At 64.4% G+C, this 57671-nt stretch carries 46 protein-coding genes (2 of these 46 only partly in view); 15 read left to right on the plus strand and 31 right to left on the minus strand.

What is annotated here, in order from left to right; translation table 11 throughout:
* The 4 genes in view from L1O02_RS16390 to L1O02_RS16405 are tightly spaced (at most 50 nt apart) and all read right to left on the minus strand, a layout consistent with a single transcriptional unit that may run on beyond the window.
* Nucleotides 1–448 carry the start of an ABC transporter substrate-binding protein gene (locus L1O02_RS16390; protein WP_108543526.1) on the minus strand. It extends 752 nt beyond the left edge of the window, so the window shows 448 of its 1200 coding nt (coding positions 1–448); its start codon is at nt 446–448; the stop codon falls past the left edge of the window.
* A complete protein-coding gene (locus L1O02_RS16395; protein ID WP_108543524.1) occupies nt 414–1253 on the minus strand; it encodes an ABC transporter ATP-binding protein in 840 nt (279 codons plus the stop codon). Before L1O02_RS16395 ends, L1O02_RS16390 begins: the two co-directional genes overlap by 35 nt.
* Complete coding sequence (locus L1O02_RS16400; RefSeq protein WP_108543522.1) at nt 1250–2317, minus strand: acyl-CoA dehydrogenase family protein; 1068 nt, start codon at nt 2315–2317, stop codon at nt 1250–1252. Before L1O02_RS16400 ends, L1O02_RS16395 begins: the two co-directional genes overlap by 4 nt.
* Nucleotides 2318–2367: 50 nt before the next feature.
* On the minus strand, nt 2368–2928 hold the full coding sequence (locus L1O02_RS16405) for a carboxymuconolactone decarboxylase family protein (protein WP_108543519.1): 561 nt from the start codon (nt 2926–2928) through the stop codon (nt 2368–2370).
* A 104-nt stretch (nt 2929–3032) separates the two neighbouring features.
* Here L1O02_RS16405 and L1O02_RS16410 point away from each other — a divergent pair, with 104 nt between their 5' ends.
* Nucleotides 3033–3944 carry an AraC family transcriptional regulator gene (locus L1O02_RS16410; protein WP_060843506.1) on the plus strand — a complete coding sequence of 304 codons (912 nt, stop codon included), beginning with the start codon at nt 3033–3035 and terminating at the stop codon, nt 3942–3944.
* A 20-nt stretch (nt 3945–3964) separates the two neighbouring features.
* On the opposite strand, the gene L1O02_RS16415 is transcribed toward L1O02_RS16410, so the two are convergent.
* From L1O02_RS16415 to L1O02_RS16435, 5 genes are read right to left on the minus strand one after another with little or no spacing between them, the layout of a single operon-like run.
* A complete protein-coding gene (locus tag L1O02_RS16415; protein ID WP_108543517.1) occupies nt 3965–4636 on the minus strand; it encodes a methionine ABC transporter permease in 672 nt (223 codons plus the stop codon).
* Nucleotides 4633–5610, minus strand: coding sequence for a methionine ABC transporter ATP-binding protein (locus L1O02_RS16420; RefSeq protein ID WP_060843504.1), 978 nt, complete (start codon nt 5608–5610; stop codon nt 4633–4635). The genes L1O02_RS16415 and L1O02_RS16420 overlap by 4 nt, the downstream gene beginning before the upstream one ends.
* A complete protein-coding gene (locus tag L1O02_RS16425) occupies nt 5607–6416 on the minus strand; it encodes a MetQ/NlpA family ABC transporter substrate-binding protein (RefSeq protein ID WP_060843503.1) in 810 nt (269 codons plus the stop codon). Before L1O02_RS16425 ends, L1O02_RS16420 begins: the two co-directional genes overlap by 4 nt.
* A gap of 30 nt (nt 6417–6446) precedes the next feature.
* Entirely contained in the window at nt 6447–7484 is a 1038-nt protein-coding gene (locus L1O02_RS16430) for an isopenicillin N synthase family oxygenase (RefSeq protein ID WP_060839161.1), read from the minus strand.
* 41 nt (nt 7485–7525) lie between these two features.
* Nucleotides 7526–7741, minus strand: a complete 216-nt coding sequence (locus L1O02_RS16435) for a TOBE domain-containing protein (protein WP_011061476.1) — start codon at nt 7739–7741, stop codon at nt 7526–7528.
* A gap of 244 nt (nt 7742–7985) precedes the next feature.
* Here L1O02_RS16435 and L1O02_RS16440 point away from each other — a divergent pair, with 244 nt between their 5' ends.
* The 6 genes from L1O02_RS16440 to L1O02_RS16465 all read left to right on the plus strand — a co-directional run bounded on the left by L1O02_RS16440 (nt 7986) and on the right by L1O02_RS16465 (nt 17496).
* Nucleotides 7986–8807 carry an aldo/keto reductase gene (locus L1O02_RS16440; RefSeq protein ID WP_108543513.1) on the plus strand — a complete coding sequence of 274 codons (822 nt, stop codon included), beginning with the start codon at nt 7986–7988 and terminating at the stop codon, nt 8805–8807.
* Between the two features lie 202 nt (nt 8808–9009).
* Complete coding sequence (locus L1O02_RS16445) at nt 9010–11844, plus strand: ATP-binding protein (protein ID WP_060839159.1); 2835 nt, start codon at nt 9010–9012, stop codon at nt 11842–11844.
* Nucleotides 11831–13021, plus strand: coding sequence for an EAL domain-containing protein (locus L1O02_RS16450; RefSeq protein ID WP_108543511.1), 1191 nt, complete (start codon nt 11831–11833; stop codon nt 13019–13021). The genes L1O02_RS16445 and L1O02_RS16450 overlap by 14 nt, the downstream gene beginning before the upstream one ends.
* A gap of 109 nt (nt 13022–13130) precedes the next feature.
* Nucleotides 13131–16337 carry a hybrid sensor histidine kinase/response regulator gene (locus L1O02_RS16455; RefSeq protein WP_108543509.1) on the plus strand — a complete coding sequence of 1069 codons (3207 nt, stop codon included), beginning with the start codon at nt 13131–13133 and terminating at the stop codon, nt 16335–16337.
* A 74-nt stretch (nt 16338–16411) separates the two neighbouring features.
* The gene (locus tag L1O02_RS16460; RefSeq protein ID WP_060839156.1) at nt 16412–17059 is read left to right on the plus strand and encodes a response regulator; all 648 of its coding nucleotides are present in this window, start codon (nt 16412–16414) and stop codon (nt 17057–17059) included.
* Between the two features lie 23 nt (nt 17060–17082).
* A complete protein-coding gene (locus L1O02_RS16465; RefSeq protein ID WP_060839155.1) occupies nt 17083–17496 on the plus strand; it encodes a TIGR03067 domain-containing protein in 414 nt (137 codons plus the stop codon).
* Between the two features lie 26 nt (nt 17497–17522).
* On the opposite strand, the gene L1O02_RS16470 is transcribed toward L1O02_RS16465, so the two are convergent.
* Nucleotides 17523–19835: an ATP-dependent DNA helicase gene (locus L1O02_RS16470; protein ID WP_108543507.1), complete on the minus strand. Its 2313-nt coding sequence runs from the start codon at nt 19833–19835 to the stop codon at nt 17523–17525.
* Entirely contained in the window at nt 19832–21484 is a 1653-nt protein-coding gene (locus tag L1O02_RS16475) for a VRR-NUC domain-containing protein (protein WP_235758301.1), read from the minus strand. The genes L1O02_RS16470 and L1O02_RS16475 overlap by 4 nt, the downstream gene beginning before the upstream one ends.
* A gap of 202 nt (nt 21485–21686) precedes the next feature.
* On the opposite strand from L1O02_RS16475, the gene L1O02_RS16480 reads away from it, so the two are divergent.
* The gene (locus L1O02_RS16480) at nt 21687–21911 is read left to right on the plus strand and encodes a YgdI/YgdR family lipoprotein (RefSeq protein ID WP_060839152.1); all 225 of its coding nucleotides are present in this window, start codon (nt 21687–21689) and stop codon (nt 21909–21911) included.
* A gap of 15 nt (nt 21912–21926) precedes the next feature.
* Here the strand turns inward: L1O02_RS16480 and L1O02_RS16485 are convergent, their stop codons facing one another.
* The 11 genes from L1O02_RS16485 to L1O02_RS16535 all read right to left on the minus strand — a co-directional run bounded on the left by L1O02_RS16485 (nt 21927) and on the right by L1O02_RS16535 (nt 39173).
* On the minus strand, nt 21927–22310 hold the full coding sequence (locus L1O02_RS16485) for a hypothetical protein (RefSeq protein WP_060843496.1): 384 nt from the start codon (nt 22308–22310) through the stop codon (nt 21927–21929).
* Nucleotides 22311–22496: 186 nt separating this feature from the next.
* Complete coding sequence (locus L1O02_RS16490) at nt 22497–24350, minus strand: polyurethanase (RefSeq protein WP_060839150.1); 1854 nt, start codon at nt 24348–24350, stop codon at nt 22497–22499.
* Between the two features lie 108 nt (nt 24351–24458).
* Nucleotides 24459–27551, minus strand: a complete 3093-nt coding sequence (locus L1O02_RS16495; protein ID WP_235758303.1) for an autotransporter serine protease — start codon at nt 27549–27551, stop codon at nt 24459–24461.
* A 522-nt stretch (nt 27552–28073) separates the two neighbouring features.
* Complete coding sequence (locus tag L1O02_RS16500) at nt 28074–29756, minus strand: polyurethanase (protein ID WP_060843494.1); 1683 nt, start codon at nt 29754–29756, stop codon at nt 28074–28076.
* A 30-nt stretch (nt 29757–29786) separates the two neighbouring features.
* Entirely contained in the window at nt 29787–31148 is a 1362-nt protein-coding gene (locus tag L1O02_RS16505) for a TolC family outer membrane protein (protein ID WP_060839148.1), read from the minus strand.
* A gap of 2 nt (nt 31149–31150) precedes the next feature.
* Nucleotides 31151–32485, minus strand: coding sequence for an HlyD family type I secretion periplasmic adaptor subunit (locus L1O02_RS16510; protein ID WP_060839147.1), 1335 nt, complete (start codon nt 32483–32485; stop codon nt 31151–31153).
* A complete protein-coding gene (locus L1O02_RS16515) occupies nt 32482–34263 on the minus strand; it encodes a type I secretion system permease/ATPase (protein ID WP_108543503.1) in 1782 nt (593 codons plus the stop codon). Before L1O02_RS16515 ends, L1O02_RS16510 begins: the two co-directional genes overlap by 4 nt.
* 209 nt (nt 34264–34472) lie before the next feature.
* Nucleotides 34473–34856: an AprI/Inh family metalloprotease inhibitor gene (locus L1O02_RS16520; protein ID WP_108543501.1), complete on the minus strand. Its 384-nt coding sequence runs from the start codon at nt 34854–34856 to the stop codon at nt 34473–34475.
* 94 nt (nt 34857–34950) lie between these two features.
* Entirely contained in the window at nt 34951–36399 is a 1449-nt protein-coding gene (locus L1O02_RS16525) for a serralysin family metalloprotease (protein ID WP_060839144.1), read from the minus strand.
* 299 nt (nt 36400–36698) lie between these two features.
* Nucleotides 36699–37799, minus strand: coding sequence for a P1 family peptidase (locus L1O02_RS16530; RefSeq protein WP_060839143.1), 1101 nt, complete (start codon nt 37797–37799; stop codon nt 36699–36701).
* A 9-nt stretch (nt 37800–37808) separates the two neighbouring features.
* Complete coding sequence (locus tag L1O02_RS16535; protein WP_060839142.1) at nt 37809–39173, minus strand: APC family permease; 1365 nt, start codon at nt 39171–39173, stop codon at nt 37809–37811.
* 205 nt (nt 39174–39378) lie between these two features.
* Between L1O02_RS16535 and L1O02_RS16540 the strand changes: the two genes are divergently transcribed.
* A complete protein-coding gene (locus L1O02_RS16540) occupies nt 39379–40182 on the plus strand; it encodes a helix-turn-helix transcriptional regulator (RefSeq protein ID WP_060839141.1) in 804 nt (267 codons plus the stop codon).
* A gap of 179 nt (nt 40183–40361) precedes the next feature.
* On the opposite strand, the gene feaR is transcribed toward L1O02_RS16540, so the two are convergent.
* The 4 genes from feaR to L1O02_RS16560 form a co-directional block, all read right to left on the minus strand.
* On the minus strand, nt 40362–41300 hold the full coding sequence (feaR, locus tag L1O02_RS16545; protein WP_060839140.1) for a transcriptional regulator FeaR: 939 nt from the start codon (nt 41298–41300) through the stop codon (nt 40362–40364).
* 150 nt (nt 41301–41450) lie between these two features.
* Nucleotides 41451–42044: a DUF3156 family protein gene (locus L1O02_RS16550; protein WP_060839139.1), complete on the minus strand. Its 594-nt coding sequence runs from the start codon at nt 42042–42044 to the stop codon at nt 41451–41453.
* The gene (locus L1O02_RS16555) at nt 42010–43530 is read right to left on the minus strand and encodes an APC family permease (RefSeq protein WP_060843491.1); all 1521 of its coding nucleotides are present in this window, start codon (nt 43528–43530) and stop codon (nt 42010–42012) included. The genes L1O02_RS16550 and L1O02_RS16555 overlap by 35 nt, the downstream gene beginning before the upstream one ends.
* A 210-nt stretch (nt 43531–43740) precedes the next feature.
* A complete protein-coding gene (locus tag L1O02_RS16560; RefSeq protein ID WP_235758305.1) occupies nt 43741–45228 on the minus strand; it encodes an aldehyde dehydrogenase family protein in 1488 nt (495 codons plus the stop codon).
* A 225-nt stretch (nt 45229–45453) separates the two neighbouring features.
* Between L1O02_RS16560 and L1O02_RS16565 the strand changes: the two genes are divergently transcribed.
* From L1O02_RS16565 to L1O02_RS16585, 5 genes are all read left to right on the plus strand, one after another.
* Nucleotides 45454–46788, plus strand: a complete 1335-nt coding sequence (locus L1O02_RS16565; RefSeq protein WP_108543497.1) for an aspartate aminotransferase family protein — start codon at nt 45454–45456, stop codon at nt 46786–46788.
* A gap of 168 nt (nt 46789–46956) precedes the next feature.
* A complete protein-coding gene (locus tag L1O02_RS16570; RefSeq protein WP_235758307.1) occupies nt 46957–47631 on the plus strand; it encodes a LuxR C-terminal-related transcriptional regulator in 675 nt (224 codons plus the stop codon).
* A gap of 87 nt (nt 47632–47718) precedes the next feature.
* On the plus strand, nt 47719–48534 hold the full coding sequence (locus tag L1O02_RS16575; RefSeq protein ID WP_060839134.1) for a molybdenum cofactor biosynthesis F family protein: 816 nt from the start codon (nt 47719–47721) through the stop codon (nt 48532–48534).
* Between the two features lie 75 nt (nt 48535–48609).
* Complete coding sequence (locus L1O02_RS16580) at nt 48610–49992, plus strand: aspartate aminotransferase family protein (RefSeq protein WP_060839133.1); 1383 nt, start codon at nt 48610–48612, stop codon at nt 49990–49992.
* A complete protein-coding gene (locus L1O02_RS16585) occupies nt 49989–50750 on the plus strand; it encodes an SDR family oxidoreductase (protein WP_108543495.1) in 762 nt (253 codons plus the stop codon). The genes L1O02_RS16580 and L1O02_RS16585 overlap by 4 nt, the downstream gene beginning before the upstream one ends.
* 342 nt (nt 50751–51092) lie before the next feature.
* On the opposite strand, the gene L1O02_RS16590 is transcribed toward L1O02_RS16585, so the two are convergent.
* Genes L1O02_RS16590 through L1O02_RS16605 form a run of 4 tightly spaced genes read right to left on the minus strand, consistent with a single transcriptional unit; the run spans nt 51093 to nt 54907 of the window.
* Nucleotides 51093–52187, minus strand: coding sequence for a polyamine ABC transporter substrate-binding protein (locus tag L1O02_RS16590; RefSeq protein WP_235758310.1), 1095 nt, complete (start codon nt 52185–52187; stop codon nt 51093–51095).
* Nucleotides 52188–52235: 48 nt separating this feature from the next.
* Nucleotides 52236–52577, minus strand: a complete 342-nt coding sequence (locus L1O02_RS16595) for a cupin domain-containing protein (protein ID WP_060839130.1) — start codon at nt 52575–52577, stop codon at nt 52236–52238.
* A gap of 56 nt (nt 52578–52633) precedes the next feature.
* A complete protein-coding gene (locus tag L1O02_RS16600) occupies nt 52634–54040 on the minus strand; it encodes an FAD-dependent oxidoreductase (protein WP_060843483.1) in 1407 nt (468 codons plus the stop codon).
* A gap of 51 nt (nt 54041–54091) precedes the next feature.
* A complete protein-coding gene (locus L1O02_RS16605; protein ID WP_060845123.1) occupies nt 54092–54907 on the minus strand; it encodes a helix-turn-helix domain-containing protein in 816 nt (271 codons plus the stop codon).
* 278 nt (nt 54908–55185) lie between these two features.
* Between L1O02_RS16605 and L1O02_RS16610 the strand changes: the two genes are divergently transcribed.
* The gene (locus L1O02_RS16610; RefSeq protein WP_042941150.1) at nt 55186–55455 is read left to right on the plus strand and encodes a DUF1652 domain-containing protein; all 270 of its coding nucleotides are present in this window, start codon (nt 55186–55188) and stop codon (nt 55453–55455) included.
* 44 nt (nt 55456–55499) lie between these two features.
* Here L1O02_RS16610 and L1O02_RS16615 read toward each other — a convergent pair whose 3' ends face one another.
* Nucleotides 55500–57671 carry the 3' portion of a UvrD-helicase domain-containing protein gene (locus L1O02_RS16615; RefSeq protein WP_235758312.1) on the minus strand. 294 nt of this gene lie beyond the right edge of the window, so 2172 of the gene's 2466 nt are visible here — the last part of the coding sequence; its start codon lies beyond the right edge, outside the window; it ends in the stop codon at nt 55500–55502.

The raw sequence follows: 57671 nt of genomic DNA on the forward strand, positions 1-57671 counted from the left end.
AGAACGGAATCGCCACCGACTGCCCCGCCAATTGCTTGATCTCGGTAATGCCCGGGGCCACGGTCAGGCCGGAGCCGCCGACGTGGTTCCAGGCCACCACCTTGGCCGGCACCCGGCTGCCGTAGCGAGCCCAGACGGTCATCGGCGACAGCAGGTGGATCACGTTGACCTGGCCGGAAATGAACGCCTCGATCACCTGGGCCCAGCTGCGCAGCAGCACCGGCCGCTCGGCCTTGATGCCTTCGGCCTCGAACAGGCCGTTGTTGTGGGCCACCAGCAACGGCGTGGCGTCGGTGATCGGCAGGTAGCCGATGCGCACCGGCGCGTCCGGCTCCTGGGCGGCGCGGGCCTGCAGGCTGTTGAGCAGCGGCATGGCGCCGCCGGCGGTCAGCAGCGCGCTGAGTTTGAGAAAATCACGCCGAGTGTGAGTGAAGTCGTCCAGGCACATGGTCAATCTCCGACGGTGCAGGCAATGGGGAAGTTGAGGGATTGCGGCTCGCCCGCCGAAGGGTCTTGAGAATCTCGATACGCAGGGCGCCCAGCTCCTCGATCCGCTCGGCGCGCGGCGCCGGCAGGTCGATGGACCACTGGCCGAGGGTGCGCGCCGGGCTGTGACCCAGTAGCAGGACCCGATCGGACAGCAGCAGGGCTTCGTCGATGTCGTGGGTGATCAGCAACGCCGCGGTGCGCTGCCGACCGATGATCTGCAGCAGCAGTTGCTGCATGTCGGCCCGGGTCACCTCGTCCAGGGCGCCGAAGGGCTCGTCCAGCAGCAACACCTGGGGCTGCCGCGCCAGGCAGCGGGCCAGTGCGGTGCGCTGGGCCATGCCGCCGGACAGCTGCGCCGGGTAGCGCCGGCGGGCGTGCTCCAGGCCGACCGCGGCAATCGCCTGATCGACGCGTTGCTGGCGCTGCGCCGGGCTCAGGTGCGGCTGGCGGGCAAAATCCAGGCCGAAGGCGACGTTGTGTTCCAGGTTCAGCCAGGGCAGCAGGCTGGGGTCCTGAAAGGCCACCGCAACCCGTGGATGGGGCCCGCTGAGCTCCTCGCCCAGCAGGCTGACCCGGCCCTTGTGCGGTTGCTGCAAGCCGGCCAGGACCCGCAGCAGGCTGGACTTGCCCACCCCGCTGGGGCCGAGGATCGACACCACTTCGCCGGCGTGCAATTGCAGGTCGAAGTCTTCCAGCACCGCGTGCCAGCCGTCGGCCCCGGGGTAGCCCAGGCTGATCTGTCGGGCATCAAGCACGCCACTCATGCCGCGCTCCGCCCTTGGCGTTGCAGTTCGGCGCGCAGTTGCACCAGGCTCGGGGTGACGATGGGCACGAAGGCCGATTCGCGCCAGCGCCGGGCGAAACCGCTGCCGAACTCGCTCAGGTAGGCCTTGCCGCCACTGGCCTGCAACTCCAGCTGCACGGCGTTGGCGGCGGCTTCGGCCAGGGCGATGCGCACCCGGAACAGCGCCGCCGGTTGGCTCAGGAAACGCCCGTCGAGCAAGCCGCTCTTGAGCTCGTCGACGCTGTGTTCCAACTGCTGGCGTTGCTCCTGCAACGGCTCCTGGAGCACCGAGCGGGAGCCACCGAGGTGCTGCTGCACCTCGCTCAGGGCGCGACGCGCCAGACCGATGGCCAGGGCGCATTGCAGGCCGAGGAAGGCCGGGCGCACGGCTGGCAGGAAGACTCGGGCGTCGTCGTGCAGCAGCCAGTCTCGCGGAACCTGCACCTGACTCAAGTCCAGGGCCGCGGTGTTGCTCGACTGCAGCCCCATCAGTTGCAGGTCGTCGGAGCGCTGCAGCCCGGGCAAGGTATCGGGAAGCGCCAGGATAAAGGGCGCACCGCCCTCCTTGTGTTCGATGGCTGCTGCCACCACGAAGCCGCTCTTGCGCAGGTTGGTGACCCAGTGCAGGCGACCGTCGAGCCTCCAGCCCTGGTCCTGGTCGCGCGCCTTGACTTGCAGCTCTTCGATGCCGGAGAGGTACTTCATGGCGTTGGACAGCCCGGTGGCCCCGGCCAGCTCGCCGTCGAGCAGCGACGGCAGCAGGCGTTGGCGCAAGGCCTCATTGGGGCTGTGCAGCAGGTATTCGATGAAGGCCCGCTGGCCCCAGCAGACGAAAGCGGCGGCCAGGGAATGCCCGGCCACGGCGGCCATGACTTCCAGGGCCTCGGCGAGGTCGCCACCGCTGCCGCCCTGGTCCTGTGCGATACCAACCCGCAGCACTCCGGCCTCGGCCAGGCGGCCGAGCACCTGTTGGGGGTCGCACTGGCCCTGGTCGAGCGCCTGGGCCTGGGCATCCAGCCATTGACTCAATGGCGCATGGAGCATGTGATTTTCTCCTTGATGGGGGCGCCGCCACGATGGCCGGCGCCTCTGAATCATTGACCCTGGGCCGACCAGCGATACTGGGCCAGCTCGGGGTTCAGTTCGGTCCCGGCGAACACGTTGGCGAAGTTGCACAGGGTCGCCAGACTGATGCCCAGGATCACTTCCAGGGCATTGCCCTCGCTGTAGCCTGCGGCCTTGAACCGGGCATAGCCCTGGTCGCTGACCTTGCCGCGGGTGGCGATCACTTCCCGGGCGAAGGCCGCCAGGGCTTCCAGACGGGCCTCGGGCAAACTGCTCTGCTCACGCAGGGCGCTGACCACCGGGTCCGGGAGTTTGGCCTTGTTCAGGGCCACCGCGGTATGACCTGCGACACAGAAATCGCAACCGTGGGTGGTGGCGGCGATCAACTGCACCACTTCCCGCTCCGCCAGGCTCAGGTCGGCCTTGGCGTTGAGGCCCGAGACGGTGACGTAGGTTTCCAGGGCCGCCGGGGCATTGGCCAGGATGCCCAGCAGGTTGGGGATGTAGCCGGAATTCTTCTGGGCGTTTTCAAGAAATGGCCGGGCCGCTTCTGGGGCAGTGTGCAAGGTGTGTAGAGTGACGCGGGACATGGAGTGGACTCCTAGTATGTAGGTGTGCGTCAAGTCTGTTGGTTATAAGAATTCCGATCCATATTCTAAAGTAGCGATTACTTGCTCCTGAGTGTTTCCCTTAGATGATTTCATCAAGCCCCTTGGTCGATTGGTTATTAGAAAGCCTGGAACTGGACGCCAGCCTGTTTCATGTCGGGCGCTACTGCGGTGGCTGGCACGCCAGCACCCAGGGGCTGGCCCGGGCCAGTTTCCACCTGATCGTGCAGGGCCATTGCTGGCTGCATATCGACGGCGTGCCCGAGCCCCTGCGCCTGAACGCCGGAGATGCGGTGTTCCTGCTGCGGGATCTGGGCTATCGACTGTCCAGCGCCCCGCAGCCTGAAGTGGCGCAGCAACTGCCACGCATCGCCATGAGCGCCCTGGATGCCGGCGCCCAGGATGGGGTCGGGCTGGTGTGCGGTTTCTTTCATTTCAAACCCGGGTTGTCGTCGCTGATCATCGAGGGTCTGCCGGGCTGGCTGGTGCTGCGGGCCGGCGATCCGTCGCTGAGCGCTGCCCGGGCGCTGTTCCAGCTGATTCTCGATGAGTGCCAGCGCGCCCCCGCGCCCTCGTCGGCACTGCTGGAGCGCCTCAGCCACCTGCTGTTTCTCTATGTGTTGCGCCAGCAGGTCAGTGACAACCAGGACCTCGGCGGCCTGGTGGCCCTGGCCCGGCATCCGGGGTTCGCCCCGTTGCTGGAGCAGTTGATCCAGCACCCTGGCCAGGCCTGGCCCCTGGAAAGCATGGCGGCGTTCACCGGGCTGTCGCGCTCGGCGTTTTTCAAGCGTTTCAATGAACTGGCCGGGCAATCGCCGGGACAGGTGCTGCTGGCCCTGCGCATGCGCCATGCCTGCCAGCTGCTCAAGGCCAACCAGACGGTGGAACAAGTGGGGGCCGCGGTGGGCTATCAGTCGATTGCCGCGTTCACCCGGGCCTTCACCAAGGCGGTGGGGCTGCAGCCGGGGGCCTATCGCAAGCAGCATGAAGGACGCTGAAGCGCCCTTTCGCGCCGGACTCAGCGCCGATGGGCCAGGGCCCGCACCAGCCGGTCGCCGACGCTCTGCACCCCCTGGACCAGCAGCACCAGGATCAGCACCGTGGCCACCATGATCTGGTTGTTGAAGCGCTGATAGCCGTAGCGGATCGCCAGATCCCCCAGGCCTCCGCCGCCGATCACACCGGCCATGGAGGAGAAGCCGATCAGCATCACCAGGGTCAGGGTCAATCCGGCCAACAGCGCCGGCAAGGCTTCCGGCAGCAGGGCCTTGAAGATCACGTGGCCGATATGCCCGCCCATGGCCAGGATCGCCTCGATCCGGCCCTTGTCCACTTCATCCAGGGCGTTCTCGACGATCCGTGCAAAAAACGGAAAGGCGCCGATGGTGATCGGCACCACCGCCGCGGTGCTGCCCAGGGTCGTGCCCACCACCAGCCGGGTCAGGGGGATCAGGGCAATCAGCAGCACCACGAAAGGCAGGGAGCGTCCCAGATTGACCAGGGCGCCCAGCAGGCGATTGAGCCGGGGCATGGGCCGCAGGCCGCCCGGGCGGCTGACGAACAGCAACACCCCCAGGGGCAGGCCGATCAACAGGGTGAACAGCGAGGCCAGGAACACCATGTACAGGGTTTCGCCGGTGGCGGTGAGCAGCAGTTGCGCCAGCTCCGGCCAATCGAGGCTGCGGTTCACAGGCGTTCACTCCGAATCCCTCGCTGGGCCAGGGCCGTCAGCAGTTGTTGGAATTTGCCGGCATCGGCGGGGGCGGCGGCGATGCGCAGGCGCCCTACCCGCTGGCCGCCCACGGACTCGACACCAGCGGCCAGCACCTTGAGTGGCAGCCCCTGCTGGCGACTCAGTTGCTGCAACAGCGGCGCGGCGCGCTGGTTATCGAAAAAGGTCAGTTCGGCTTCGGGCTGGCTACCGTTGAACGGCAGGTTGTAGCCCGGCAGCAAGGCACGGCCCAGTGCCGATTGCGGGTCCGCGAGCAATTGGCCGATCGGGCCGCTCTCCAGCAACCGGCCCTGGGCCAGGGAAGCGGCGTGGCTACAGATGGCCTTGACCACCGCCAGTTCGTGGGTGATCAGCACGATGGTCAGCCCCAGCTCGCGGTTGATGTGGGTCAGCAGTTGCAGGATCGAGGCGGTGGTTTCCGGGTCCAGGGCGCTGGTGGCTTCATCCGACAGCAGATAGCGAGGCCGCGCCGCCAGGGCCCTGGCAATCCCGACCCGCTGCTTCTGGCCGCCGGACAGTTGGGAAGGAAAGGCCCGGGCCTTGTCGCTCAACCCCACCAGGTCCAGCAGTTCCAGGACCCGGGCCTGGCGTTGCGGCCTGGCCAGGCCGGCGATTTCCAGGGGCACCGCGACGTTGTCCTCGACCGTGCGCGAATGCAGCAGGTTGAAGCCCTGGAAGATCATGCCGATGCCCTGGCGCTGCCGGCGCAACGAGCCCTCGGACAATGCGCCGAGGTCCTGGCCATCGATCAGGATGCGCCCGCTGCTGGGACGCTCCAGCAGGTTCAGGCAACGCAGCAGGGTCGACTTGCCGGCACCGCTGCGGCCGAGAATGCCGTACACCGCGCCGTCGGGAACCGTCAGTGAAACCCGATCCAGGGCCGGAGGCTGGCCCTTGCCATAGACTTTGCTGACCTGCTCCACCTGGATCATGGCTGGCGGCCCGCGACCGGGATCACCGAGCCCGAGTAGGTTTCACTGATGTATCGGGCCACTTCCGGTGAATTGAGGTCCTTGGCCAACTGGCGGATGCGCGGGTCGTCCTGCAGGTTGGGGGTGGTCACCAGGATGTTGGCGTAAGGGTTGTGCTCGGCCTTCTCCAGCCCCAGGGCGTCCTTGGCCGGCACCAGTCCGGCTTCAAGGGCGTAGTTGCCGTTGATCACGGCCAGGTCCACGTCCTCCAGGGCCCGGGGTATCTGCGGTGATTCGATTTCGAGGATTTTCAGCTGCTTCGGGTTGTCGGCGATGTCCTTGGGGGTGGCCTGGTCCCGGGCCGGGTCGCTGAAACCGGGCTTGAGGCGGATCAGCTGGTAACTCTGCAACAGGTACAGGGCGCGGCTGAGGTTGGTGACATTGTTGGGCACCGCCACGCTGCCGCCCTGAGGCACCTGGTCGAAGTTCTGGTGCCGCCGGGAGTAGATGCCCAGAGGCTCGATATGCACGCTGGCGGCCACCGCGAACGGCTGGCCCAGCGCCTGTTCCTGGGACTTGAGATACGGCAGGTGCTGGAAGTAGTTGGCGTCCACGTCGCCGTGGGCCAGCAGTTCGTTGGAATTCACGCCGTTGGGGATCTCGATGATCTTCAGTTGCAGTTGCGGGTCGAGCTTCTGCACATAGGCGAGGATCTGCGCGTGGGGCACCGGATCGGCGGCCACCCGCAACGGTTGCGCGGCGCTGGCCGGCAGGGTGTGTCCCAGGCTGGCCAGCAGCGCCAGGGCAAACAGGGGGGTCTTCAGCATGGCAATCATCCTTGGTTCGACGAATGAGGGTCAGGCGCTCAGGGCCTTGGGTATCAGGACATCGGCGTAGTAACGCTGGGCCACGTCGGGGTGCGAGCGCAGGCGGCCCTTGAGGTAGTTCCAGCCGACGTCGCGAAACAGCGGGTTGTGGGGGTCGCTGGCCGGGCCCCGGGCCTCCTGTCGCAGCGCCTCGGGCAAGGGGTACAGCGGCACCCGGGCATCGAGTTGGGCCCCCAGAAAGAAGGCGATGGACAGCCGCTCGCGGTCCGCCGGCGGCGACAGCACCCGGTGCACCGTGGCGCGCAGGTAGCCGTGGGTGGCCAGTTCCAGCAGTTCGCCGATGTTCACCACCAGGGTGTTGTCCCGGGGCGGCGCATCGATCCAGCGGCCCTCTTCCACCTCCACCTGCAGGCCGGCCTGCTGGTCCTGCAGCAGAAAGCTGAGAAACCCGGAGTCCTTGTGCGCGCCGACACCCTGGTTGCTTTGCCCCGCAGCGCGGCCGGGGTAGCGGATCAGCTTGATGTGTTCATTGGGCCGTGCACCGTACAGAGGGTCGAACGCCTGCTCCGGCAGGGACAGGGCCTGGGCGAAAGCGCGCAGCAGCCGCAGGGACATGCGGGTCATTGCCTGCTGCCACTCCAGCAGCAGCGGCTTGAGTTGCGGCAGCTGCGCCGGCCACTGGTTGGGCCCTTGCAGGCGCGCCCAGGGTGGGCTGTCGGGGTCCAGCGGCAGGGCCTGGCGTTCGGCCCCCAGATCGAACTGCTCGCGCAGGTCCGGCTGGCCGCGGGTAATCTCCGAAGCCGCGCGGTTGTAGCCGCGAAAATGCGGCGAGTGGATCATTCCCACGGCGGCCTTGTCGGCCTCGGGCAAGGCGAAGAATGCCCGGGCCTGCTCCTGCACCCGGCGCAGCAGATCGCTGTCGATGCCATGCCCGGTGAGGTAGAAGAAGCCGACGTCCCGCGCGGCCTGGCGCAGGTTGAGCAAAAACGCCTGGCGCTGTTCCTGGCTCGCCTCCAGTTGGCTCAGGTCCAGAATCGGTAGTGCGGTGATATCCAGCGAGTGCGGCATGGTTCACTCCCCTGTGAGTTGACGATGTCCGGTGGTCGGGCTCAGAGCTTGGCGATGGACACTTCGGTGGATTTGACGAAGGCGATCACTTCGCTGCCGACCTTCAGTTCCAGGTCGCGCACCGAGCGGGTGGTGATCACCGAGGTCACGATGCCCGAAGCGGTCTGCACGTCGATTTCCGACACCACCTGGCCTTCGTGGATCTCCTTGATCACGCCTTTGAACTGGTTGCGTACGTTGATGGCTTGAATGGTCATGCTGGCAAATCCTCTGCGGGCACCGGACTCAGGAATTGAGCGGCTGGTGACAAACATGCACCTTTGGCCAAAGCCTTCAAAGGAATAAATAATTAGTATTTTATGCCTTTTAGATATATTGAATTGCCGCCCTCGCCCCGGGGTTTGCCGGTCTGGAGTCCGTACAGCGGAACTTGACCGCCGCCCACGGCTTTGTTTCCCTGTGCCCTTCCCATCCGACTCGCCACAGATCCCAGGAGGCAGCATGCGCACGCTCGAGCTCGCGGACACCCAGGTTCCGGTCATTGGCCAGGGCACCTGGCGCATGGGGGAGGATCGTCGACTGCGGGATCGGGAAATCGCCGCGCTGCGCAGCGGGATCGAGCTGGGCATGACCCTGATCGACACCGCTGAGATGTACGGCGAAGGCGGCGCCGAGGAAGTGGTCGGCCAGGCCATTGCCGGGCGCCGCGATCAGGTGTTCCTGGTGAGCAAGGTCTATCCCCACAATGCCGGTCGCCAAGGCCTGCCCCTGGCCTGCGAGCGCAGCCTGCGGCGCCTGGGCACCGAGGTCATCGACCTGTACCTGCTGCATTGGCGCGGACACTACCCTCTGGCGGAGACCGTGGAGGCATTCGAGCGCCTGCGGGAGGCCGGCAAGATTCGCCGCTGGGGAGTGTCCAACTTCGATCTGGCGGACCTCGATGAACTCGGCGCGCCAGCCTGCGCCACCAATCAGGTGCTGTACAACCTGGAGTCCCGGGGCATCGAGTTCGACCTGCTGCCCGCCTGCCAGCAGCGCCGGATGCCGATCATGGCCTATTGCCCGATCGGCCAGGCCGGCGCCCTGCTGGCCGAACCGCAGTTGCAGCGGATTGCCCGGGAACATGGCGCGACCCCGGCGCAGGTGGCCCTGGCCTGGCTGTTGCGTCAGGACGCAGTGCTGGTGATTCCCAAGGCCGTGAATCCGGAACACGTGCGCCTCAATGCCCGGGCCGGCGAACTACAATTGCGGCCCCAGGACCTGCAGGCACTGGATCAGGTGTTTACCCCGCCTCGCCGCAAGCAGCCTCTGGAGATGGTTTAAACGTTATAGCGGAATCAGACATGTTCGATTGCAAGCGAAGTTACAAGAGATTAATTGCAAGAAAGTGACTACCCGCAAAGTTGCTCTTTCAGACAATTAACTTAGTGTCCGGAAAAGTTTCAACAGTATAAAAATCCTTTGCTTCCGGTTATTTAAGAATTGTCTGATCCCTGCTTGTCATGCCCCCAATTACAGTTGGCGGATGAGATTAAAAAGCTACCTGCATCAGATCAATCCCCTTTTTTCCAGTCCTGAAGCAGCCCGTCGGCTGCTTCGTGTCGTCGCGCTGATTTTCCTGATCGGCCTGCTCGGCGCCGTCTACAACTTCCTGCGTTCGAGCATCAACAATGAACTGTCGCAACGGCGCAGCTACATGAGCAGCGCCATCGCCGAAGCGCAGACGTTCTTCACCAGCCGCGAAGCCTTGCTGGAAAGCCTGAGCCTGTCGGCCGTGCACAAATCCCGGCAAAACCCCAACTATGAATCCAGCAGCGACCCCGAGGAGGAAATCCACCTGCAACTGGGCGCCCCCGGGGAGCATCAATGGGGGGTCTGGCTCACCCAGCGCATGCGCGACTACCTGAAAAGCAAACAGCTGAACCTGCTCTACGTCCACGACGGCGAACAACCGCCTGTCCAACGTCTGTTCAGTACCCAGCCCGAAGCCGCCTACCTGCCCGCACTGATGCTGGCCAAGCTGGCCAGCCTGAACTCCTCGCAGATCCCGACGGGGCAACAGCTCTGGCTGATGGATCACTCCTCGAGCAGCGCCCGCCTGTACATCTTCACCCGGCTCGACGAGCGCTACCCCAACTCCGGCTGGCTGGGCCTGGAGATGGAAGGCAACAGCGTATCCGCCGCCCTCAGCGATCAAAGCGCCGGGGACTTCATGATGTTCAACTCCCAGGGTGGACTGATCTTCAGCAGCACCCCCAGCGCCCAGTTGAGCGAGGAGGTCCGGCAAGTCCAGGGCGGCAGCTTCTTCGGGTTTCTCGGCGGCCGCTGGTGGCCCGATCACCTGGTGATCCGCAAACAGCTGGGGTCGTCGGACTGGCAACTGGTCTACGCCTTCGACCTGCACAATCTGCTCAAGAGCCTTTGGCCGCAATTGCTTGCGGCCTTGCTGATCAGCCTGTTCGGCATGGCCTTGATCGGCTTCCTGAGCCACTGGATCGAGGTGCGCCTGATCGCTCCGGCGCTGCACCGGATCCAGGCCCTGATCGAAAGCGAGGCATTCAGCCGCGACGTGATCCAGATCGCCCCGGTGGCGCTCTGCGTGCTGCGCCGCAGCGACGGCCAGGTGGTGCTGGAAAACACCTTGTCCCAGCAGTGGCTGGGCAACGGCACCGAGCGCGACCAGCTGTGTGCCGGCTGGATCGAGCAGGCTTTCGACCCCAATCGCCCCAACAGCTCGGACTACTTCGAAACCGCCGACGGACGCCATCTGTACCTCAGTTCGGCGCCGACCCGCTACAACGGCGAAGACGTGCTGTTCTGCGCCTTCAGCGACATCAGCGCGCGCAAGCAGATCGAAGCGGCGCTGGAGGAAGCCAAGCGCCTGGCCGATACCGCCAACGAAGCCAAGACCCTGTTCCTGGCCACCATGAGCCACGAAATCCGCACACCGCTGTACGGCGTGCTCGGCACCCTGGAGCTGCTCTCGCGCACCCAGCTGGACAACCAGCAGAAAGACTACCTGCGGGCCATCGAGGGCTCGTCCGGCACCCTGCTGCAGTTGATTTGCGACGTGCTGGATGTGTCCAAGATCGAGGCGGGTCAACTGGCCCTGGAACTCAGCGAGTTCTCCTCCCTGGATCTGGTGCACGAGATCATCCAGGGTTATGCCGCCGCGGCCCAGGCCAAGGGCTTGCAGTTCTACGCCTGCGTGGATCCGCATTTGCCCGAAGTGCTGCTCGGCGACGTCACGCGCATCCGCCAGATCCTCAGCAACCTGCTGAACAACGCGGTCAAGTTCACCGACTCCGGGCGCATCGTCCTGCGGGTCCGGGTGGACAGCCGCGACGGTGAGCGCAGCAATATCCTCTGGCAGGTTTCCGACACCGGCCGCGGTATCGCCCAGGACGACCAGACCCTGATCTTCGAGCCCTTCTACCAGACCGAGGGCAACACCAACGTGATCGCCGGCACCGGGCTGGGCCTGCCGATCTGCCAGCGCCTGACGCAGTTGATGAACGGCAACATCCGCATGGTCAGCGAACTCGGCCTGGGCAGCAGTTTCACCCTGACCCTGCCTCTGGAAGCCTCCTCCCTGGGGGCCAGTGCGCCACTGATCAGCCCGTTGCTGCCGGAGATGATCTACGTGGTGTCGCCGGTGCGCGAACTGGCGGAGTCCGTGGCCGGCTGGTTGCGCCGCTGGGGGGCCCGGGCCCAGTTCAGCCTGCCGACCCAGTCGGATCGCAACCGCGGCCATGTGCTGATCGAACTGCATCCCGGCACCGTGGAGCAGCGCCTGGAGCCGGACTGGCAGGGCCCTCTGGTGCTGGCCAGCGGCGACGGCCACAACGAACCGCGGATTCGGGGCGGCTGCTGGCATGTCAACACCAACAACCTGCGGGCCATCCACCAGGCGGTCAGCCAGGCCCAGGGCGTCTGGGTGGTTGCGAGCGAGGAGCACCCCGACAGCCGAGAACTGAAAAAACTCAGCCTGCATGTCCTGGTGGCCGAGGACAACGTGATCAACCAGCTGATTCTCAAGGATCAGCTGGAAGAGCTCGGTTGCAGCGTGGAATTGGCGTCAAACGGCGAAGAGGCGCTCTGCATCTGGAGAGCCGGGCACTTCGACGTGATCCTGACCGATGTGAACATGCCCAAGCTCAACGGCTACGAACTGGCCAAAGAGCTTCGGCGTCAGGGCTGTTCGATCCCGATCATCGGGGCGACGGCCAATGCAATGCGCGGAGAAGAAGAGCTCTGTCTTGCAGCCGGGATGAACCACTGCCTGGTCAAGCCGTTTGCATTAAGAGCGTTGTTCAACTATCTGGCGCCCTATGAAAGAGCCCCTCATGAAGTCCTGTAGCATTTTGATCGTCGAAGATCAGCCGTTTCAGTACATGTACCTGCAACACTTGTTCAACGAGCTGGGCCCGTATCAGCTGGAGGTCGCAAGCAACGGCAGGGAGGCCCTGGAGCGTCTCAAGCAGCGGCACTTCGATCTGGTTCTGACGGACCTGCTGATGCCCGGCATGGACGGTGTGCAGTTCATCCAGGGCCTGGCCACCCATCGTGTGCGCCCGGCCCTGGCAATCATGAGCGCCTCTTCGCGGCGCATGCTCATGGGCGCCAGCCTGGTGGCCCGCAACCTGGGCCTGCGGGTGATTGGCCTGATCTCCAAACCGGTCAACCTGGCCGCCCTGCGCAGCATCACGGCACAACTGCCGGGGCTTACCAGCAACGAACCGACGCCGGCGGTGTGGGTCGAGTGCAGCCGTGAAACCCTCCAGCACGCCCTGCGCGACGCGCAGATCCAAGCCTGGTTTCAACCCAAGAAGGCCCTGAACAACGGGCGCATCGTTGCCGCCGAGGCCCTGGTGCGCTGGATGCACCCGCAGCACGGCATGTTGCTGCCCTGCGACTTTCTTCCGGAGCTCACCGAGGCCGGCCTGGAGGAAGAACTGCTGTGGCTGATCCTCGATCAGGCCCTGGCGGCCCAGGTGTGCTGGCGCGAGGAAGGTTATGACATCCCGGTCTCGATCAATCTGCCGACCCACCTGCTCAACAGCGCCGACCTGGCCGACCGCCTGTATGACTTTGTCATCCAGCGCAACGGCATACCGGGGAAGATCTGCTTCGAACTCATGGAATGCTCGACCCCGGAACACATCAGCAACTTCTACGCGGGCGCCTGCCGCCTGCGCATCAAGGGTTTCGGCTTGTCCCAGGACGATTTCGGCAAAGGCTATAGCTCCTACATGAACCTGGTGTCCACGCCCTTCACCGAACTGAAGATCGACCGGGCCCTGGTCCAGGGCTGCCACGCCAACGAAGAGCTGGCCCAGGCCCTGACCAGCATCATCGCCCTGGGTCGGCAGTTGGGCCTGACGGTGGTCGCCGAGGGCGTGGAAAGCGCCCAGGAGCTGGCCTTGCTGAGAAAGATCGACTGCACCCAGGTGCAGGGCTTCCTCATATCCCACGCGGTGTCCTCGCAACAGTTTCAGCAACTGCTGGCCCAAGATGGACCGGCAACGGTGTACTAGCCGATGAACCCATTGCCCTGCTCCGCACCAGCCACTCATCGCTGACCGCCTTGCTTCAGAGAGAGGAATCTCGAACGCGGGGCCCTTCTACGTATCTGGGAATTCAGTGATGAAATACCGCAATACCTTGATGGAGAATCTGACTCGCAGTTCGATTCGCCTGAACAAGGGCCTGCTGACCCTGGCGGGCCTTGCGCTGCTGCTGTTCGCCCTACTGTTCTGGACCACCCAGCGCCTGATCGATGAACAGCACAACAGCGTCAGGCTGCATTTCGCGCGGTTGATGGAAAACATCCAGGAACAGGAACTGTTTCTGCAGAAGCTGGCTTCCCGTCAAGCGAGCGCAGCGCCGCTGGCTGCCGAGCAGCCCCTGCCCCATGACGCCAATGACCTCTCCCAGGCCCAGCCGCCGTTGCTGACGCCCTTCGACCCGAGCTTCGACTCTCAACCGCAGGCCGCCAACGAACTGCCCAAGGCCTTCGCCCTGGGCCTGCAGCTGTCGACCTTCTACAACGCCTTCTGGTCCACGTCGCCCTATCACGCGCCCCGCACCTTTCTGTTCAACAGCTTCGGCAACTACGACATCAGCCTGCCGGCGGCGCGCCAGGCGCGCGGCAATCCGTGGCAGGGCAACGGCTCCCATGACGGCGAAATGGAACAGGTGCTGCGGCAACTGAAGGTCAAGCACAACGACCCGCGGGATCAACAGGTGCATTGGCAAACCTACAGGCTCCCGGAGTCACTGAACGTCGCCCCCAAGCTGCTGGCCTACGTCAATCTGCACCTCGGACCGCAGCCGTTGCAGCTGCATGGCGCCAACAGCTGGATGATGGTGGCGTCGCTGCTCAATCTGGACAAGATCAATGACATCGAGCGCCTCATGGACTGGTCGATCTACGACGACTTCACCCTCATCGAACCTTCCGGCAGCGTCCTCAGCGGCTCTCTGCCTGCGGCCAGGGCATTGCGCGAAGGCCCGAACTTCGGCTTGCGGGGCATGGTCTTCAAAGTCACCAGCCCGACTCCGGCGCTCTGGACCGGGCTCTACAGCATCAGCTACAAAAGTTATCTCGGTTATGCCCTGTGGCTGCTGCTGGGCCTCCCGGCGCTGGCCCTGGGCGCGATCGTCTGTGGCTGGATCGCCAGCCGCTGGTACCGCGACCGGGTGGTGGCTCCGGCGCAACTGGCGCACCAGACCCTTGCCGAGAGCGAGGCCTTCAGCCGCGTGGTGCTCGATACCGCGCCCACCGGCCTGTGCGTGGTGCGCCGTGAGGACTTCAAGGTGCTGATGGAGAATCGCCAGGCCGTGCAGTGGCAAGGCACGACCCAGTTGCTGAGCATGCTGCAGCGCGACCCGCCCTTGAGCGACAGCGGCGAAACCTGCCTCGAGATCGAAGGCCGGCACTTGCAGGTGGGGCTGGTCGCCACCCGCTACCAGGGGCAGGACGTTCTGCTGTGCACCTTCTATGACATCACCGCGCATGTGCAGGACGCGCAACTGCTGGAACAGGCCCGGCTCGCGGCGGACGCGGCCAACCAGGCCAAGACTCTGTTCCTGGCCACCATGAGCCACGAGATCCGCACCCCGCTGTACGGCGTGCTCGGCACCCTGGAGCTGCTGGGCCTGACCCCGCTCGACGCGCGCCAGAGTGAATACCTGCAAACCATCCAGCGCTCTTCCAGCAACCTGTTCCAACTGATCAGCGACGTGCTCGACGTGTCCAAGATCGAGTCCGACCAGATGAGCATCGAACCCGTGGAGTTCTGTCCACTGGACCTGGTGGAAGACGCGCTGCGTAGCTATGCGGCCTTCGCCGAACGCCGCGGACTGCTGCTCTACGCGTGCATCGACCCGAGCCTGCCGAACCTGATGCGCGGGGATGCCGGGCGCATCCGGCAGATTCTCAACAACCTGTTGAGCAACGCCATCAAGTTCACCGACAGCGGCCGGGTGGTGCTGCGCGTCCGGGTGCTGGCGCAGCAGGACAGCATGGCCAGCATCGAATGGCAAGTCACCGACACCGGGATCGGCATCTCGCCGTCGCAGCAGCCGCAGTTGTTCGACCCCTTCTACCAGGTCCGCGACGCCTCCAATGAGGCCGGTGCCGGGCTTGGGCTGGCGATCTGTCAGCGTCTCAGCGAGATGATGGGTGGACACATACAGGTGATCAGCGAACCGGGGCTGGGCAGCAGTTTCTCCCTGCGCCTGAGCCTGCCGTGCCTGGCAGGCGCCCTGCCCGGCGCCGCGCCGCTGCCCGAGGGGCCACCGGTGTATGTCCGGGCGCCGGTGCCGGAGCTGCAGAAAAGCACCTGCGAATGGCTCAACCGTCTCGGCCTGCAAGCCTTTCCGGTGCCCCTGTGCGCGGACGACAAACCGCGCAATACGGTGCTGATCGACATGTTGCCCCGTGACAGTCAGCCCGGCTGGCCCGGTCCCTGTGTCACCGCCGGAGCGGCGGGTCACCGGGACCACCCGCAAGCGCAATGGGCGGTCGACGCCCACGATATCCGCGCCATCGCCCAGGCCGCGGCGCTGGCCCGCCAGGGACAACCCCTGGACCTGCTGCAACGCGCCCCCGGCACCTTGCGCCACCTGGCGCTCAATGTCCTGGTGGCGGAAGACAATCCGCTCAATCAGACGATCATCAAGGAACAACTCGAAGCCCTGGGTTGCCAGGTGACCCTGGCGTCCAACGGCGAACAGGCCCTGGAACAATGGCAGCACCAGCTGTTCGACATTGCCGTCACCGACGTCAACATGCCGCTCATGAATGGCTACGATCTGGCCCGGGAGCTGCGCCGACGCGAGCCGAAGCTGCCGATCATCGGCGTCACCGCCAACGCCCTGCGCGAGGAAGGCAGCCGTTGCCTGGCCGCCGGCATGAGTGCCTGGATCGTCAAGCCCATGACCCTGCAGACCCTGCGCGGGCAACTGGAAAAACTCTGCCCGGTGCCTGACAGCAACACCGCAGCGCCCGCGACCATCAGGCCGGTGGAGCCGCTGCAGCCCCGGGAACCGGCTCCGGCCGAGCAGCGGATACAGGTGTCGGAGAAAATGCGACCGCTGTTCCTGAGCACCATGCGTGACGATCTGCAACGCCTGGCCAAGGCCCTGGAAACCGGCTCGGGCCGGACCGCCGCCGAGCGCCTGCACAGCATCGCCGGGGCCATGGGCGCGGTGCAGGCCGGCATCCTGGCCAAGGCCTGCGCCGAGCTGGAGTGCCAATTGCTGGAAAACACTTTGAATCCGATTCTGGAGGGCCAAGTCAGGCAACTGATGCAGCACTTGTCGGAACTTCTGCTGCCCCTTGAATAATGGGTGGCAGGGTTTAATGTACCGTCAGTCTTATGTTTCTTTACTAAATTGCGTATTACACGGGTGTGTTTGCCATGGAAAAACTGAAAGTAGTCATTGCTGACGATCACCCTATTGTTTTGCTCGGCGTGCGCGAGCTCATGGAGCGCGACGACCGCTTCGAAATTGTCGGTGAAGCGGTATGTTCCAAAGGCCTGATCCAGCAGCTGGAATCCCGGCCGGTGGACATTGTGATTACCGACTACAACATGCCCGGAGACTCGCCTTACGGCGATGGCCTGAAGCTGGTGGAGTACCTCAAGCGCAACTTCCCGCACTTGCAGATCCTGATCCTGACCATGATTTCCAATCAATTGATCCTCACCCGCCTGCGCGAGTTGGGGGTGGTGGGCGTGATCCAGAAAAGCCAGTTGCACGAGGAGATCCAGACCGCCCTCAAGGCCATCGCACAAAAAGGCGTGTACCGCAGCCTGGAGCCGGCCTCCCATTCGGTGATGGAATCCAATGTGGCGATCGACGAGCGAATTTCCACCCTGTCGCCCAAGGAATTTGAGATCCTGCGGCTGTTCGTTTCCGGCAAGAGCGTCAGCGACATCGCCCGCAGCCAGAACCGCAGCTCCAAAACCATCAGTGCCCAGAAGATCTCCGCCATGCGCAAGCTGGACGTGCAGAGCGACCAGGACCTGCTGACCTACTGCATTGGCCGCAACATCTTCAACTGATCGTCATAAGGAAGCCCCCGAAAATGGATGGTTCGTCCCCCCTGAAGCACGCCGACCTGCTGCAGCTCGAGGCGCTGCAAGGCGCCTGGGAACAGATCTCGATGGAAGACAGCGGCGTACTCGACCCACCGGACGAGCACAGCGCGCCAGGCGCCCTGACCCTGATCGAAGGCAACCGCTTTCGCGTGGTGACGGTGGCCGGGGACACCCTGCTGGCGGGGAGCTTCAGCCTCGACAGCAGCACCCGGCCCAAGTCCATCACCTGGGTCGATTCCATCGGAGCCGACGCCGGCAAGCCCTTGCCGGCCAGCTACCAACTGAGCGCCGATGAGTTCGTGTTCATCGCCGCCGACGAGGGGCAACCGCGGCCCACCCGTTTCAGCACCGGGCCGGGCCAGACCCTGCGCCGCTTTGTCCGCGTCCACCGGGGCCAGTGACAGCGCCATCCCCTCGCCGCTGATCATCAATCCCCGCCAAACCCTGCCGCCGGCTCCACCTCAGCCGGCCCCGCACCCTCGGCCTGGATCGCCCACCACCCCGGCAACAACTGCCGCACCCGGGACTCGGCGAAACGGTCGTCAATCAGCATCAGCACGCCACGATCGGTCTGGCTGCGAATCACCCGCCCCGCCGCCTGCACCACCTTCTGCAAGCCCGGATAGAGGTAGGTGTAGTCGTAGCCGGAACCGAACAACGCCGCCATGCGCTGTTTCATCTGCTCGTTCAGCGGATTGAGCTGGGGCAGCCCCAGGGTGGCGACAAAGGCACCGATCAGCTTCGTCCCCGGCAGATCGATGCCTTCGCCGAACGCCCCGCCCAGAACGGCAAAGCCTATGCCCTGCCCCTCGGCGCGAAACTGCTGGAGAAAGTCCTGGCGCGAGGCTTCATCCATGCCCCGGGACTGCAACCACAGGGGGATGTGCCGGTGTTCCCGGGCCAGCAGCTCGGCCACCTGCTGCAGGTAATCGAAGCTGCTGAAGAACGCCAGGTAGTTGCCCGGCCGCGCGGCGAACTGGCGGGCCAGCAACTCGACGATCGGCGCCAGCGACGCCTGCCGGTGCACATAGCGGGTGGAGATGCGGCTGACGATCTGCACCTGCAACTGGGCGGCGGCAAAGGGCGACTCCACCTCCAGCCACACCGTGCTGTCCGGCAGGCCCAGCAGGTCACGGTAATAACGCTCGGGATTGAGGGTGGCAGAAAACAGCACGGTGCTGCGGGCCGCGCTCAGTCGCGGGCCCAGCAACGCCGCCGGCACCACATTACGCAGGCACAAGCGCGACAGACTGCGCTTGGCGCTCAGGGCGCGCTTGCTGATGTCGAAGATGAACTGCCGCTCATCGAACAGCTCCGCCACCCGGGCAAACTGCAGCAACTCGAAGTACAGCCCCTGCAGGCCGGCGTCCAGGCCCTGGGGCTGCTCGTTGAAGTAGTCACCCAGGGCCGTGACGCACAGGGCCAGGGCCCTGAGCAGCGCCGTGGGCAACTGGCTATAAGCCTGATACGGCGCGAGCTGTTCCTTGTGCAGGGCATTCCATTCTCGGTTCAGGCGTTGCAAGGCGCCTTTGAGCACCTGGGGCGCAGTGTGGCGCACGGCGGCCAGCTGTTGCTGATCCAGGCTTGCGCTGTACATGCCGCGCCCGCGCTCCACCAGGTTGTGCGCCTCGTCCACCAGCACCGCCAACTGCCACTGATTGGCCTGGGCCAGGCCGAACAGCAAGGCGCTGAAGTCGAAGTAGTAGTTGTAGTCGGCCACCAGCAGATCGCTCCAGCGGGCCATTTCCTGACTCAGGTAGTACGGACAGACCTGATGCTCCAGGGCCACCTGGCGCAGCGCCTGGCGGTCGAGCATCGGCACCTGGCTGGCCGCCTGGCGCGCCGCCGGCAGGCGTTGGTAGAAGTCCCTGGCCAAGGGACAGGACTCACCATGACAGGCTTTGTCCGGGTGTTCGCAGGCCTTGTCCCGGGCCACCAGCTCCAGGACCCGCAACGGCAGCCCGGCCTGCCCGGCGAACAGCACCCGCGCCGCATCCAGGGCCAACTGCCGTCCCGGGGTCTTGGCGGTGAGAAACAGCAGCTTGTCCAACTGCTGCGGGGCCATGGCCTTGAGCATGGGGAAAATCGTGCCCAGGGTCTTGCCTATGCCGGTGGGGGCCTGGGCCAGCAGGCAGCGGCCGGTGCTGACCGCCTTGTACACCGATTCGGCCAGGTGCCGCTGGCCCTGGCGAAACGTCGCGTGGGGAAAGTTCAGGGCGCGGGTCGCCTGGTCCCGGGCTTGACGGTGGGCCAGTTCCTGCTGCGCCCACTGCAGAAACACCGCGCATTGGCGCTGGAAGAACGCCTCCAGTGCCGCGGCACTGTGTTCCTCCACCAGGGCGGTTTCCTGTTCGCTGGCCACGTCGAAATACACCAGCGACACCCGCAGGCTCGGCAACTGCAGGCTCTGGCACAACAGCCAGCCATAGACCCTGGCCTGGGCCCAATGCAACTGCCGGTGGTTGTCCGGCATGCGCGCCAGGTCGCCACGGTAGGTCTTGATCTCTTCCAGCAGGTTCTGCGCCGGGTCGTAGCCGTCCGCCCGTCCCCTGACCAGCAGCTCACCGTATCGGCCCTCCAGGGGCACTTCGCTCTGGTAGTCGGGATTGCGCCGGGCCGCCACGGTGCGGTGCCCGAGCATGCCCTCCAGCGCACTGGGCGACGGGGTGAAGCGCAGATCCAGGTCGCCGGTCTTGGCACTGAACTCACACAGGGCTCGCACCGCGACGCGATAGCTCACGAGGACGGGTCCTGCCACTGCACGTAACACACCACCACCGGCATCTGGTGCTCCTGGCAGAAGTCCAGCCAGCGCAGCTGGTTGTCCTGCAGGCGATCCCCCGGGCCCTTGACCTCGATCATCCGGTAGCGCTTTTCCTCGGGCCAGAACTGGATCAGGTCCGGCATGCCGGCGCGGTTGGCCCGGATGTCCAGCAGCAGCCGCTGGAACCAGTGTTTCAGGTGTTCGGCCGGCAGGCAGTCCAGGGCCAGTTCCAGCAGTTCCTGGCTCAAGACGCTCCAAAACACGAAAGGCGATTGCAGGCCCCATTTGGCGACAAAGCGCTGACGGATGCTGTCCCGGTAACGGCCATCCTCCAGCTCCTCCAGGCACGCCTGGAACAGCTCGCTGCGCCGCGGGTGAAAGTCCTCGCTCAACAGATCCACCGGCCCACGCTGGAACGGGTGGAAGAACGCCCCCGGCAAGGGCGCGAAGATCGCCGGCCAGCACAGCAGCCCGAACAGCGAGTTGATCAGGCTGTTCTCCACGTAATGCACCGGTGCCTGGGGCTGATGCAGATGAGCCTGGACCTGCAGCTCCACCGTCAGCCCGGCGGGGTCCCGGGGCAGGCTCAGGTCCAGCCGCGCCACCTCGCGGCTGACCACCCGGGACGCCGGTGGCCCTCCCAGCTTGCGCCGCAAGCGCGGCATCACCCGCAGCAACTGCTGGGCCTCGGCGGCGCTCTGGGGCGCTGCCGCGGCCTGTTCGGCCAGGGTCAGGGCCGCTCGATACTCGGCGCTGAGCTCCAGAACCCGGATCAGCCGCAAGCGCGCCCCGGGGTAGCTGCACTGCTGATAGATCTGCCGGGCCAGCGGCCAGTCGGCCTGGCGTTCGCAATGCTGCCCCAACAGGAACAGCAGCTTGGCGCGACGCTTCTCCAGCCAGGCGTTGGCGCTGCTGAACGCAACGATACGCGGCAGCACCGCCGGCAGCGGCTCGCCGGCCTCGCAGGCCTCCTGGCATTGCTGCAGGTAGATGAAACCGTCGACGTCGTCGCGACTGCGCAGGCCCCGGGCATCGGCGCTGATCTCGACTTTCTCGTAGCTGTAGATCCCCAGGTCCGCGAGCACAAACTCCGACCAGTCCTGATAGAGGTTGCCGAAGAACATCAGCCGCAACCGATCGCACAAGGGCATGACCGTCAGGCTCAGCAGCCGGTCGGCCAGTGCAGGACACCATTGGCCGAAAGCCCGAGGCTGCGGAGACAGCGCCTGCAGCGCTTCCAGCCACTGGCTCTTCTTGGCCTTGGCCGACAATCCCCGGTCGCTGAAGCACTGCAGGATCTCGGCCTTTTGCAACAGGCCGAACAGCTCATCCAGGGTCAGCGGCGCTTGCTCGTCGACCCAGCCCAGCGCCAGCAACGGCAGCAGGGCCCCGGCGCTGTCGGCGATTTCCGGGTAGCTCAGCTTGCTCAGGCGAAAATGCCGGCCCTTGCGCATCACCATGCGCACCAGCAAGGCCTGGGACGGCTCGGCCAAGGCAGCGAAATCCGTGATGAAGCGCTGCTCCTCGGGGGTCAGTACATCGGCATAGCGCTGCTCCAGCCAGTTCAGCACTTGCTGGAAGTTGCACAGGTAATAGAGGGGGTTTTCGAGGGGGTTGGAAGTCACTGAACAAACACGCCACGGCTGGATCGATACTGGTTATGCGTACAGATAACAGCCGGCGCCCCGCTCTGGCAAACACTATTGGATAAATGGCGGGACGAAGATTTTTCCAATGACCCGGCGAACTTTCGTCGTCTTCACTACACCAAGGGGCCATGACTATAGTGTCCGCCGTAACGGGGACACCCCCTGATGAGAGGTCTGTATGAATGTGAAGAACCTGGGACTGCTGTTGACCGCCTTCGGCGCCCTGACCCTGGCCGGCTGCGCCTCGCCCACGGTGGTGACCTTGCAGAACGGCACCCAGTATTTGACCCGGGACCAGCCCAAGACCAGGACCGCGGATGGTTTCTATGAATTCCAGGACATTTCCGGCAAGACCGTACGGGTCAAGGCGGACGATGTGGCCACGGTCCGCCAGGAAAAATGATGCAGCTCCCGCGCTTCAGGGCGACCAGGGCAACGGGCCCTGCCCTGGCGTGCAGGAAATCCCCAGAGGCTTGCCTCGCTTGGACAACTGGTCACGCACTTGCTGGCAGCGCTCGCGCTCGCGCGCCTCGGCGTTGTCGATGCTGATGTTGCCGGTGCTCGGCGGCGCCGTGCCGTCCCCCAGGCGCAGATTGACCAGCGGTGGCTCGGGCTGCAGGTTGAAGCGGCTGGCAGGCGCCGGCTGCGACTGGGCAGGCGCCGGCTGACCGGCCGGCAACTGATCCACGCTCACCCCGTAACGTTGCAAAATCGAGCTGCGAGGCAACTCCTCGGCGGCGACCAGCCCCGTCCACAGGGCCATCAGCACCCCGGCACTCGCCCATCTCTTGGTGTTGCTCACAGTCAAAACTCTCCTGCCATTACCTTGAATCCGTTGCTGTCCGGCCCCCACAGAACCCTGGGTTGCTGTAATAACGGGTCAACCGGCGGCGGCTTTAAGGATATTGGAGTCGTCACTTGACCTGCAGGTCACTTTTTCCCGTCCGGACAGCGCGGGGCCCGTGCCGGCCCCCGCGCCGCGGATGCATCAGGCGATGGTGATGCCCGAGCCGTTGAGCTGCTCAAGACTGACGCCCACCAGGGTCACCGTGTCCTGGCCAAAGGTCAGCAGCGTGTCATGGCCGCTGCTGCTGGCGTGGGCACGGTAGTCCTGGCCCGGCAGCACCCCGCTCACCCCCATGAACACCAGTTTGTCGCCGCTCTGGTAGCCGAGGATGCGGTCCTGGCCGAAATGACCGGTGAACAGGAAGGTGTCGTTGCCCCCTCCCGACTCCATCAGGTCATTGCCGGCGCCACCGACAAACACGTCATTGCCCCGGCCACCGATCAGGTGATCGTTGCCGTCCAGGCCGAACAGCCAATCGCCGCCGGCACCGGCCTTGAGCAGGTTGTCCCCGGCATCGCCTTTTACCGACGAGGCGTAGTGGGTCAGTTGGGCGCCCACCTGCAAGCCCTGGTCGGTCACCTGATGCAGCACGTCGTCCTTGAACAGGCCCCAGAGAAACCCCGGCTCCTTGCTCTGGATCGCGCCGATGTCACGGGTGATGCTGATCCCGCCGTTGGCATCGCGCACGTACAGGGTGCCGGCGCCGTCGCTGGCAAAGCTGTAGTCGCCGATGGAGTGCTGCAGGTCCAGGGTGTTGCTGCCCTTGCCCCCGAGAATGATGTTGTAGCCGCCATCGTCGCGGAAGGTGTCATTGCCGTCGCGGCCCTCCAGGTAGTCGTTGCCGCGGCCGCCCTGAATCAGGTCGTTGCCGTCGCTGCCGATGATGAAGGTGCTGCCCTTGTGGGTTTCGGCGTTGCGGTTCAGGTCCTGGACCCAGGTGCTGCCCCGGGCCGGGTCCGACAGGTTGGCCACGACAATGGTCGAGTCCTTGCTGGTGAAGTCGTAGAACTTCGATTGCAGGACCCGGGTCAGGCCATCGCCGTAGCCGGTGGGCAGGTGGGAGATCCAGGTGGGGATGTTGAGGATCGAGAACGGCAGCACGTTCCACAGCGACGAGGCGTAGTGGTCGTTGAAGTTGACGATGTTGTTGGTGGCCGAATCCTGATGGGCGTCGTGCACGCCAAGGGACGACAGGTTGAAACTGGAGCCGTCCAGGGCGCGGAACACCGGGTCGTTCTCATAGCCGATGTTCAGCACCTTGTCGCTGGCGCTCTGGGTCGGCGAGGCATAGGCGATGTAGTTGGCATCCTTGTAGAACCCGGACCAGCGTTCGCCGCTCAGGTCCGCCAGGCTGTTGACCCCCAGCCCGCCGAGGCTGTGACCGCTGACCAGGATGTCCTTGCCCGACAGGCCATTGGCCTGGGCAAAAGCCGCCACATCGGCGAACAGTTTGCCGAAGGCCTCACCGGCGTAGTTCTTCGCATAGTCCTTGGGTCCCAGGGCGGCCAGCAGGTCACTGATGACATCACCGATGGTGTCGCCGATCACCGACTCCCGTGGCCCGCTGGTGCCGCGAAAGGCGATGCCGATGGAACTCAGGTGACCCTGGGCATCGTACTTGCCGAGGATCTCCACCTGGGCCGTGCCGTAGCCGTCCTTCTCGCCGAAGAAGGTGCCCCGGGCATCCACCTTGCCGCTGTAGCCCAGTTGCTGGGCACTGAGGGTGGACCACCCGGCCTGGTGCAACGCGTCCTTGGCGGCCTGCTCCGAATCCGGGTTCCAGGGAATGCCAGGGATCACGCCCTGGGAATCGCTACTGCCGATCAATGCGCTGACCAGGGTTGCCGGCAGGCCCAGGCCGAAGCCGTTGTGCTGGTAACCCACGGCGAAGCCGTTGTCGAGGTTGTGATAGGAGTACAGCGTGATCGCCAGCGCATCGGAAAACAGCGCCTTGGAATCGGCTGCGGTGAAGTTCTTGTAGTCAAAGACACCCATGGTATTGCCTCTCTTTTGTTGGAATTGTCAGAGAAAGCTCAGGCCCTCCAAGCCCGTTTCCGGGTCCGCAGGACCTGTACAACACCTTGCACATCCGTTGCCTGGGTCTTAGAAAGTCCAGTCCAGGGTCAAGCCGACCCCATGGTTCCGGTCACGGCTGCCCAGCAACCCGTTGTAATCCAGATTGACCCGGGTCTGTCGACCCAGGGCAATGCCCGCCCGTGCACCGACGACCGCTGCATCCCGGTCCAGTGACAGGCTCTGTACCTTGTAGCTTTGTCCACCGTCGGCAAACGCCAGATGCTGATCGGCGCCGGTGGCGCTCAGATTGTGCTGCCAGCCGAGGGTAGCGGACAGTTCCACAGTCTGCCCGGAAGACAACTGCAACTGCTTGCCGGCACGCATGCCCAGGGTCGAGAGCCAGGCCTCGCGATTGTCGCTATCGCCCTTGAGTGCCGTGGCGCCGCCGTGTTCCTTGAAGCGCTCGCTGTCCACCTGCACATAGGCCAGGCTGGCAAAGGGTTCCAGGGCCATGGGCTGCAGATCCAGGTGCCACGCCGCCTCGCCGAACAACTGCAGGCTGCGGGCATCACGCTTGCTCTTCTGGCGATCGGCAACCTCGTCGTATTGCAGCTCGCGCCGAGTGGCGATGCGGTGCCAGCTGTAGGAACCGCCCAGGCTCAGGCGCAGTTGTGCAAGCTCGCGTCCGGCGTAGGCACCCAGGTGGTAGCTGTCGATGCTGGCCGAAGAATGCCGGCCATCGCCCATGCTCAGCGAGCTGTCGCTGTAGCCGGTGAACACGCCCAGACGGGTGCTCGGGTCCACTTGCCCGTCGACACCGGCCAGCAGGCCGCCGATGGAGCGGGTATAGCCGGCTCGATCCTGGCCGCCGTCGGCCTTGCCCCAGGCGCCGAGGGTCTTGAACCACAGCCCCTGCTCGCCGCCCTCGACAGTAGGCACCGCGTCCCCGCCCTGCAGGCGCAGCCGCTCACCCATCGCGTCACGCAGGTAGCGGCTGTCATTGAGCAACTGGCTGCCAACGGCCGGATGAATTTCCCCGGACAGTTGCTCGAAGGCCTGCTGTGCACTGGCCGCGCTGGCGGCCAGCAGCAGGCTTTCATACACCGGGTTGCCCGCCCCCAGTTGCTCGGCAGCATCGGCCACCGAACGCTGGTTGGGGCTCAGGCCGATGCTGCTGAACGAGGTGGCATTGCGCGCCACCGCCAGCTGCACACCGCCGGCGCTGTAATTGAGGTTGCCCCCCAGAAACAGCGAGTTGGACAGCACCGGGCCAAAGCTGCCCTGCACGCCATTGGCGGCCTGCAGGATATCCAGCTGCCGCCCCACCAGGCTCGGGACCCGCTGTGCATTGAGGGACAACCCCGGGTTTTCCAGTTCCAGTGCCAGGCTGGCCCCGCCGAGGGTTGCCTGGCCGTCGCTGACGATCCGGTCGCTGCCGCTGGGGGACACCTCCACCGCGTAGGTCGAACCCGGGAGGAAGTTCACATCGGCGCTGACATGCAAGGTGCCGATGGAGTTGCCCGGGGCCACAATCGCGCCCGGGTTGGCGGTCAGTGCGCCCACGCGGCCCGTGCCGCCGAGGATGCCACCAGCGTTCACCGTCACCGCCGACAGCAGCGAGCCGTTGACCGCCAGCCGCCCCTGGTTGACCAGGGTCGGCCCGGCGTAGGTGTTGGCGCCGCTGAGCACCAGGGTGCCGACGCCCTGCTTGGTCAGGCCACCGTGGCCACTGATGTCGTTGTTCCAGATATCCAGCACACAGCTGATGTCATTGCAGCGCCGCTGGGTCGGCTTGCCGGCATCCAGCAACGCGCCATAGCCCGGCAGGTCAGCGACGAACTGGGACGAGCCGTAGCCGCCCTGGACCCGCAGCGCCTCGGGGATGTCCGCCTCGGTCACCAGCATCCCCGGCCCGCGAATGCCCTTGTCCAGATTGATCATCCCCCAGCCGTACAGCTCATCGACACCCGGGGCCCCCAGGTCGGTGGCCGTGGTGCGCAGGACGCTGGCGACCTGGGCCGCGCTCATGTAGGGGAAACGCTCCATCAGCACCGCCGCGGCACCGGCCGCATGGGGCGCGGCCATGGAGGTGCCGTTCTTGTTGGCGTAGCCCAGGGTCATGTTCGCAAGGCTGGTGCCACCGATCACCGAGCTGTAGATCCGGGTGCCGGGGGCCGACACGCAAAAGCTCGCGGTGTAGCCGCAACGCGAGGAAAAGGTGCTGATGACGTAGGGATCGGCGCTGCTGGTGTCGGGGTTCTGCTGCAAGGCTGCAACGGTCAGCCAGTTGGGGGCGATCTCCGGTACGAAGTAGGCCAGCCCGGCGATAGCGTCGGGGTTGTTCAGGTTGTAATCGTTGCCGGCGGCGAAAATCGTCAGCACCCCGCTGCGGGCTGCGGCGATGGCCCCGTCGTAGGCGCCCCCCGGCAAGCTGCCCAGCAGCGGCTGGATCTGCGCGAACTGTGCCCGGGCGTCATCCAGGGTGAAGTGCGGGAACGCCGGATCGCGCCCGCCTTTGCTGAAGCGATCGGTGATGCCGATGCCCCAGCTGTTGTTGATGATCCGCGCGCCGCTGGCCACCAGGCCGTCCCAGCCGGCCTTGTACACCGCGCCATCGTTGCCGAGGATGATGCCGTCCTCGGGCCCCGGGTCGCCGTTGTCGGCACTGATGATCTGGGCGTCGAAGGCCACCCCGTGCATCGCCCCACCGTCGCGGTTACCGGCGGCAATCCCGCCGACGTGAGTACCGTGAGAACCCAGCTTGCCGTCCGAGCCCACCGATGGGCGACCGTCATAGACGAAGGCATCGCCGGCCCGCACCGGAATATAGGGATCGGTGTACTGGCGAATGCCGCTGGTGACCAGGGTCAGCACCTTGCCCGGGCTGGCGAACTCCGGATGCTGGGCATACACCGGCTGGTCGAAGATCCCCAGCTTGACGCCCTTGCCGCTGTAACCGGCGGCATAGGCACTGTCGGCATGAATCGCCCCCAGGCCCCAATCGGCCTTGAACTCGGCGCTGCGCCAGCTGCCAGCGTCGCCCCGACGGCCGTTCTCCACATAGGGCGCCGCCTGGGCCGTGCCCAGCAGCGCCACCCAACCCAACAGTGCCGGAGCCAGGGTCAACCATCCCCGTTCCTGCCCAAGCACAGCGCCATCCTTGCGTTTGACTTGCTTCACTTCGACCTTCCTTAGTTGTGTTGCGAAATGGCCCTGGCAGGCTCCCTGCCCGCCGCTCGAATGACGTCGTGGAAACGCCATTGCAGATTGACTCCGACACCCTTGTGTCGCTCACCAACACCCCAGGCGCGCCAATGCCGCAGCACAGGCGCACGGGACTGGGCAGCACCTGCTGGGCTTGCTGGTTGTTCGAATAAAGGGAAGGTTGCATGGCCAGCGCCAGAGCGCCGATGGCATGGGGAGCGGGAACGCCCCGCTGGCCGGTGTTCCGAACGGCGTTGGGCGGCCGTCAACGGCAGGCCTGCGGTAAACGCCAGGCACACCGTGCCCGCCAGCCTGTTGAACTGATGACATCTGACATCCATGTTGATGACTTCTCGTTTTTTGTTGTTGTTCGATCGTCCATCCAGGACGGATCAGGATGTTGCCGGCGACTTCAGGGGAGCCACCCCGACGTTCTCTGGGTTCAAGGTCCGCAAAGCCCGGGGGAGCGAATCCTGCGCTCCCCCGGCCGAGGCTGAATCAGGCGAACACGATGCCTGAACCGTTGAGCCCCTCAATACCGACCCCCACCAGGGTCACCGAGTGCTCGCCCACCTTGAGCAAGGTGTCGTTGCCGCTCTGGGACAGGTGCTGGCGATAGTCGTACTGGCTGTCGATGCCCGGCACGCCCATGAACACCAGCTTGTCGCTGTACTGGTAGCCCTGGATCAGGTCGAGCCCGAAGTGACCACTGAACAGAAAGGTGTTGGCCCCGCCCCCGGTGGAATGCATGACGTCGTTGCCGGCACCGCCGACGAAGGTCACGTTGGCCTTGTCGCTGCTGAGCAGGTCGTCGCCGCCATGGCCGAACAGCCAGTCGCCGTCGACGCTGGCCACCAGCGCGTTGCCATAGGCATCGCCGTTGAGGGAGTGGTTATAGGCGGTCCACTGGTTGCCGTGCTGCAGGCCGTCGGCGGTCACGCTGTAGCTGACATCCTTGCCGAACAGTTGCCACCAGCTCCCGGCCTCGTGGCTGACCAGGGCCCCCACGTCGCGGGTCATGCTGATGCCGCCATAAGCATCGCGGATATACAGGGTGCCGTCGCCGTCGTTGGCGATGGAGAAATTCTGCAGCGGCTGTTGCAGCTCCAGGACGTTGTGCCCCTGGCCGCCATGGATGATGTTGTAGCCGCCGTCGTCGCGGAAACGGTCATCCCCGGCACCGCCGTCCAGGTAGTCATTGCCCTTGCCGCCGTGCAGCAGGTCGTTGCTCTGGGTGCCGATGATCAGGGTGCTGCCGGTGTGTTTCTGCGCGTACAGATTGAGGTCCTTGACCCACACCTGATCACGCTGGCCCTCGGACAGGTTGGAGATCACCACCGTCGAGTCGCGGCTGGTCAGGTCATAGAAGTCCGAGCCGATCAGGCGGTTGAGGCCCGCGGCGTAATCCACCGCGCTGTGGGCCGACCAGGACTTGGGGTTGAGGATGCTCTGGGGAATCCACTGGCCAAGGAACGATGAGTAGTGATCGGTGAAACTGACGAGGTTGTTGGTCGCCGACTCCTGGGGCTTGTCGTGAGTGCCCAGGGACGACGCGTTGAAGTGGGTGCCGTCCAGAACGCGGAACACCGGGTCGTTTTCATAGCCGATGTTCAGCACCTTGTCGCCGGCGCTCTGGGTCGGCGAGGCGAAGGCCAGGTAGCTGGCGTCCTGATAGAAGCCGCCCCAGTGATCGGTACTCAGGCTCGCCAGGCTGTTGACCCCCAGCCCGCCCAGGCTATGGCCGGTGACCAGCACGTCGCTGCCGCTCAGGCCCTGGGCCGTGGCGAAGGCGGCGACCTTGCCCAGCAGGTTGTCGAAGGCCAGGCGGCTGTAGTTGTCGGCAAACCCCGAGACGAAGGCCGCCTGCAGGTCGTTGAGGCCGTCCTTGAGGCTGTCGGTGCCGCGAAAACTGATGCCGATGGACAGCAACTGCCCGGCGCCGTCGTACTTGCCCAGGATCTCGACCTGGGCATCGCTGACCACGGCCTGTTCGCCGGAAATGGTGCCCTGGGCGCTGACATGGCCCTGATAGCCCAGCTGCGAGGCGCTGATGGGCCGCCAGGACGTCCCCGGCAAGGCCTCGCCAGTGGGGTTCGATGCATACAGGGCCAGGGTGATGGCCTCGCTGTACTGGGCCTTGCCGGCACTGCCCAGCGCACTTTTGTAGTCGAAGATGCTCATGTGCGTTGCTCCTTTTTATCCTGCGGCCCGTCAGGGCCCGGTGCGCTGACCGAAGGCCTCATCGACCCGGGCCAGATCTTCTTCACGCAAGGTTCCCGCGTAGTAGTGCAACTTGGTCCAGGCCATCAGGTAGTCATAACGGGCCTGGGCCAGGTCCCGCCGGGTGGTGTAGAGCTGCTGCTCGGCATTGAGCGCATCCAGGTTGACCCGTTCACCACCAAGAATGCTCTGCCTGGTGGACACCACCAGGGCCTCGGCCGACGTCAGGGCTTTCTGGTAGGCGCGCAATTTGCTCACCCCCGATAGACAGGCACTGAATTGCCGCCGCAGTTCAATCAGGGTTTCCCGGGTCTTGCCGTCCAGTTCGTATTCGGCCTGCTCCATGGCGCGGCTGGCCTGGCGAGTGGAGGCCGACACCCCGCCACCGGCGTACAGCGGCAAGCTGACTTCGATGCCGATGGTATTGGTGTCGTAGCGCTGGTTGTAGGTGTTGCCGCTTTCCGATTCGTTCTGCCGCACGCTGGCGTAGGCGCTGAGCTTGGGCAGGTGCCCGGCGCGGTTGCGCTCCACTTCATAGCGCGCCACCTCGACCCGCTGCCGCTGGGACGCCAGCACCGGGTTGTTGCTCAGGGCCATCTCGTGCCAGGTGTCGTAATTGGCCGGGCTCAGGGCGAAGGACTGGAAGTTTTCCTGCAGCGGATCGAGGTCGCGCACGTCGATGTCGGGCACGCCGATCAACGCCCCCAGCTCACGCAAGGCCGCGTCCTGTTCGTCCCGGGCCTCGATCTCTTCGGCGGTGGCCAGCTCGTAGCGCGACTCGGCCTCGAGGATGTCGGTGCGGGTGCCCTCGCCCTGCTGGAACATGTGCCGGTTTTGCTGGAACTGTTGCTCGAAGGCCTTCTTCTTGGCCTGGGCGATCTCGATCTGATCCTGGGCGAACAGGGCCTTGGTGTAGTAACTGAGCACCCGCACCAGCAACTCCTGGCTCTTGCCGCGAAAGTTCTCGTCGGCGAACAGGGCCTGGGCCACGCCCTTGCGGTAGTTGGCGTAGGCCTCGTAGTCGATCAGCGGCTGCTGCAGGGTCAGGGACGAGCCGTAGCTGTCGTAGTTGCGTTTTTCGCTGACGCTGCCGCGCACGGTGTCCAGGTAGGTGACCTTGGAGTTGTTGTGGCCCTTGTTGTAGCTGTAGCCCACCTTGGGCAGCAGACCGGCGCGGCCGATGGCGCGGTTCTCCAGGCCGGCGTCGCGCTCCTTGATGGCGCCGAGGAACACCGGGTCGTTGCGCAGCGCCTGTTCGTAGATCTGGAACGGGCCCATGGCCCGGGCCCCCTGGCACACCAGCAAGGACAAGGCGGCGGCGAGGATGGAAAGCTTACTCATACGACGCGACATCCTTATTCTTCGGTCAGTGCGGAGCCGGCCCGGTCGAGCAGAGGCTTGAACAGGTAATTGAGCAGTGAGCGCTCGCCGGTGCGCACGAACATCTCCGCCGGCATCCCAGGCTTGATCACCAGTCCGTTGAGCTTCTCCATGGCCTGGTCGCTGACGCTGCTGCGCAGCACGTAGTACGGCATGCCGGTTTTCTCGTCGACCATCTGGTCGGCGGAAACCAGGCTGACCTCACCGGACACCCTTGGCGTGCGGCTCTGGTTGAAGGCCGTGAAGAGGATGTCCACCGGCAGATGGGGGCCGACCTTGTCCACCAGGTTCACCGGCAGCCGCCCTTCCACTTCCAGGTGCGTGCCCTGGGGCACGATCTCCAGCAGGGTTTCGCCCTGGCGCACCACCGCGCCTTCGGTGTGCACCCCGAGGTTGACCGCGATGCCGTCGGCGGTGGCGATGATCTCGCTGTGCTGCAAGTCGAAACCGGCCGAGGTCAGTTGCTGCTCCAGGGTCTGGGTCTTGAGCTGGGCCTCGGCCAACTGGCTACGCACCTCTTTCTGATATTCCTCGCTGTGCTGCTGCAGCTTGAGCCGGGATTCGAGAATGCCCTGCTCGATACGGCCGCTTTCGCCGGTGTTCTGCGCCAGTTCCTGCTGCACCTGGGACAGTTGGCGCTGGTATTCCAGCAGGCGGTTGCGCGGGATATAGCCGTTGTCCGCCAAGGGCTGCAGGTTGCTCAGTTGCTGGCGCAGGGACTCGGCCTGATTGCCCAGGTCGGTGCGTGCGCGACGCATGCCCGCCAGTTGCGCGGTGGCGCCTTCGATGTTGGCGCGGATGCCCGCCTGCTCGCGCAGGAATGCCTCGCGCCGACTGCTGAACAGCTGACGCTGGCCTTCCAGCACCAGGGCCAGGCGCGGGTCGTCACTGCTGCTCAGTTGCGCTGGAAAGTCCACCTGCTTGAGGTTGTCGCGCTCGCTGCGCCAGCGCGCCAGGCTGGCCACCGCCATGCGGTACTGGGCCTGCAGGGATTGCACATCCGCGGCGACCTGGGTCTGGTCCAGGCGAAACAGCGGCTGGCCCTGCTTCACGCTTTCGCCCTCGCGCACCAGGATGCGGCTGACCACCCCACTGCTCATGGACTGCACCGCCTTGCGCTTGCCGGACACCACCACCGTGCCTTGCACCGGGATACCCTGGTCCAGGGGCGCCAGCGCGGCCCAGACAAAGAAACTGCCGGCCCCCACCAGGGCCAGAATCCAGCCCAGGCGAGCGAAAAAGCCAGCGTCGCGCTCCACGCGTTCGGGCGCGTAATCCTGTTCGATCATCATCTCGCGGTCCTTGCTCATGCGCCTTTATTCCGTGTCGGAGCCTGATACTGGCGGCTCATGCTCAAGCCGCCGGGAGCAGCCGCCACCGGCTTGGGGCTTTCCTGGGCGGCTGGCGACTGACCGCCGGACAGCGCCTTGAGCACCTCCTGGCTGGGGCCGAAGGCCTGCAAGCGCCCTTCGTTGAGCACCAGCAGCTTGTCGGCCAGGGCCAGCACCGATGAGCGATGGGTCACCAGCACCACGCTGGCGCCCCGGGCCTTGAGCTGGGCAATGGCCGCCGCCAGGGCGCTTTCGCCCACGGTGTCGAGGTTGGAGTTGGGTTCGTCGAGCACCACCAGACTCGGGTTGCCGTACAGCGCCCGGGCCAGGGCCACCCGCTGTTTCTGCCCGCCGGACAGGCCGCTGCCGTCGTCCCCGAGCACGGTGTCGTAGCCCTGGGGCAGGCGCAGGATCAGTTCGTGCACCCCGGCCAGTTGGGCGGCCTGGACCACCCGCTCCGGGTCGGCCTCGCGGAAACGCGCGATGTTCTCGGCGATGCTGCCGCTGAACAGTTCGATGTCCTGGGGCAAGTAACCGATGTAGGGCCCCAGCTCATCGCGATTCCAGCGGTGAATGTCGGCACCATCCAGGCGCACCGTGCCACCCAGGGTCGGCCAGACCCCCACCAGGACTCGGGCCAGGGTCGACTTGCCGGAACCGGAAGCCCCCAGTACACCCAGCACTTCACCGGCGTTGAGGTTGAAGGTCACTTGCTGCAGGGTGGCCATCCGCCGCCCGGGCGGCCCGGCGCTGACTTGCTCGAAGCTCACCTGGCCCTTGGGCGCTGGCAGCGACATGGCGCTGTCGCCCGGGGCGAACTCGCGCAACAGCGCATCCAGGCGGCGGTAGGCCAGCTTGGCCGAACTCCACTGCTTCCACACCGCGATCAACTGGTCGATGGGGCTCAGCACCCGGCCCATGAGGATCGAACCGGCGATCATCATCCCGGCGGTCATGTCGCCCTTGATCACCAGCAAGGCGCCCAGGCCCAGCACCAGCGATTGCAGGCACAGGCGCAGGGTCTTGCTCAGGGAGCTGATCACCGAGCCGGTGTCGCTGGCCTGGTTCTGCATGCCGAGAAACCGCGAATGCACCACGAACCAGCGCTTGCGCAGGGCTCCGAGCATGCCCATGGCCTGGATGGTTTCTGCGTTGTGCAGATGACTGGTGGCCAGTTGGGTGGATTTCTGCGAAAACCCGCTGGCCTCGGCCAGGGGCTTTTTGGTCATGGCCTCGTTGAAGCAGGCCAGCCCGATCAGCAACAAGGCACCGGCGGTGGCGAACACGCCGAGCCAGACGTTGAAGGCGTAGATCACCAAGAGATAGATGGGAAACCAGGGAGCATCGAAGAAGGCGAACAGTGCCGGTCCGGTGAGGAACTGGCGAATATGGGTCAGGTCCCCCAGGGACTGCCCGGCATGGCCTTCGCCACGGGCCAGGTTGCGTTCGAAGGCGGCCTGATAGACCCGCAGGTTGAAACGCCGCTCCAGCTGGCTGCCGATGCGAATGACGATAAAGCTGCGCACCACTTCCAGCAGCCCGATAAACACGAAGAAGCCCACTACCATCAGCGACAGCATCACCAGGGTGGTTTCATTCTGCGAAGACAGCACCCGGTCGTAGACCTGCAACATATAGATGGAAGGCACCAGCATCAGCACATTAATCAAGGCGGTGAAACAGCCAACACTGATCAGAATGCCCTTGTATTCGCCCAATGCCTTAAACAGTGGTGCAGGATGACTATTGTTCAGCATCTTCAACATTTTCCCTGAGTCGACCCTGCGCGCCGAACGCGAGCACCTCATATACGGCGCAACTAAAGATGTGCGCCCCTTAGTCTCGAAGTCTGCGGACACACCCGAACCGGACAACTGGGTTAATAGCTATCCGGTTATAAACCTGTCGATTAAAAGAGTGGCAAGTTAAAGCCATCCAAGAATAAACGAACAACCTGCCGCATTAATTAGTCAGCACGCTGCAATATGATCAAACCGTCGCCTTTGAGGCGCGCTTCGTACAGGCCTTCTCTCTGTCGACTGAAAAAGATAATTCTTGAACCTTCGCGTCCGGTGATGGCAATACCGTCGGGCTCCGGAAACCAGCCCACCGCCGCCTCGCCGATCCACGTCGACAGGCACTCGGCGCCGTCTCCCAGGGCTGCGTTTTGCAACAGGTCCAGGGCACAGGCGCCGCCAGGTTCGCTCTGTTGCTGCAACTGCCAGTGTCCAACCAGTTCCGAGGGGTCCGCCAAGCGCAGGCTGCTTGCCATGGTTATTGCTCCGTAGAAGATCATCAGCGTCGCCAGCAGCCAGGTGGCCGCCTTGCGATGCAAGGTGTGTGGGGTCATGGGGGTGCTCCGTCCGCCCGGTAGACTGGCTCAGCCCCGGGGCCAATGCAACAGCGCAAGGCAGCGCCTGGACGCTGCCTTGCGCCTGTTTCAATCAGGCAATGATGTCGCTGACCGCTGCCTGGCCCACGGTGCTGACCAGGAAGTCCGCCACGCCATGCCCGGAGAAGTCCACGGACAAGGTGCTGACCCCACCGGAAGTGCTGAGGATCGCGTCACCCGCCGCGCCGGTGAAGGCATTGACGAAGTGCAGGCCCGCGCCCTTGGTGATCCCGGTCAGGTCGATCTTGTCCAGGCCGCTGACAAAATCCATGATCTGATCGGCCGCGCCCGGCTTGGAATCGCTGCTGGCACCGAACACGAAGGTGTCCGCGCCCGCACCGCCCCACAGCTGGTCCGCACCACCGGCGCCGTAGATGATGTCGTTGCCGGCACCGCCCTTGAGCACGTTGGCCGCCTCGTTACCGATCAGCAGATCGTTGCCCGAGCCACCGAAGGCGTTTTCCACGGTCACGCCCTGAGCGATGGAAACGTTGCCTACCATGCCGCCAACGTCGGAGAACGAACCGGCATTGAGGTTGATCTTCTGGTTCTGGGTGAAGCCGGAGAAATCCAGGGTGTCGTTGCCGCCACCGTCCCACACCGAGAACACCAGCTTGTCGGCGGAGGAACTGGCGCTGTAGAAATCGCGCCCGGTATTGGAGTTGAAACCGTAGGTGGTATCACCGGCACGGGTGCTGTAGTTGGCCCCGTAGAGTTTCTGGATGGCGGCGATATCGTCCATCAGCGGACCGGACGAATAGGCTTCGACCCCGCCCTTGCTGAAGTTCTGGCCGGTGTTGCTTTCACTCCAGTAGCTCATGACGCTGTAGCCACGGGTGTCCTGGCCGTAGCTGGCGTCTTTATAGCTGGGGTTGCCTTCGCCGGCGTTGTAGTCGCCAGGGTGAGCCAGGCCCAGGGTGTGACCGATCTCATGGGTCAGGGTCTGACGGCCATAGTTGTTCAGGTCGGGGTTCTTGTTCTGGGTGTAGCCACTGTTGATCAGGTACCACGAGGTGCCGTCGTAGCCGGCACCGGTGCCCGGCAGGTAGGCGAAGGCCGCCGCGCCGTCCTGGCCGCCGCTGTAGTTGCCGAAGGTCATGTGACCATCGCCACCCGAGGCTTTTTCGGTAAACACCACGTTGGCCACATCGGCCCACGACTGCATGGCCAGCACCGCCTGGGCCTTCTGTTGAGCGCTGAACTGGCTGAACCCGGTGATGCCATGCTTGTTCATGGTGCTCGAGGAGGCCGAGGTCAGGAAGGTATAGGTCAGGTCGATCTTGCCGTTACCGTTCAGGTCCTTGTAGGCAGCGCCGTCACGCAGCAGTTGCGTGGCGGCCTGATCGACCGAAAACGACGCTTTGCCATTGAGCGTGAGATTGCCGCCACGATCGTATTGATGACTGAAGCTATTGATCTGGTTATACGCCGAACTTGCTGCGGCCAAAGGCACCAGTTGCTGTTCAGCAGATGCAATAGCGTTCTCTGTTACTTTCGACATAAACACACTTCCTTGTAATCAATGGAACAGTTTTTGTCAGATAGCGACAATCCCTGGCGAGATCGTCCTATCACTCGCCCTAAGCAGGCGAAAGAAAGCTGACACAATTTGAAATCAGACGTCCACTATTTTTTTGGCGTCAAATTCCACTGTTCCGAGAAACTCCAGCAAACAATGACCGCGCAGTCGAAAGATTATTTTTAAACCGATTAACGGCTGATATTGTCAGACAATCTACAATTTAATTATTAAATATCCATTGGACTCAATATGCCGACCAGGTCGCACTTTCAAGTCGGTCAACTTATGTTCCAACCAGTTAGTTCCAATGCTTGCAGCAATACTTGCGGGGTCAGCGCCGGCACCTGCGCGCCGTCGTCACCGGTCATCGGTTCACCTGCCAGCAGGGCGTTGATGATGGCCTCCTCCACGGCCTCAGCGGCCGCGCTGAACAGCGGCGAGATGTGATCGTTGTTGAGCATCGCCAGCGGCGAGGTCAGTCCCAGGTCCTTGCGCGCGTAATCCGCAGTGGGCAGGTCCCGGTTTCCCGTGGCAAAGGCCAGGAAGATATCGCCACTGGAATCCTCGGTGCCGCCACCGGTGCGGGCGATGCCAATCGAGGCCCGTTGCGCCAGGCGCTGGCATTGATGAGGCAAGAGGGGCGCATCGGTGGCCAGGATCACCACGATCGAGCCCATGCCCGGAGTCCCGCGTTCGGCAAAGGGCGAGACGATGCCCCCCAGCCGACGCCCCACCGGGTAACCGTCCACCCGCAACTCTTCACGCTTGCCGTGGTTGGCCTGGACCAGGGCGCCGACGGTATAGCCGCCCTGCTCCGCCGTCAGCCGCCGCGACGCCGTGCCGATACCGCCCTTGAACTCGTGGCAGATCATCCCGGTGCCGCCGCCCACCGCGCCCTCGGCCACCGGCCCGGATTCGGCGCTGGCCAGGGCCTGGCGCACCTGTTGCGGCCCCACATGCTGCCCCCAGATGTCGTTGAGCAGACCGTCGTAGGTTTCCATCACCACCGGCATGCACCAGTACACCGCCGGGTCCGCCAGGGCTTCGCGCTCCAGGGCGATCAGGGTGTCGCGGACCACGCCGACGCTGTGGGTATTGGTGATGGCCAGCGGCGTGGTCAGGGTGCCCGCTTCGCGAATCCACTCCAGGCCCGTGGCATCGCCGTTGCCGTTGAGCACATGGCAGCCGGCGAAACAGGGCTGCAACCGCGCATGCCCGTCCCGGGGCTGGACCAGGGTCACCCCGGTGCGCACCTGCTTGCCGCCCACGGTGGTTTTCAGGGTGCTGTGCCCTACCCGTACCCCGGGTACGTCGGTGATCGCATTGAACGGTCCCGGCGCCCCCAACCCCAGCTTGATGCCCAACTCACGTGCTCGCATATCCACTCCTTACAATTTCTGGAACGCCGGGCTGTACCGGCCATTAGTGCCATAGAGAATCACCGACAGCGCCAGCAGCCCGATGATCACCATGAGGTCCCGCACGGAAGCCTCAAGCAACAGTGTGATCAGCAAGTACCCGGCACCGAGCACCGCCAGCAGCGCCGGCAGCGGCCACAACGGCATGCGGTAGGGATGCTCGCGATCGCGCAGCCGCACCCGGCTCACCAATGCGCTGAGGGCGACGATCAGGTACACCAGCATGATCAACAGCACGCTGAAGGACGTGAGGTCCGCCAGATTCGAGCTAAAACTGAGTACTGCCGAAGGAATCGCCAGGAATAGCGTAGCCAGCCATGGCGAGTCCCAGCGCGGGTGGATCCGTGTGAACAGGCGGTTGATGCCGGGCGTCCACAGGGCGTCCCGGCCGCTGCTGAACACCACGCGGCCGATCTGGATAACGATGGCGACGATGGCGTTGAACACCGACAGGAAGATCCCGCCACTGACAACCCTGGCGAGGGTTTCGTTGCCATGGCTGGTGAGTAGGTAGCCGATGGGATCGGGGCTGGCCAGCAGGGTGCTCAGGGACGGCGCGCCAATCAGCAAGGCGGTGAGCGGCACCAACTCGATGATCACCACCAGCACCAGGGACCAGAGCACCGCCTTGTGCACGCCGCGTCCCTTGCATTTCATGTCTTCGGCCAGCAGCACCGCCGGTCCATAGCCGTTGTAGGAAAACAGGCCGATGCCCACCGCCCCGATCACCAGGGCCCAGGGCGCCATCTGCAGCACGCCATGGTCGACGATCTGCGGTTGCAGGAGGATGCCGAGGGGCTGCGAGGCGTTGCCAAAGCCCAGCCAGACGATGACCAGCAAGGCCGCCACTTCCAGCAGCAGGCACGTGCCGGTAATCCAGGCATTGAGCTTGATGTTGAGAATGCCCAGCAGATAACTGCAGACCACGATCACCAGGGCCACGGTCTGGGAATCGAAGTTCGTGCCCAGGGCGTTGTTCAGGTACGTGGCGGCCCCCGTGGCCAGTACCGGCGGGATGAACAGCAGCATCACCAGCACCGTGAGGAAGGTGGCATAGCCGGCCATGCCGCCAAACACCCGCTTGGCATACACGTACTCGCCCCCCGCGCTGTTATGGGCGCGGCCCAGCTCGGCGTAGCAGAAGGCAAACATCAGCGCCAGCAACCCGGCCATGACGAACGCCAGGAACACCCCGCTGCCGGCCTGATGGATGGCAAAGGGCGCAATCACGAACACTGAACTGGCGGGCGTCACACCGGACACGGTGATGGCCACCACATCGAACACACTCAAGGTTGGTTTCAGCGCGCCGTCAGGCGCTGCGGGAGAGCTCATATCGTTATCCTCGTGTTTATTGTTGGTCTGAGGCAGAAACGAAATCCATCGGGCGGGCGCATTCTGGGACGCGCTTGGTGGGAGCTACTCTAGGCAGTTGCAGCATTTCGCCCAATTCCCCTATTGGAGTACTCCCCTTGACGGCGACCGGCAAATCGACGAAACCGTGCCACGACACTTTCGCCGAATCAGTGGAGCAAGGCCTTTGAGTAATCTGTTCAGGGAAGTCGGCCTGCATGCCGGCCTGGGTCGCACCCTCACGCTGATCGGCAACCCGCGCTTCTGGAAACAGCTGGTGTTGCTGCTGCACCAGGCCACGCCGTTCGACAACGCCCTGGCGATCTTCTACCCGCGCGAAGGCCCGCCCCAGGCACTGGAGGAATATGACGCCGAACCCAGCAGCAAGCCGGCCTCGATGCTCACCTACCTGAACGGCCTGTACCTGCTCGACCCGTTCTTCCAGGCCTGCCGCGAGGGCTATCCCAGCGGCCTGTATCGCCTGGAGGAAGTGGCCCCGGACCACTTTCGCCAGAGCGAGTACTTTCTCAGCTACTTCCACGACAACGTTCTGGAAGACGAAGTGCAGTTCATCCTGCAACTGCCCGATACCGGCACCCTGTCCCTGTCACTGGGCAGTCAGCGCGTGTTCAACAGCGAGGAAATCGGCCAGCTCACCACCTTTGCCGCCTGGGTGCTGCCGCTGATGCAGCAGCATTGGCAGCACAGCCAGCTCCGCCCTCAACTTCCGGTCGCCGAAGAAATGGCCAGCCAGATTCGTGACGCCCTGAGTCATTTCGGCAGCGCCGTGCTGTCGGATCGCGAACTGGAGATCGCCCGCCTGATCCTGCGCGGTTTTTCCTCCAAGGCCATGGCCGAGCGCCTGAAGATTTCGCCGGACACCATCAAGGTCCACCGCCGCCACCTGTACGCCAAGCTGGATATCTCCAGCCAGCCGGAACTGTTTTCCCTGTTCATCCAGTCCCTGGGCCACGACCTGGAAAATCCCTGAAGCCCGTTCAGGGGATGCTATTGCCAGTGTTCTCGGGGGCTGTATTGCTGCCTGCTTGCTTGCCTTCCGTAGGAGCTGGCTTGCCAGCGAAGGCGTCCGCCGGGCAACGCAACATCCAAGGGCCCCTTCGCCGGCAAGCCGGCTCCTCCATGGCCGGCGCAGGCGTCAGACTCAGGTTGCTACGCGTTGAGGGAGCGGGCGCGGAAGTCACGGGGCGATTGTTCGAAATGCTTCTTGAAGGTCCGGCTGAAATGCGCCGAATCGGTGAAGCCCCACTTGAAGGCAATGTCGGTGATCGACTCATTGCGCAATTGCGGATTGCTCAGATCGGCGGCGCTGCGCTTGAGTCGCGAGCGCTGGATGAATCGGCATACGCTGTCGCCCTGCTCTTCAAACAGTCGGTACAGCTGGCGCACCGAGATGTTCAACTGCGCCGCCAGGGAGACCGGGGTCAGCCCCGGCTCGTTGAGGGATTGATTGATCAGTTGCCGGGCCTGGTCACGCAGGCAGTGGCCATGCAGGCCGTGGTCAAAGCCATCCAGGGTGCTGGCGGTCTGGCGCAAGGTCGGCCCGAGCAAGGCAATCAGGGCTTCCTGCAAGGCCTGCCCCTCCTGTTGCGCGGCACACCCCTGCAGATCACCGGCGCAGATCTGCTCCACCAGCAAGCGCATCAAGCGACCACTGGCGCAGTTCTGTGACAGCTTGCCGAACTTGCGTTGCTGCTGCGGCAGATGCCGGTAGACCTCTTCCCGGCACAGGTGGAACGAAGCGTGTTCGATCAAACCGTGGGGCACGATCTCGCAGGCACCGGCGGAATCCAGCAGGGCCATGTCGCCGGGGCCAAGCTCGACACTCTCGCCGCCCTGGCTCAGGCGGGCGTGACCACTGCGCTGGATGATCAGGAAACAATGACGGTCGTCCTCCTGGTCGACCTTGGTGCTCTGCCGGGAAATCAGCCCGGCGTTGGTGCGGATCTGCGCCACTTCCAGGCCGGCGTAATCCTGCAGACCCACTTCACCGATGAACAGAGCGGGGTTGCGTGCCGGGCGGGCCTCGAATCGGCCGCAGACACCCTGCAAGGCGCCTACCCAGGAACTGAAACTATGCGAAGCAAGCACTGTGCACCTCCATAAGCCGGTTTCAGACCGCCTTTGTTGTTATGGCGATATCATTAACATGTTATCTATTTGCCAGGCAAGGCGCCTGACAGCATGGATAGTCTGTTATGGCTTAAGCAGGGTGTATGCCAGTACTTGCGGTTATGTCGGTCAGAATTCTCGCAGAAGCTTGTACAACTCGGTGAAGCTGCCCAACAGCGCCTGCCGCTGTTCGGCGCTCAAGCGAATATAGCGCCGGAACCCGGGCAGACGATTGACCACCTCGCTGGCGGCGAAATGCTCCAGGCGCACTTGCCATCCCTGGTCATCCCGCCACAGTTCCAGGCGCTTGAAGTCCAACGGCAGCAAGCTCTCCAGTAACTTGCGGTCGCTGCTCAGCCGCTGCAGCAAGGGCGTCCATGGCCCAGCCTCTGCGGCCAGCAAACGGGCGGCGACACCCCGACGGCGGATCGCCCCGGTGTGGTGCAAATTGATTCGCACCTGCCCCGCCCCCGCGGCGGGTATTCGCAAGCGCCATTCACAGACCACGATATGCATCAGAAACTGCGCCAGCGGACGCTCATGCACCGTGAACTCCAGCCCTGTTTGCGGACAGCGAAAGACAGCCCCGGCTGCGCCGCAAGGGGTGCAGTCGAACCCCGCCAGATCCCTTCGCAAGTGCCCCAGGGTCACTCCGGGGCAATAGCCCGAAGGCGCCTGGCGCCACCAGTCAAAGAGGTTTTGTCGCCAGCTTGAAAGACTCATCGGCCAGATGCTCCCGAGGACGGTTGTCGGTATCCGCTGCAAGGCCCAGGGCCTGCTCCAGCACCTCCTCCACCGGCACGGGCCGGAACGGATTGACCTTCTGCACCAGCAGGGTCCAGACCAGGGCATAGAGGGCGGTCAGGCCGAGCATGCTGCCGAAGGGTACATAGATGTCCCGTGGGTTCATCCCCGGTGGCGTGATGAACCACATGCCCAGCAGGATCCCCACTGAAGACAGGACCTGCGGCAGGGGGAACCAGGGCGATTTGTAGGCACGGGGCAGATCCGGCCGGCGAATGCGCAGCACCACCACCGACAGGGTCACCAGCAGGTAGGCGGTGCTCCAGGCACAGACCGCCGCCAGCACCAGGTGCATGATGCTGTCCGTGCTGCCGCCCAGCCACCAGGCATGCAGGCAGGGAATCAGCACCGCCACGGCGATGCACAGCAAGGGAGTCTTGAAACGCGGGTGCAGGTAGGTGAAGACCTTGGGCAAGGCGCCGTCCAGCGCCATGCCGTAGAGGATTCGCGGCAGGCCGGCCATCAGGGTGTTGATGGTGGCGGCGCCGGCAAACAACAGGCCAATGCCCAGCCAGATGCGGCCGAACGGCCCCATGATCTGTTCGGCGAAATGCGGAATGGCCATGGGCGTGTCCAGCAGGTGCACGCTGCCGTCCTCGCTCAGGGCGATGTTCTCCACCTGGCGCTTCATGGCCGCGCCATAGATGAACATGCACAGCGCCACCCCCACCAGCCCCAGGGCCATGGCCCGGGGAATGGTCCTGGCAGCCTTGCGGACATCCGGGGTCAGGGGCGTGACGAACTCGCAACCGACGAACATGAACATGGCCATGCCCACCAGGGACAGGATGGTCGGCAGGTCGGTCCCCACCATCGACGCGCCGAACCAGCCGTCGAGCGCCACCGCTGGCGCCTTGATCACCCCCAGCACGCCAAAGACCATGAGGGTGGTCCACATGCCGAAGGTCAGGATCACTTCGGCACGACTGAAGGCGGTGATCCCCACTGCGTTGAGCAGGCCAAAGAACAGCACCAGCCCCACGCCCACCAGCCAGGCGCTGCCACTCTGCTCCAGCAAGGTGTTGAGGGATTCGAAGTTCACCAGGGCCATGATGCCGCTGAGAATGGTTTCCGCGGTGCCGGCGAACACATGCACGATCAGGTAGGCGGACAAGGTGCCGGTGATGGCGAAGAAACGCCCCAGTCCGCAGGCCAGGTAGTCATAGACCGAACCGTTGGTGGGCAGCAGACAGGCCGCTTCGGCGAAGGTGGTGGACTGCGCCAGCATCATCAGCAAGGCGATCAGCATCGCCGCGGCAAACGCGCCACCGCCGATCCCGAATCCGGTGGTGGCCGTGAGGATCACCGGGCTGGCCATGATCAGCCCCACGGCGCTGGCCAGTGCCGTGGGAAAACCGACTACCCCCTGGTCCAGGTGGCGCTTGAGTCTGTCGTTGAGCGACATGATGGTAAACCTCGAAAGCATGGGTTGATGATTGTTGTTCTAGGCATTTCAAGGACACGCCTGATGGCGCAGTGCTTGGCTGTCTGACGCAGCTGTCGGCACATGTTCGGCCTGGTCCGCAGGAGCGGGCTTGTCAGCGAAGGTGTCCTCAAGGGCAACGCAAAACTCGAGGGCCTGCTCGCCGGCAAGCCGGCTCCTGCGGGGGCGATTTCAATAGGCGATGCACACCGACTTGTTCTCGGTATAGGCCTCGATGGCCGCATGGCCCATCTCACGGCCGATGCCCGACTGCTTGTAGCCACCGAAAGGCATCGACGGATCCAGCATGTTGTGGGTGTTGACCCACACCGTGCCGGCCTTGATCTGTGGAATCAGTTGCATGACCCGCCCCAGATCGTTGGACCAGATGCTCGCCCCCAGCCCGTACTGGTTGTCGTTGGCCAGCCCCACCACGTCATCCAGGGTGTCGAACGGCGTGGCCACCACCACCGGGCCGAAGATCTCCTCGCGCACCAGTTGCTGGTCGGCACGCACATCCGCGACCACCGTGGGACGGACATAGAAACCCTGCTCGCCATGGGCGACACCGCCACACAGCAGCCGGGCCCCTTCTTCGACTCCGCGCCGGACCATCTGCAGCACGCGCTTCTGCTGCTTGGCGGAGATCAGCGGGTTGATCTGCGCCTGCTCGTCGAGCCCGGGCCCGATGCTCAGGGAGTCGGCGATGCCCACCAGCCGCTCCAGCACCTCGTGATAGATCCCGCGCTGGATGTACAGGCGCGACCCCGCGGTGCAGACCTGCCCCTGATTGAAGAAGATCGCCGCGGCAGCACCGGCAGCGGCGGTCTGCGGATCGCAGTCGTCGAGGACGATCACCGGCGACTTGCCCCCCAGCTCCAGGGAGAAGCGTGTCATGTTGTCCACCGCGGCATGGCCGATCAGCTTGCCGACCTGGGTCGAGCCGGTGAACGCCAGCTTGTCGATACCCGGATGGGCGGCCAGCGCCGCACCGGCCTGGGCGCCGCTGCCGGTCACCACATTGACCACGCCGGGCGCGATCCCCGCCTCCATGCACAGCTGGCCCAGACGCAGCGCGGTCAGCGGGGTTTCGTCCGCAGGCTTGAGCACCACGGTGCAACCGCAGGCCAGGGCGGGAACGATTTTCCAGATGGCCATCAGCAACGGAAAATTCCACGGCACTATGGCACCGACCACCCCCACCGGCTCCGGCACCGTGTAGGCGCGGTACTGCGCCCCCGGCACCGCGGCGATGGAAACGTCCAGGCTCTTGCCTTCGATCTTGGTGGCCCACCCGGCCATGTAGCGGGTGAACTCCGCAGCGGCCCCTACCTCCAGGGCCCGAGCCAGGTGAATCGACTGACCGTTGTTGAGGGTTTCCAGCTGGGCCAGTTCCTCGCCATGGCTCTCCAGCAGGTCCGCCAGCTTCAACAGCAGGCGTTCGCGATCCGCCGGGCGCAGCGCCTTCCAGCTGCCCTCGAACGCCCGGCGCGCGGCACCCACCGCCAGATCGATGTCGGCCTGGTCGGCGGCGGCAACCTGGGTCAACTGCTCGCCGCTTGCGGGGTTGTACACCGGCATCCGCGCCCCGGAGAGCGCCGGCTGGCTGTGACCGTCAATCAGCAGACCGTGCTGACTGTCTATGAATGCAGCGACACGTGGGTCGATGGCAACGCTCATCTTCAATCCTCGCAATTGGACCTTGTTCGACCTGGACTTTGAGCCCAAAGCCGCATGCCGTCTTGATCCTGGCTGCCGCAAAACTTGGCCCTGGCTGCCAGTCGCGCCGGCTGCAGCGCCGCTGGCAGCCTGGGTCAAATGCCCTGGCACACAGAGGCAAGCCAGCCGCCGGCAAATGACGCACTAATAGCTCCACGCTGTCCGTGCGATTTCAGGAGACTCAACGTGAGCGAAGCAAGCCGTTTCTGGCACCCCATGCTGCACCCCAACGAAATGAAGCAACGCGAGCCGATCCGTATCGTTCGCGGTGATGGCTGCTATGTCTATGACGACCAGGGCCACCAGCTGGTGGATGGCGTTGCCGGGCTGTGGAACGTCAACGTCGGCCACAACCGCAAGGAAGTGAAAGCCGCCATCACCGCGCAGCTCGATGAGCTGGAGTACTTCCAGCTGTTCGACGGGGTCAGCCACCCACGGGCCGAGGAATTGTCCCGGGTGGTGATGAACCTGCTGGAGCCCGAGGACATGACCCGGGTGTCCTTCAGTTCCGGCGGCTCGGACGCCATCGAGAGCGCGCTGAAACTGGCCCGCCAGTACTGGAAGCTCGAAGGCCAGGCCGATCGCACCAAGTTCATTTCCCTGCGCCAGGGCTATCACGGCACTCATTTCGGGGGGGCCTCGGTCAACGGCAACACCGTGTTCCGGCGCAACTACGAGCCTTTGCTGCCCGGTTGCTACCACATCGACACGCCCTGGCTGTACCGCAACCCCTACAGCCAGGATCCAGAGGAGCTGGGCAAGATCTGCGCCGACCTGCTGGAGCGGGAAATCCAGTTCCAGAGCCCGGACACCGTGGCGGCGTTCATTGCCGAGCCGATCCAGGGCGCTGGCGGCGTCATAGTGCCTCCGGCCAACTACTGGCCATTGATCCGCGAAGTCTGCGACAAGTACGGGGTCCTGCTGATCGCCGATGAGGTGGTCACCGGCTTCGGGCGCAGCGGCTCGATGTTCGGCAGCCGCCTGTGGGGCGTCAAACCCGACATCATGTGCCTGGCCAAGGGCATCACCTCGGGCTACATCCCCCTGGGCGCCACCGTGGTCAATCGCCGGATCGAGGCGGCCTTCGAAAAGAACACCAACTTCACGGGCGCCATCATGCACGGCTACACCTACTCCGGGCACCCCGTGGCCTGCGCCGCCGCCCTGGCCTGCCTGGACATCGTGGTCAAGGAAGACCTGCCGGCCAACGCGGCGAAAATGGGCGACTACATGCTCGGCAAGCTGCGGCCCTTCGTTGATCGCTTCGAAAGCGTCGGCGAAGTGCGCGGTCAGGGTCTGATGCTGGCCCTGGACCTGGTGGCGAACAAGACCACCCGCGAGCCCATCGATCCCATGAGCGGCTACGCCAATCAGGTGGCGCAGATTGCCCGGGACAACGGCGTCATGGTGCGCCCGGTGGGCACCAAGATCATTCTCTCGCCGCCTTTGGTGATCCAGCAGGCCCAGGTGGACGCCATAGTCGACGCCCTGGCCGAGGGGCTGAGCCGGGCTCGCCGCTAACCCCGTCGCAGGCTGCGATCCATGAAGCACGGATCGCAGCCTGAATGGACCGGATACCTGCCAGGGAGACCACTTCCGTTTTTCATTGGTGGCGTGCATAAAGCACAGGCACAGATAACCAGCCCCATTCCCGAAGCCGCTGCCTCCACGGGCAGCCAGGAGACATCCATGACCGCGTCCGCTTCACTGCCCGGGGTCCATGAGCTGGGACAGCGTTGCATTGCCGCCTTCACCCGGGTAGTGCCCGCCACCCTCTGCGCCTTCTACCGCATCGACCCGCAATTGCAGGCCCGGGACTTTTCGCTGTACTGCATGCCCGAGCCGATGCACCAGGCCTACCTGCAACGCTACCGCCACTATGACCCGCTGCAACCGCGCCACTGCGCCGTCGCGGGGCGCCCGGTGCTGTCGCTGCACATGGGCATGGCCCACCAGGGCCGCCACGCTTCCGAGGTCTACCAGGGGTTTCTGCAACGCCACGGCGTGCTCGACGTGGTGGAAATCCTGGCCTGCGACGGCGAGCGCCCCATCGCCGGCCTGTCACTGCTGCGGAACCACGCCCTGGGACATTTCCGCGTTGACGAACTGCAGACCCTGCATGCCTTGCAGGGGCTGCTGGAAATCGCCGCCCTGGCACCCTACTCCCAGGTCGACCAGCGCCTGTCCACCCTCACGCCCCGGGAGCGGGAAATCGCCTGGCTGCTCCGGGACGGCGCCGACAACAAGACCATCGCCAGGCGCCTGGAGCTGGGCCTGCCCACGGTCAAGACCCACCTGATCAACCTGTTCCGCAAGGTCGGCGTCGGCAATCGCACCGAACTGGTGAGTTCGCTGTTCCTTTGAGCGCCACACCTCAACCATGTGGTTGATGGGCAGCGCCGCTGCACGGATCGAACATGGGGCTCTCCTTCGGCAGACAAGAGCCTTGCCATGAATCAGCAACCTGAATGGATCACCGTCGGCGCCCTGGCGGACGGTTTTGCCAGCGACAACCACATCCTTCCCGCGATCGATGATCTGGCCGGTCGCACCCTGACCCTGTACTTCGATAATGGCTGGCAGATCGAACACCGGTTCGACACCCAGACCCTCAGCTGGAACGCCCCTGGCGAACCGGCGAGCGCCGCACGGCCCTATCGCGCCACCTCGGTGCGCCCGGGCATCTACCTGGTGGACTTCCTCAAGCAGGAGCAAGGCCGGACCCACTCGGTGAGCCTGGTCCTGGACCTGCAACAACAGTGCTTCACCGCCGTCATCGGCCAGATGCCGACGCAGGCCGAGTGCAGCGTGGACCTGTTCAGCCGCGCCCTGTCCGGTGGCGAGCTGACCTCGGTCAAAGCCCACTTCCTGCATGGCAGCGTTGATGTGCCCGCCCGAGCCGAGACGCCGCGGCACTCGCCCAGCGATGAACTGATCGGCCTGCGCAACCAGTACATCTACAGCACCAGCGAGGCCTATGAGCATGTCTACCTCAACGCCAACTTCTACAGCTGGCAATGCCTCAAGGGCGTGGAACAAGGCCTGGCGGACACCGATCGCTGTCATTACTACAAGGTCGCCGAGCAGCTGTACCTGTTCGTCTGGCGCGAGAAGATCGTCCCGACCCTGGGCCTGGTGCTGATCGACCTGCAGGCCGGACGCAGCGACGGCAAGATCTTCGGCTATCAGGGCACGGACTTCAGCCATGCCGCCAACTTCCCGGTGGGGGCTCTGGCTCGGGTGCTCAATCGCACCCTTCACGGCTGATTCCAGCGCCATGCAGGCCCAGCGCCGACTCCACCGCCAGCAACGGCCCGCCCACTTATCGCACAGGACACACTCATGACTCTGGGTCTCGATCTGCAACGCGTCGCCAACAGCTACCAGGGCGAACTGCAACGGTTCGCCGAACAACACCCGCGCTCCGGCGCCTTCTACCAGCAAAACCTCCAGCATTGGTTGTACGGCGCGCCATTGCACTGGATGCAGCAATGGCCCGGCGCCTACCCGATCATGGTGGCCGATGCCCGGGGCGCCACCCTTACCGACTGCGACGGCCATGAATACGTGGACTTTGCCCTGGGCGACACCGGCGCCATGTTCGGTCACGCCCAGCCGGCCGTGGCCGCAGCCATCGCCGAACAGGCGCTGCATGGCTCGACCCTGATGCTGCCCACTGCCGACAGCCTGTGGGTCGGCAAGGAGCTGAGCCGGCGCTTTGGCCTGCCTTACTGGCAGGTCACCACCTCGGCCACCGACGCCAACCGCTTTGTCCTGCGCCTGTGCCGGATGATCACCGGGCGGCAGAAGGTCCTGGTGTTCAACTGCAACTACCACGGCAGCGTCGACGAATCCCAGGTGGAATTCGACGCCCAGGGTCGGATGATTCCCCGCGACGGCGTGCACGCCAACGGCCTGCAGCACCAGGCCACCACCCGGCTGGTGGAGTTCAACGACCTGCCGGCCCTGGAGGCGGCCCTGGCCCACGGCGACGTGGCCGCGGTCCTCACCGAACCCTTCATGACCAACGTCGGCATGGTGCCGCCGGCAGCGGGCTTTCATCAGGGCCTGCGGGAACTGACCCGGCGCTTCGACGTGCCGCTGATCATCGACGAAACCCATACCCTGTCCTGCGGACCGGGAGGCTATTGCGGCGAACAGGGGTTGGAGCCGGACTTCTTCGTCCTCGGCAAATCCATCGCCGGGGGCATTCCCACGGCCGTGTGGGGCAGCAGCCGGGCCATGGCCGAGCGGATCTGGCAGGTGCTGCCGCATTTTCAGCCGGGTCAGGCCATCAATCACTTCGGCTTCGGCGGCACCCTGGCCGGCAACGCCCTGCAGATGGCCGCCATGCGCGCCACCTTCAGCGAGGTGATGACCCCGGAGAACTACGCGCGCATGTTCCGGCTGGCCGAACGCCTGCGGGCCGGGGTCGAAGCCATCATCAGCAAGCATCGCCTGCCCTGGCACGTGACCCGCATCGGCGCCCGGGTCGAGTACCTGTTCATGCAGCAGGCCCCGCGCAACGGCGGCGAAGCCCACCACGCCCGGCACGGGCTGATCGAGGCCTATCTGCACCTGTACCTGCTCAATCGCGGGGTCTTGCTGACCCCGTTCCACAACATGGCCCTGCTCTGCCCGGACGCCAGCGAGGAGCAGGTCGACCTGCACAATCGGCTGCTGGATCAATGCCTGAGCCAGGTCCTGCAAGGCCTGCCGTCATGAGCCTGGAACAGCGCGGACGCATTGCCCTGGTCACCGGCTCGGGCCAGGGTATTGGCCGGGCGATCGCCCAGGTGTTCGCCGCCGGGGGCGCCAAGGTCATGCTGGCCACCCGCAGCGCTGCGTCAGGCGCCGAAACCCAACGCCTGATTCGTCAGGCTGGCGGAACAGCGGAGCTGCTGCCCCTGGACCTCGGCACCCGGGCAGCCGCCGAACAGGCGGTAGCGGCAACCTTGGACGCCTTTGGCGGCCTGGACCTGCTGCTGCACAACGCCGGGATCTTTCCGATGCAGAAGCTGGCCGAGCTTGAGGAGCAGACCCTCGACAGCACCTTGGCGGTGAACCTGAAAAGCTGCTTCTGGCTGACCCAGGCAGCCTTGCCGGCGCTACGCCGGGCCCGAGCACCGCGGATCGTCGTCACCTCATCGGTGACCGGCCCACGCACGGCAATTCCCGGACTGGCCCACTACGCGGCGTCCAAGGCGGGGGTCAATGGCTTCATTCGCGCAGCGGCACTGGAACTGGCGGAGTATGGAATCACCGTCAACGGCGTTGAGCCGGGGCTTATCGCCACCCAAGCCATGGACAACCTCGGCGACGCCGCGACCCTGGCCAAGGGCATTCCCCTAGGGCGCCTGGGAACGCCTGAGGACATTGCCTACGCCATGTTGTTCCTGGCCTCGCCACAGGCCGGCTACATCACCGGCCAGACCCTGATAGTGGACGGCGGCGCCCTGCTCCCGGAAAACAGCCAATTGTAGGCGTAGCCCTGCCAGCGAAGGCGCCCTCAAGGGCAGTGCTTGTCTCTGAGGCCTCTTCGCCGGCAAGCCGGCTCCTACAAAAATCGGCGGGGCTGATTCGTTGATACATCCCGTTCTCGTAGGAGCTGGCTTGCCAGCGAAGGCGTCCTCAAGGGCGGTGCTTGTCTCTAAGGCCTCTTCGCCGGCAAGCCGGCTCCTACAAAAATCGGCGGGGCTGATTCGTTGATACATCCCGTTCTCGTAGGAGCTGGCTTGCCAGCGAAGGCGCCCTCAAGGGCGGTGCTTGTCTCTGAGGCCTCTTCGCCGGCAAGCCGGCTCCTACGCAGCTTGTGGGTATGGGGATCAGTTGCCGCTGCGGATCTTGTTCCACAAGCGGGTGCGGATACGGTCGATGTCCAGCGGCATGGCTTGCAGGGCGAACAATGTGCCCATCATGGCCGGGCTCGGGTAAACCTTGGTGTCGTTCTTGATCGCTGGATCGACCAGAGCATCGGCTTGCTGGTTGCCATTGGCGTAATGCACGTAGTTGCTGATGTTGGCCATTACGTCCGGGCGCAGCAGGTAGTTCATAAAGGCATACCCGGCCTTCTCATCCGGTGCGTCCACAGGCATGGCCACCATGTCGAACCAGATCGGCGAGCCTTCCTTGGGAATCGAATAGCCGATCTCCACCCCGTTCTTCGCTTCCCTGGCCCGGCTTTCCGCTTGCAGGATGTCCCCGGAGAACCCCACCGCCACGCAAATATTGCCGTTGGCCAGGTCGCTGGTGTACTTCGACGAATGGAAGTAGCTGACATAAGGCCGGACCGTCATCAGCAGCGCCTCGGCTTTCTTGTAGTCCGCCGGGTTCTTGCTGTGGTGTGGCAGCCCCAGGTAATTCAAGGCTGTGGGAATCAGTTCGGGGCCGTTGTCGAGAATCGCCACGCCGCACTTCTGCAGCTTCTGCATGTACTCGGGCTTGAAGATCAGGTCCCAGGAGTCCAGCGGTGCGTCATCCCCCAGCACTTCCTTGATCTTGGCCACGTTGTAGCCAATCCCGGTGCTGCCCCACAGGTACGGAAAACCGTGCTGGTTGCCCGGGTCATTGACCTCCAGCGCTTTGAGCAGCGCCGGGTTAAGGTTTTTCCAGTTGGGCAACTGGCTCTTGTCGAGCTTCTTCAACGCCCCGCCCTGGATCTGCCGCGCCATGAAATGGTTGGAGGGGAACACCACGTCGTAACCGGATTTACCGGTCATCAGCTTGCCGTCCAGGGTCTCGTTGCTGTCGTAGACGTCATAGGTGAAACCTGTCACGGTTTCCTTCTGGAACTGCTTGGTGGTGTCGGGGGCGATGTAGTCCGACCAGTTGTAGATCTTCACCGTCTCGGCGGCCTGGGCCAGGGAGGCGCCGAACAACAGTGCATTGAATAACAGCAAAGCGGAGTTCTTGCGGATCATGGATCGTTACCTGTGGCTGGTTTTGTTATTGGCAGGCAATCAAGGGGATCAGTAAATCAGGACGTAGGTCTTGCGCACCGTTTCCTGGATGTCCCAGATCCCGGTGCTGTTGGCCGGCAACATCAGTGCATCGCCGGCTTCTATGTGCAGTGGCTCGCCATCGTCGGGGGTGAAGGTGCAACGCCCCTGGATGAAGTGACAGAACTCCTGGGCGACGATCTGTCGCCGCCAGCGCCCCGGAGTGCACTCCCAGATCCCGGTCTCGACCCCGTCGTCGCGCTCGACGGCGGTCACTGAGGTCATCGCCACCGGGGTGCCCAGGGGCACGGCGACCGGCGTCGAGGGGTCCAGGGTGACACTGGCGGTGTTCTTGAATTGCGTGATGCTCATGGGCTCTACCTTTCACTGGACATTCAAACGGACATTGTTCGCTACAAAAAACCGATTCAGTGCATCAAGCCTTCCATGAACCCGGCGACCCGGCTGGCCATGCGCCGCCGCCACGGGGCCGACGCGGGGTTGGCCAGGGTCTGGTCTTCATGGACGAAGCTGCGAATAATTGCGTTGTAACCCAGCCATCGACAGGGCTCCGGCTCCCAGGCACGCAGGGCTTCCAGGCGGCTTTGCGGCAGCACCCAGGGTTGGCGGACCAGCGCGCTGTCGCGCTCGAGAATCAGGTCGGCCAGGGTCCGCCCCCCCAGGTTGCTGGCACCGACCCCCTCTCCGCCGTAGCCGCCGGACAGCGCGATGCCCTTGTGCCGGTCGCACAGCATGTGCGGCTTGAAGTGCCGGGACATGCCCAGGTTGCCGCCCCAGGAATGAGTGATGCGCACGTTCTTGAGTTGCGGGAACAGTTCACCGAACAGGTAGCGGCGCAGCTCCACTTCGTCCCGGGTCAGGTCGAAGTCATGGCGCAGCTTGCCGGCGAACTGATAGCCACCACGGGCGCCGAACACCAGGCGATTGTCCCGGGACCGCTGGCCGTAGGTGACCTGGCGACTGCTCTCGCTGAAGGCCTGGCCCTGGCTCAGGCCGATCTCGTCCCAGACCGACTCCGCCAGCGGCTCGGTGGCCACCAGCAGGCTTTGCACCGGCAGTTGATACCGGCCCAGGGGTGGCAGGGTCACCGAATAACCCTCCACCGCCGGCACTATCCAGTGACTGCGCACGGCGGCCCTGGCGGTCTTGAGGCTGCCGGACTGCCAGTGGCTCACCGGACTGTTCTCGTAGATGCTCACCCCCAGGCGTTCCACCGCCCGGGCCAGGCCTCGCACCAGCCTGGCCGGCTGGATGGTCGCGCAATGCTTGGCGTAGATGCCGCCATAGGGCTTGGCCACGCGGATCTGCTGGGCCAGTTGTTGCGGGTCCAGCCAGTGGTAGTCGTCCGGCTCCAGGCCCTGGGCGTAGAGCTTGTCCAGGTACTGGCGCAGGCTGGTTTCCTGCTCGGGATAGCGGGCCGCGCAGTACAGCACTCCGCCCTTGCGATAGTCACAATCGATGCCTTCGCGCTGGAGGACGCTGGCCACTTCATCGGGAATGCCATGCAGCAGCTTGTAGGAAGCCCGGCGCTGCTGCGGCGACAGCCCGGCCAGCAACCGGTCCTCCCCCAGCAGATTGCCCATCAGCCAGCCGCCATTGCGGCCCGAGGCGCCAAAACCCGCGGTCTGGGCCTCGATCACTGCGATCTTGAGCTGCGGTGCCTGGCGCTTGAGGTAGTAGGCGGTCCACAGGCCGGTGTAACCGGCACCGATGATCGCCACGTCCAGGTCCAGGTCCTGCTCGAGCGCCGGCCGCGGCAACAGCGGCTCGTCGAGCTGGTCCATCCACAAACTGATACTGCGCCACGCTGGCATGCAAGCACTCCGCAACCCGAATTTCGAATGCGGCGATCCTAGTGCCTGTATTCAGGGGTTGTCTTGCGCGCGGGCACGCAAAGAAATTTGCCTGACGTAGGCCTTGGGCGACTGCCCGGTGTGCTGGCGGAAACAGCTGTAGAACGCCGAGAGTGAATTGAACCCGGCAGCAAAGGCCAACTCGTCGACCCGCAGCGGCGGTGTCGCCTGGTCGAGGGCGCTCAGCACATGCTGCAGGCGCGCCTGATTGACATAGCGGTAGAAACTCTGCCCCAGCACCTGATTGAGCAGATAGGAAATCTGATTGCGGCTATAGCCGCATTCGCGGGCCACCCGCTGCAGGTCCAGTTCCGGGTCGAGGTACGGCTGCTGACGCTGAAAATACTGCTGCAGGTCCTCGGCCATGAACCCCAACTGGCGCGGCGACAGGCCCAGGCGGCTGACGGCCGGGCGCTGGCTGCCGGAAGCCTTGCCCGCCCCGGGCGCATGCACCAGGGAGGCGTACTCATTGACCCGCCAGATCAGCCCGTCACGCACGGTGATGGCTTCGCTGGAGCGGAACGACACCAGCCCCTGGCCGCCACGCAAGGTCACCTGGTACTGGATGAAGGCCGTGTCGCCATCCAGGCGAATCCGGTCGCAATGCTCCAGGGCCTCGTCCGGGGCCCGGGGCATGCTGGCCTGCACATACTCGCGCAGCTCGTCGAGGCCCAGGGTGCGATTCTGGAAAAAGTCGTTGTACTGAATCTCGGGGTGATACAGCGCCATCACGCCATCAAGGTCGCGGTGCTTCCAGCACAGGTGATAACGCATCACGGTTTCACCGGTGGCCTGGGTCAGCAGCGGCCCGTCATCAGGGACAGACATAGGTTTCTCGAACAGGAAAAGGCGCAGCTTGCCGAACTTGCGCAGCGGCTTCAACGACCACCCGCGCGATGCGGATCGTGGCACGACGATGGCACTGCCCGCCAAGACATGACCTGCATCATGAATCCGACAGACAACTGCCGGACGGTGGGCAAAAAAACGCCGAGCTGTCATCAGCCGGTGCTACTTTTATAGCCTCAAGCGAGCAGATCAATGACGATCCGCTCGTCCCTACCGCGAGCACAAGGAAGCGCTCAATGAATCAGGGTGGGCCACCGATGAACAGAGTCTGGGCCAGTAAAGTCACCTTTCCCAACGCCTGCCAGCTGATGCGCTGGCATTTCCATCCCCTGGGCTTCGAAGCCAGCATGGATGCACCCGGCAGCATGATCGCCCGGCTGTTCGACCGTGCCAGCGGCGAAACCATGATTGCCATCGCCGGCATTCCCTGTGCCACGGTGATGAGCGCAGCGGATGTCGAACGAATAATCGAGGCCGTAGAGGACGAACTGGAGGCCTTTGCCCCCTCTCTGGCACTCAAGGCCTGATACGCGGCCGCCTCGACTGAAGCCCGCCTGACCGGCGGGCTTTTTCATGCTCGCTGCCGCAGGTCGGAAAAATATGGCTTGTCGCCCGGCACCCGGTCCGAAGCCTTGGGCGCATTGCCCGCCGTCGACTCCTGGGGATCGACGTACCAGTAGCAATGCTTGACCGCGCGGGTGATGCCCACGTAGGCCAGGCGCAGGATCTCGTCCTTCTGCGCATTGTCGTAAGGCTCGGCGTCGCCATCCTTGCCCAGCCCGGCCTGCCGATAGACCTGGTTCTTGTAGGGTGAACTGCTCAGGTGCTGGCAATCGCCCAGCAGGAACACGGCATCCGCCTGCAGGCCTTTGGCGCTGTGATAGGTCAGTTGCTTGAGCCGGCGGGCCGCCGGCGGCAAGCTAGAATCAACATTAACTATTTGAGAAATATGCTGTTCAATCAACAACTTATCGCTTGTTTTTCGAAACAGAATCAAGATTGAGTCACCCTGACGGTAATGCTCTGCCAGGCGCCGAGCCAAGTCCTGGTCGTCCCGATCCAGCACCTGCACCGGCCACAGCTCCCTGTCCTGGCCAACAGCCTTGGCCTTCTTGCCGGCAATGGCCGGGGCAGCGCGGACAATGTGCTCGGCAGCGTCGATCACGTGCTGGTGACTGCGGTAGTTCTCGCTGAGCATCACCCGCGTGGTGCCCGGCGACGGGAACTCCTTGTTGAATTCGATGAAGTACTTCGGCGAGCTGCCGCGCCAGCCGTAGATCGACTGCCAGTCGTCACCGACACAGAGCAAGGATGAATGCTGGGCCCCGCGCCCCAGGTTCAAGGCCGCGCCACGGCGGCGGATCTCGCCAAGGCTGGCCTTGATCCAGGAGACGATCTGCGGCGACACATCCTGAAATTCGTCGATCATCAGGTGCGACATCGGCCGCAGGCAGGCATCGCTGAGCAGCTTGAAGTTTTCCGGCGAGCGCTCGCTGAACAGGGCGAACATCCGGTTGTAGCTCATGATGGGCGGCGACTGGTCTAGCAGGTGGTCCTCCAGGGCCCGCCAGAACAGGCTCAAGGCCTCGAAGAAAAAACGATCCGGGTCGTCCTGGGCAAAGCTCATGCCGGCTACGGCGTCCCCGACCTCCAGTCCCAGGTTCTCGATAAAGCCGGCCGCCGCCACAAAGCAGTCCAGCAAGGGGGCCGAGGCCAGCTCGCCCTTGACCCGATAATCGAAACCCGGCCCCGCACTGACCTGGGCAGAAAAGGCCCCTGAGACGCGCTTTGCTCCTTCATAACTATCAAGCCAAATCAAAGGCTTACGGCAGAAAGCTTGAAACAGGGTGCGCTTTACAGCGCACTCGGCGCGCACCGTCAGCTTGGCCCCGGGCCGGGTGATCTGCGGGCTCTCCCGAGGATCGAAGCCGAGCACGACCCAGGCATCCAGCTCGGCGGCATAACCATGGCAATAGAAGGTCGAACCGTTGATCAAGAAACTCTGGCGCCGAGGCTCGATCCCCTGAATCGGCCAGGCACCGGCACGCAGCCATAGGTCTTCCACGGTGTCGCACAGCTCTTCGTCACGCTTGGCCGCCAACTCGGTGACCGCCACGCGCTTTTGCACATCGGGGTGATCGCGCTCCAGCTCCCTGAGTTGCAGAGCGTGGCGCGCCAAGGGTTGCAAAGCCCGGCGGAAGCGCTCGTCACTGCGATACAGCGCCTGATAGCAGGCATTGAGGTGCTGGCGCTGGGCATCGTTGATGCGCAGATCGAAGGGATTGCTGTCCACCTCGTCCTCGGCACCTGGCTGGCGCTCGCTGAGGTTCTCGAAGGCCTGCAAGCGCTCCAGCCCCGGCAGGCTGCGCACCATGGGCAGGATCCGCGAATGGAAGGTGCGCACCAGGTCCCGGGCTTCGCGGGGAGCCAGTACCCGTCCCCACAGGGCGAAGACTTCCACCAGCTTGCCGATGAAGTCCTTGCGCGACTCCCGGGTGAAGGTCACCACGGTCATCGAATCCAGCTCGAATCCCAGGTAGTGGCTGAGCAGCAACAGACGCAGCACCAGCGACGTCGACTTGCCGGCCCCGGCCCCGGCAATCACCGCTGTGGCCGGTGTGTCGCTGAAGATCATCTTCCACTGGGCGGCACTGGGCTGGGCCCGGGCCGGCAGCAAGCGGGCGACATCGGCCTTGAAGCGCTTCTTCAGCTCGGCACTCAGCGGCAGGCGCCAGTCGTCGAA

It is taken from the genome of Pseudomonas sp. BC42 (assembly GCF_021560055.1).
Classification (GTDB): Bacteria; Pseudomonadota; Gammaproteobacteria; order Pseudomonadales; family Pseudomonadaceae; genus Aquipseudomonas.

Bases quoted from the DNA above. Each gene is read 5' to 3' on its own strand.
- L1O02_RS16605 (WP_060845123.1), bottom strand. From the start codon at position 54,907: ATGTCTGTCCCTGATGACGGGCCGCTGCTGACCCAGGCCACCGGTGAA.
- L1O02_RS16440 (WP_108543513.1), top strand. From the start codon at position 7,986: ATGCGCACGCTCGAGCTCGCGGACACCCAGGTTCCGGTCATTGGCCAG.
- L1O02_RS16430 (WP_060839161.1), bottom strand. From the start codon at position 7,484: ATGCCGCACTCGCTGGATATCACCGCACTACCGATTCTGGACCTGAGC.
- L1O02_RS16570 (WP_235758307.1), top strand. From the start codon at position 46,957: ATGACCGCGTCCGCTTCACTGCCCGGGGTCCATGAGCTGGGACAGCGT.
- L1O02_RS16515 (WP_108543503.1), bottom strand. From the start codon at position 34,263: ATGCTGAACAATAGTCATCCTGCACCACTGTTTAAGGCATTGGGCGAA.
- L1O02_RS16530 (WP_060839143.1), bottom strand. From the start codon at position 37,799: ATGCGAGCACGTGAGTTGGGCATCAAGCTGGGGTTGGGGGCGCCGGGA.
- L1O02_RS16590 (WP_235758310.1), bottom strand. From the start codon at position 52,187: ATGATCCGCAAGAACTCCGCTTTGCTGTTATTCAATGCACTGTTGTTC.
- L1O02_RS16460 (WP_060839156.1), top strand. From the start codon at position 16,412: ATGGAAAAACTGAAAGTAGTCATTGCTGACGATCACCCTATTGTTTTG.
- L1O02_RS16520 (WP_108543501.1), bottom strand. From the start codon at position 34,856: ATGACCCCACACACCTTGCATCGCAAGGCGGCCACCTGGCTGCTGGCG.
- L1O02_RS16420 (WP_060843504.1), bottom strand. From the start codon at position 5,610: ATGATCCAGGTGGAGCAGGTCAGCAAAGTCTATGGCAAGGGCCAGCCT.
- L1O02_RS16525 (WP_060839144.1), bottom strand. From the start codon at position 36,399: ATGTCGAAAGTAACAGAGAACGCTATTGCATCTGCTGAACAGCAACTG.
- L1O02_RS16600 (WP_060843483.1), bottom strand. From the start codon at position 54,040: ATGCCAGCGTGGCGCAGTATCAGTTTGTGGATGGACCAGCTCGACGAG.
- L1O02_RS16560 (WP_235758305.1), bottom strand. From the start codon at position 45,228: ATGAGCGTTGCCATCGACCCACGTGTCGCTGCATTCATAGACAGTCAG.
- L1O02_RS16465 (WP_060839155.1), top strand. From the start codon at position 17,083: ATGGATGGTTCGTCCCCCCTGAAGCACGCCGACCTGCTGCAGCTCGAG.
- L1O02_RS16550 (WP_060839139.1), bottom strand. From the start codon at position 42,044: ATGAGTCTTTCAAGCTGGCGACAAAACCTCTTTGACTGGTGGCGCCAG.
- L1O02_RS16480 (WP_060839152.1), top strand. From the start codon at position 21,687: ATGAATGTGAAGAACCTGGGACTGCTGTTGACCGCCTTCGGCGCCCTG.
- L1O02_RS16445 (WP_060839159.1), top strand. From the start codon at position 9,010: ATGAGATTAAAAAGCTACCTGCATCAGATCAATCCCCTTTTTTCCAGT.
- L1O02_RS16610 (WP_042941150.1), top strand. From the start codon at position 55,186: ATGAACAGAGTCTGGGCCAGTAAAGTCACCTTTCCCAACGCCTGCCAG.
- L1O02_RS16435 (WP_011061476.1), bottom strand. From the start codon at position 7,741: ATGACCATTCAAGCCATCAACGTACGCAACCAGTTCAAAGGCGTGATC.
- L1O02_RS16455 (WP_108543509.1), top strand. From the start codon at position 13,131: ATGAAATACCGCAATACCTTGATGGAGAATCTGACTCGCAGTTCGATT.
- L1O02_RS16510 (WP_060839147.1), bottom strand. From the start codon at position 32,485: ATGAGCAAGGACCGCGAGATGATGATCGAACAGGATTACGCGCCCGAA.
- L1O02_RS16555 (WP_060843491.1), bottom strand. From the start codon at position 43,530: ATGTCGCTCAACGACAGACTCAAGCGCCACCTGGACCAGGGGGTAGTC.
- L1O02_RS16505 (WP_060839148.1), bottom strand. From the start codon at position 31,148: ATGTCGCGTCGTATGAGTAAGCTTTCCATCCTCGCCGCCGCCTTGTCC.
- L1O02_RS16405 (WP_108543519.1), bottom strand. From the start codon at position 2,928: ATGTCCCGCGTCACTCTACACACCTTGCACACTGCCCCAGAAGCGGCC.
- L1O02_RS16585 (WP_108543495.1), top strand. From the start codon at position 49,989: ATGAGCCTGGAACAGCGCGGACGCATTGCCCTGGTCACCGGCTCGGGC.
- L1O02_RS16500 (WP_060843494.1), bottom strand. From the start codon at position 29,756: ATGAGCATCTTCGACTACAAAAGTGCGCTGGGCAGTGCCGGCAAGGCC.
- L1O02_RS16450 (WP_108543511.1), top strand. From the start codon at position 11,831: ATGAAGTCCTGTAGCATTTTGATCGTCGAAGATCAGCCGTTTCAGTAC.
- L1O02_RS16410 (WP_060843506.1), top strand. From the start codon at position 3,033: ATGATTTCATCAAGCCCCTTGGTCGATTGGTTATTAGAAAGCCTGGAA.
- L1O02_RS16580 (WP_060839133.1), top strand. From the start codon at position 48,610: ATGACTCTGGGTCTCGATCTGCAACGCGTCGCCAACAGCTACCAGGGC.
- L1O02_RS16425 (WP_060843503.1), bottom strand. From the start codon at position 6,416: ATGCTGAAGACCCCCCTGTTTGCCCTGGCGCTGCTGGCCAGCCTGGGA.
- L1O02_RS16490 (WP_060839150.1), bottom strand. From the start codon at position 24,350: ATGGGTGTCTTTGACTACAAGAACTTCACCGCAGCCGATTCCAAGGCG.
- L1O02_RS16400 (WP_108543522.1), bottom strand. From the start codon at position 2,317: ATGCTCCATGCGCCATTGAGTCAATGGCTGGATGCCCAGGCCCAGGCG.
- L1O02_RS16575 (WP_060839134.1), top strand. From the start codon at position 47,719: ATGAATCAGCAACCTGAATGGATCACCGTCGGCGCCCTGGCGGACGGT.
- L1O02_RS16395 (WP_108543524.1), bottom strand. From the start codon at position 1,253: ATGAGTGGCGTGCTTGATGCCCGACAGATCAGCCTGGGCTACCCCGGG.
- L1O02_RS16595 (WP_060839130.1), bottom strand. From the start codon at position 52,577: ATGAGCATCACGCAATTCAAGAACACCGCCAGTGTCACCCTGGACCCC.
- L1O02_RS16535 (WP_060839142.1), bottom strand. From the start codon at position 39,173: ATGAGCTCTCCCGCAGCGCCTGACGGCGCGCTGAAACCAACCTTGAGT.